The sequence below is a fragment of the Actinomadura atramentaria DSM 43919 genome (genome assembly GCF_000381885.1).
Taxonomy (GTDB): domain Bacteria; phylum Actinomycetota; class Actinomycetes; order Streptosporangiales; family Streptosporangiaceae; genus Spirillospora; species Spirillospora atramentaria.
On sequence record NZ_KB907219.1, the window covers coordinates 1 to 56,543 of the forward strand.

Genomic DNA, 56,543 nt, shown 5'->3' on the forward strand with positions numbered 1-56,543 from the left:
GCTTCGGTGCTTCGGAGGGGTTGGGGTTGGTCGTTCGGTGGTTTTGGCGAGAGGGAAACACCCGGTCCCATTCCGAACCCGGAAGTTAAGCCTTTCAGCGCCGATGGTACTGCATGGGGGACTGTGTGGGAGAGTAGGACACCGCCGGACTCTTTTTCAGTCGAGGGTCGCCTTGTTTTCGAGGCGGCCCTCGACGCATGTATTGGGCCGGCCGAAGTAGGCTGCAAGGGTCCACCGAACGACGAGAACAGTGACGGTTGTGATGAGCGCGGAAGAGGACGGCCGGGGCGGCGACGACCGGCGAGGCAGGGACGGGGGGCGGGACAAGCCCGCCCGTCGTGGGGGGCAGCCTCGCGGGGACGCGGGTAAGCGCGGCAACGGCGGTCCTCGGGGCGGTGCGCCCCGGTCCGGGGGGTCGGGGGACTCCCGCGGCCGGTCCGGCGGCTACGGCGGATCGCGGGGCGGTCCGCAGGGCCGCTCCTTCTCCGGCGGGCGTCCGGGCGGCGGCCCGCGCCGCGACGACCGGCGCGACGACCGTCGTACGGGCGGCGGCTTCCGCGAGGGCGACCGTCCGGGCGGCGGACCGCGCGACGGGCGCGGGTCCGATCGGCCGTTCCAGCGGCCCGACGACCGGCGCGGCCAGGGCGGCGACCGGCGCTTCGACGACCGCGGCGGCCGTGGGCCGGGCGGTCCGCGCCAGGGCGGCGGCGACCGGCGGTTCCAGGGCCGGCCGGGCGACCGCGACGACCGGCGTCCCTACAACTCCGGCGGCGACCGCTACGAGCGCGGCGGTCCGCGCGACGATCGCGGCGGCCGCGGCCCCGGCGGGCCGCGCCACGACAACGGCTCGGGCCGTCCGCAGGGCGGCTTCCGCGGCGGCGACCGCTCCGGGCGGTTCGAGGACCGGCGCAGACCGGGCGGTCCCCGGTTCGCAGGCCGCGACGACCGGCGGGGGTCGGGCGGCCCGCGCGGTGATCGGCGCGACGACCGTCCCGGGAGCTCCGGCGACCGCCGTGGCCCGGGACCGCGTTTCGAGCGCCGCGACGAGCGCGGCGGCGGGTTCGATGACCGGCGTGGGTCGGGTGGCCCCCGGTTCGAGCGCCGTGACGACCGTGGCGAGCAGCGTGGACCCGGCGGGCCGCGTTTCGAGCGCCGTGATGACCGTGGCGATCGGCGCGGGCCGAGCGGCCCTCGGTTCGAGCGCCGCGATGACCGTGGCGAGTGGCGCGGCCCCGGCGGCCCCCGCTTCGAGTCGCGCGACGGTGGCGACCGCAAGTTCGAGCGGCGCGACGATCGCGATGACCGGCGCGGGTCGGGTGGTCCGCGTTTCGAGCGCCGGGACGACCGCGGTGGACAGCGCGGATCGGGCGGACCGCGGTTCGAGCGTCGAGACGATCGTGGTGACCGGCGTGGGTCGAGTGGTCCCCGGTTCGAGCGTCGGGACGATCGTGGTGAGCAGCGTGGATCGGGTGGTCCGCAGTTCGAGCGGCGCGACGATCGCGGTGAGCGGCGTGGACCTGGTGGCCCGCGCTTTGAGCGTCGGGACGACCGTGGTGAGCGGCGTGGGCCGGGTGGTCCCCGGTTCGAGCGTCGGGACGACCGTGGTGAGCGGCGTGGGCCGGGTGGTCCCCGGTTCGAGCGGCGCGATGACCGTGGTGGCCAGCGTGGCTCGGGTGGTCCGCGTTTTGAGCGGCGTGACGATCGCGGGGAGGGGCGTGGGCCTGGCGGCCCGCGTTTCGAGCGTCGGGACGATCGTGGTGAGCGGCGTGGGCCGGGTGGTCCCCGGTTCGAGCGGCGGGACGACCGCGGGGGGCGGTCGGATGAGCGGCGCGGGCCCGGTGGGCCTCGGTCGGATCGCCGGGACGACCGGCGTTCGGACCGGCCGTCCTTCCGGGGCGACGACCGGCGGCCGGGGAAGCCGTGGCGTGAGCGCGGGGAGGACCGCGACCGGTCCGGTCGGCCGTACGAGCGGCGCGGGCGGGACGCGGAGAGCCGCGAGCCCGCCGAGCCGAAGCACGACGACCCGGTGCTGCCCGACGACGTCACCGGCGACGAACTGGACGCCGACGCGCGCGCGGGACTGCGGTCGCTGCCGAAGGACCTCGCGACGCGCGTCGCCCGCCACCTGGTGATGGCCGGGCGGCTCGCGGACGAGGACGCCGAGCGCGCGTACGCGCACGCCCGGGCGGCGCGCCGCGTCGCGTCCCGCGTCGGCATCGTCCGGGAGGCCGCCGGGCTCGCCGCCTATCACGCCGGGGAGTGGTCGGAGGCACTCGCGGAACTGCGGGCGGCCCGCCGCCTCGGCGCGGGCGACGACTCGTACCTGCCCGTCATGGCGGACAGCGAGCGCGGGCTCGGCCGCCCCGAGCGCGCGCTCGACCTCGTCAAGTCGCCCGACGCGGACCGGCTGGACGACGCGACGCGCGTCGAGCTGCGGATCGTGGAGTCCGGCGCGCGCCGCGACCTGGAGCAGTACGACGCCGCCGTCGTCACGCTCCAGATCCCCGAGCTGCGGGACCGGCGGCTGCGGCCGTGGTCGGCGCGGCTGTTCTACGCGTACGCCGACGCGCTCGTCGAGGCGGGCCGTGACGAGGAGGCGTCGGACTGGTTCGCGCGCGCCGCGGCGGCCGACCGCGACGCCGAGACCGACGCGGCCGAGCGGTACGCCGAGCTGGAGGGCCTGGAGATCGTCGACACCGAGGAGGAGGACGGCGAGACGCCGGCCGCCGGCGAGGGGGCTGACGACGTCGCGTCCGTGATCGAGGAGACCGCGGCCGAGGCCGCCGGTCCCGCCGACGACTCGGGTGAAACCGGCGAGGGGGCCGACGATGTCGCGCCCGTTGCCGAGCGGACCGCGGTCGAGGACGCCGGAGATGCGGGCGAGGACGTCGCTGCCGTAGAGGCCGAGGCGGCCGCGGACGTCCCGCCTGCGGTCGAGGCGGCCGCGGTCGATGAGATCGTGGTCGAGGAAGCCGTGGTCGAGGACGGCACGGCGGAAGACGTCGTGGTCGAGGAGACGGTCGTCGTGGCCGAGCCCGGCGATGCCGCGTCCGCCGAGCCCGAGATCGCCGTCGAGACCGTGATCGACCCCGTGGCGTTCGAGTTCAAGCCCGAGGTCACCGTGTCGCCCGAGCCCGTCGACGACGTCGCGGCCGAGGCCCCGGCGGTGTTCCTGGAGCCCGAGCCGGCGCCGGAGCCGAAGCGCGACCCGGACGAGCGTCCCGGCGAGTGACGAGCGAACAGCCCCCAGGCCGACGGCCCGGGGGCTGTTCTGTTCACGGCGGTCAGGCGTGCCGGGCGAGCGCGTGCATGATCCCGGTGACGTTGCTGTGGTCGCTGTTGAGCACCTGGTACTTCTCGGCGATCTCCGGGTCGATGTCGTCCTGGGTGATGCGGTAGCGGTCGTTCGTGCGCTCCTGGACCATCGCGACGGCGTGGTCGACGTCCAGTCCCGCGTCCTGGGCGTCGCGGACGGCGTCCACCCACACGCGCAGTTCCTCGGCGGAGCGGTCCAGCGTGTCCTCGACCTCCGCGACCGGCCCGTAGTGGGCGAACAGCAGCCGCTGCGGCTGGAGGGACGCGAAGCGGCGCAGGGACGCCAGCGCGGTGTCGAGGTCGAAGTCCGGCGGCGGCGTCGCGGGCCGGACGTCGGCGGTCTCGGGCAGGTAGACGCCCGCCGCGTCCCCGACGTACAGGTCCCCGGTGGCCGAGTCCATCAGCCCGACGTGGTGCTTGGCGTGCCCCGGCGAGTAGTGGGACTCCAGGCGGCGGCCGCCGCCGAGGTCGATGACGCCGGTGTCGTCCACGGCGCGGATGCGCGCGGCGTCGGTCGGCTTCAGCTCGCCGAACAGGACGTCGAGCGCGTCGCCGTAGACCATGCGGGCGCTGCGCATCAGCCGTTCCGGCGACGCCAGGTGGCGGGCGCCCTTCTCGTGGACGACGACCTCCGCGCCGGGGTACATGGCGGCGATGTCGCCGACGCCTCCGGCGTGGTCGAGGTGGATGTGGGTGACGACCACGGTCGCGAGGTCGGACGCGCCGACGCCGAGTTCGGTCAGCGCGGCCTGGACGGTCGGCGCCGATCCGGACGTCCCCGGCTCCACCAGGCAGGGCCGGTCGGACAGGATCAGGTACCCGGCCGTGATCCCCGCGTACCCGGCCATCCGGGTGTCGATCTCGTAGACGTTCCCGCCGAGCGGGGTGATCGTGGTCTCCATGCGTCGATCCTCGCTCTCCGGCGGCGGGTTATCCACAGTTCCCGGACGGGTTTCCGGCGGGGTCGTCCGCCGGGTCATCGTGGTCCGGGAGGTCGAGCAGGCGCAGGACGAGGCCGCTGCGGGGCTTGGGGCCGAAGGAGGTGGACTTGCGGGGGACGCGCTCGCCGCGCGCGGCGAGCGCGGTCACGTCCTCGACGGACAGGGGGTTGAGCAGCACCGCCGTGCCGCCGGTCGCGCGGGCGAGGTCGAGCGCGGCGCGCGGGTCGTCGTGGACGATCTCGACGGCGCTCGCGGGCAGGTCCCAGACGTCCGCGATGAGGAGCCGGTCGAGGACGGTCGTGTTCAGCGAGCGCAGGAGAGGGGAGGCGTCGGGCGGCAGGACCCGGGCGAGCCGCGCCGGGTCCGGGTCGGTGAGCAGGTGGAGGTCGTCCGGGCCGCCGAGCAGGAACGCGGGGCCGCGCGCGGCGGCCAGTGCGGCGAGTCCGGTGTCCGGGTCGGGCTGCGGCGCGACGGTGAACGCCGTGCGGGCGGCTGCCGCGGCGCGCTCGGGCGGGAGGCCGGGCACGACGCGGTGGATCGCGCTGAGGCGCGGCGGGTAGCGGGTCGAGTCGACGAGGAGGGCCATGCCGTAGTCGCAGGGGCCGGGGCCGTCCTGGCGGGCTTGGAGCAGGCGGTACGTGGCGTACCGGTGGTGTCCGTCGGCGATGAGCGCGCGGCGGGGGAGGAGGTCGCGGGCGATCTCGGCGTGCAGCCGCGGGTCGGTGATGCTCCAGAGGCGGTGCGTGAGGCCGTCGCGGTCGAGGAACGCGACGAGCGGATCGGCGTCCGCCGCGCGGTCGACGATCGCGGCGGTGGCCGCGCCGCCCTCGTAGGTGAGCAGGATCGGTTCCAGGTTCGCGCGGGTCGCGGTCATCAGCGCGAGGCGGTCGCGGACGGGGCCGGGGTAGACGTTCTCGTGCGGCAGGACGACGCCGTCGCCCTCCGCGCGCAGGCCCAGCGCGCCGATCAGGCCGCGCTGGAGGACGCGCGCGCCCTCGGCGGCCTCGTACACGTACAGGGCCGGGCGGTCGTCGGGGGCCAGCGAGCCGTCGGCCAGCCAGCGGCGCAGCGTCGCGGCGGCCTCGGCGTGGTCGGCGCCCGCCGCGCGGGACCGGATGAGGCGCGCGACGTTGTGGCCGTCGCCGTCCAGCAGCGCGCGGACGGCCTGGTCGTCGATGAGGTCGTACGGCGGGCTGGTCACGGCCGCGAGGCCGCCGACGCGGCGCGGGTCGAAGCGCACGCCCCGGAACGGGGCGAGGACGAGACCGGCGGCGGCGCGCGGGTCCGGTGCCCCGAACGCCCGCGCGCTGAATTCCTCCGGACTCGATCCGGAAGGGAGATCGCCGTTCACCGTGGGCATGCTATTCACCGGCGGCCCCCCGGTCCCCGGGCGGGTACCGTCGAAGAGATCCAGAGTCGCAGGGGAGGTCCATATGAATTCCCAAGGACCGCAACGGCCGGAGGATTCCCCGGACGAGCATCCCCCCGAGGGCGGCGTGTACGAGTGGTACACCCGCGGGCTCGTCCTGCTGAGATCGGGCAGCGCGGCGGCGGCGCTGCAGCTCCTGTCCCGGGCGGCCGAGGCCGAGCCCGAGTCCCGCAGCATCCGGGAGGCGCTGGCGCGCGCGCAGTTCGGGGCGCGCCGGTTCGACGACGCCGCCGCGAGCTTCCGTTCGATCGTCGCCGACGACCCCGCCGAGGACTACGCCCTGTTCGGCCTCGGCCTGGCCCTGAGCCGGATGGGCGAGTTCCGCGCCGCCGTGGAGCCGCTGGCCCTCGCGGCCGCGATGCGGCCGGAGAACAGGGACTACGCGAACGCGCTCCGGCACGTCCGCGCGACCCTCGCCGCCCGCGACTGACCCCCGACCCGAATCCCCGTCCCGACCGATCCTCCCGGCCGATCCGACCCCCTGACCCGATTCTTCCGCCCGAACTCCCTGGCCGTTTCCCCCAAGGCCCCGCGCCCCCGGCCGTTCTCTCCGACTGAGACTCCGGCCGATCGTCCGGCTGCGCGTTCCGCGGCCCGTGTCGTCGTCTTTCGTTCGAGTGGAGCGGACTCCGCGGTGGGGCCGGTGGTTTCGATCATTTTGTGATCGGGTGATGTGTGATGCGTGTCATGTCCCGTCCGGGGGCGGGAGCGGTCGGCGGGTGCGTGGGGGCGGGGCGTTGCTGGTGGCGGGTGGTGGGGACGGGCGGGGTGGGGCGGTGGAGCGTTCCGGGCGGGGCCGGGGCGGCGGCGGACGGGATGGTGAGATGGGACCGTGAGCCGGGTCACCGGGCCGCCAGCCAAGGGATGGGGTGCCATGAGAGCGTCCGACGGACCGCTCAGCGAGGTCTACGACGTCGCGCTGCTCGACCTCGACGGGGTCGTGTACCGGGGCCACCGGCCCGTTCCGGGAGCCGCCGAGGCGCTCGCCAAGGCCCGCGCCGCCGGGCAGCGGCTCGCGTTCGTGACCAACAACGCGTCGCGCACGCCGTCCGCGGTGGCGACGCTGCTGCGCGAGGTGGGCGTCCCGGCCGACCCCGCCGACGTGGTGACGTCCGCGCAGGCCGCCGCGTCGCTGCTGGCCGAGCGGCTGCCCGCCGGGTCCGCCGTGCTCGTCGTCGGCGGCGCGGCCCTGCGCCGCGCCCTGCACGCCCGGGGCCTGCGCCCGGTGTCGCTGGCCGCCGAGCGGCCCGCCGCCGTCGTGCAGGGCTTCGACCCCGGCCTCGACTACGGGCTGATCGCGGAGGGCGCGAAGGCGGTGCTGGCCGGGGCGCTGTTCGTCGGCTCCAACGGGGACCGGACGATCCCCGGCGCGGACGGCCGCCTCAAGCCGGGCAACGGCTCGCTGCTGCAGGTCATCCGCACCGCGACGGGCGTGGACCCGATCGTCACCGGCAAGCCCGAGCGCCCCCTGCACCGCGAGTCCGTGGAGCGCACCGGGGCGGAGCGCCCGCTCATCGTCGGGGACCGCCTGGACACCGACATCGAGGGCGCGCACAAGGGCGGCGCCGACAGCCTGCTGGTGTTCACCGGCGTCACCGGCGTCCGGGAGGCGCTGACGGCCCGCCCCGACCACCGCCCGACGTTCCTGGCCGCCGACCTCGGCGGGCTCCTGACCGCGCACCCGGGCGTCGACCGGGCGGGCGACGCGTGGCGCTGCGCGGGCTGGACCGCGCGCCGCGCCGGGGACGTCCTGGACGTGACCGGCGCGGGCGACCCCTACGACGGCCTGCGCGCCCTGGCCGCCGCGTGCTGGCGCGACGACGCGCCGGTCGGCGCGGCCGCGCTGGACGGGCCGCTCGCCGTCCTCGGCCTCGGCTGACGCCCGGCCCGGGCGCCCGCACACGGACGTTCAGAGGACCTTGCGCAGCCGCAGCAGGTCGGTGAAGCTCGCCTCGACCTTCAGCCGCCCGGCGGCCCACGCCCGCGCCGGGTGCAGGCGCTCGTCGGCGAGCGCGACCAGGTCGTCGCTGCCGACCGTCAGCCGCACCTGCGCGGCGCGCGGGTCCTCGTCGGGCGTGAACGGGTCCAGGCCCCCGGCGTGCAGCCGGGTGCGGTACGCGACGCCGAGGTCGGGCACGCGGCAGGAGACGGTGCGCTCCACGACGTGCTCGGCGAACGCGTCGGCGTCCACCTCGGCGAGCCGGGCGGCGAGGCGGCCGAGCGCCGCGCGGCATTCCTCCTCGTTCGCCATCAGGCCGTTCCCCCCGTTCGATCGACGACGATCCCCTGCGGGGACGGTAGCGTTCACACCGGGCCCCAGGCGACTCGCGACCCGCGGTCGGGGCCGTCAGGAGGTGAGACCTTGATGTCCGACGACGCCGCGCCGCCCACCCCCGCCGGCGTGCCCGCGCCCACCGGGGACGCGCGCGTCGACGCGGTCCTCGCGCGGCTGCGGGAACTGGCGGGCGCGCCGGTCGCCGCGCACGTGGAGGTCTTCGAGGACGTCCACGCCCGGCTCCAGGAACTGCTCGGCGGCGACGCCGAGGACAGGGCCGCGGACAGGGCCGCCGACCCGGCCGCCGCGCCGCGCCCGCCGCTGCCGCGCCCGCCCGCGCCCGGCGCGGTCCGCCCGGTGCCGGGCCCGCGCGCATGACGCGGAGTCGGCTCGACGCCGAACTCGTGCGGCGCGGCCTGGCCCGCTCCCGCGAGCAGGCCGCGCGGCTCGTCGGCGACGGCCTGGTCCGCGTCGGCGGGCAGGTCGCCGCCAAGCCCGCGACGCAGGTGGACCGGGGCGCGGCGATCGTCGTGGCCGAGCCCGCGGACGGCCCGGAGTACGTCTCGCGCGGCGGCCACAAGCTCGCGGGCGCGCTCGCGGCGTTCGCCGGGCTGGACCCGGCGGGCCGCGTCTGCCTGGACGCGGGCGCGTCCACCGGCGGGTTCACCGACGTCCTGCTGCGCGCGGGCGCGGCCCGCGTCCACGCGGTGGACGTCGGCTACGGGCAGATCGCCTGGTCCCTGCGCACCGACGACCGCGTGGTCGTGCTGGAGCGCGTCAACGTCCGCGAGCTGACGCCCGAGCTGCTGGGGCGGCCCGCCGAGCCCGCCGCCGACCTGGTGGTGGGCGACCTGTCGTTCATCTCGCTGCGCCTGGTGCTGGAGCCGCTGCGCCGCTGCGCCGCGCCGGACGCCGACTTCGCGCTGATGGTGAAGCCGCAGTTCGAGGTCGGCCGGGAGCGGGTCGGCGCGGGCGGCGTCGTCCGCGACCCGGCGCTGCGCGCCGAGGCGGTCCGGGACGTCGCCGCGCACGCCGCGACGCTGGGCCTCGGGGTCCGGGGCGTCACCGCGAGCCCGCTGCCCGGCCCGTCCGGGAACGTGGAGTACTTCCTGTGGCTGGTCGCGGGCGCGCCGCCGCTGGCCGAGGAGGACCTGGCCCGCGCGATCGAGGAGGGGCCGCGGTGACGGACGGCGAACGGCGGTCGGTGCTCGTCGTCGCGCACACGGGGCGGCCGGAGGCGGTCCGCAGCGCCAATCTCGTCATCGACCGGCTGACCGGGGCCGGGATCACGGTCCGGGTGCTGGAGGACGAGGCCCGCGAGATCGCCAGCGAGGACGTCGAGGTCGTCCCGGACGGCCCGTCGGCGGCGGCCGAGGCCGAGGTCGTCATGGTCCTCGGCGGCGACGGGACGCTGCTGCGCGCCGCCGACCTGGCCCGGCCCGCCGGGACGCCGCTGCTCGGCGTGAACCTCGGGCACGTCGGGTTCCTCGCCGAGGCCGAGCGCGAGGACCTGGCCGCCACCGTGGACCGGGTGGTCTCGCGCCGCTTCGACGTCGAGGAGCGCATGACGGTCGACGTCACGGTCCGCCGCAACGGCGAGGTCGTCGGCGCGACGTGGGCGCTGAACGAGGCGTCGGTGGAGAAGGCCGAGCGGGAGCGGATGCTGGAGGTCGTCGCCGAGATCGACGGCCGTCCGCTGTCGAACTGGGGCTGCGACGGCGTGGTGTGCGCCACCCCGACCGGCTCGACGGCGTACGCGTTCTCGGCGGGCGGCCCGGTGGTGTGGCCGGAGGTCGAGGCGATGCTGGTCGTGCCGATCTCCGCGCACGCGCTGTTCTCCCGGCCGCTGGTCGTCTCGCCGCGGTCGCTGGTGGCGATCGAGGTGATGGCGGACACACCGTGCGCGGTGCTGTGGTGCGACGGGCGGCGCATGATCGACCTGCCCGCCGGGGCCCGCGTCGAGGTCCGCCGGGGCGAGCATCCGGTGCGGTTGGCGCGGCTGCACCGCACGCCGTTCACCGACCGGCTGGTGACCAAGTTCGGGTTGCCGGTGACCGGCTGGCGGGGGCGGTCGCGGCCGCGTCCGGAGGAGCCGGGAACCGGACAGGGGCGATAATCTCGGCAGCCGCGGGAACCGGGAACTGTTGTGCGAGGGGTTGTGACGCCGGTGCGTCCGATGATCGATGAGGTGCGGATCAAGGGCCTCGGTGTGATCGACGAGGCCGTGCTCGACCTGTCTCCCGGCTTCAATGTCGTGACGGGCGAGACCGGGGCCGGGAAGACGATGGTGGTGACGAGCCTCGGCCTGCTGTTCGGCGGCCGGGCCGACCCGCAGCGGGTCCGGCCCGGCGCGGACCGCGCCGTCGTGGAGGGCCGCCTGGTGGTGGACCCGGGCGGCCGGGTCGTCGAGCGCGTCGAGGAGGCGGGCGGCGAGCTGGACGACGGCGCGCTGATCGTCACCCGGTCGGTGTCGGCGGAGGGGCGGTCGCGGGCCCATCTGGGCGGCCGGTCCGTCCCGGTGAGCCTGCTGATCAACCTGGCGGACGAGCTCGTCGCCGTCCACGGCCAGTCCGACCAGCAGCGGCTGCTGCAGTCCGGGCGGCAGCGCGCCGCGCTGGACCGCTACGCGGGCGGCGAGCTGACCAAGCCGCTGCGCGCCTACACGCGCACCTACCAGCGGCACCGCCAGGTCGCGGCGCTGCTGGACGAGCTGACGACGCGGGCCGCGGAGCGCGCGCGGGAGGCCGAGCTGCTGCGGTTCGGCCTCGACGAGGTCGAGAAGGTCGACCCCAAGGAGGGCGAGGACGTCGAGCTGGCCGCGGAGGAGGAGCGGCTCGGCCACTCCGACGCGCTGCGCGCCGCCGCCGACACCGCCCACGAGGCGCTGCTGGGCGACCCGGCCGCCGCGTTCGAGGCCCCGAACGTCGTGAGCCTGCTCGGGCAGGCGCGGACGGCGCTGGAGCAGGTCCGCGACCACGACCCGGCGCTGGGCGCGCTCGCGGACCGGCTCGCCGAGGCCGGGTACCTGGTGTCGGACGCCGCGACGGACCTCGCCGCCTACGCCGAGTCGGTCGACGCCGACCCGGCGCGGCTCGCGGTCGTCCAGGAGCGCCGCGCCGAGGTCGTCGCGCTGGCCCGCAAGCACGGCGGGACGGTCGCGGAGGCGCTGGCGTGGGCGCGCGAGTCCGCCGCGCGGCTCACCGAGCTGGCGGGCGACGACGAGCGGATCGGGGAGCTGCGCGCCGAGCACGCGGAGCTGGCCGACCGGCTCGCCGCCGAGGCGGGGGAGCTGACGGCCGTCCGGGAGCGCGCCGCCGAGCGGTTCTCCGAGGCCGTCACCGACGAGCTGACCGCGCTGGCGATGCCGCACGCGCGCGTCGTGGTGCGCGTCGGGCCGGCGGGAGAGTTCGGCCCGCACGGCGCGGACGACGTCGAGGTGCTGCTGGCCCCGCATCCGGGGTCGCGGCCGCTGCCGCTGAACAAGGGCGCGTCCGGCGGCGAGCTGTCGCGGGTGATGCTGGCGATCGAGGTCGTGTTCGCCGGGTCCGATCCCGTCCCCACGTTCGTGTTCGACGAGGTGGACGCGGGCGTCGGCGGCAAGGCGGCCGTCGAGATCGGGCGGCGGCTGGCCCGGCTGGCGCGCAACGCGCAGGTGATCGTCGTCACCCACCTGCCGCAGGTCGCGGCGTTCGCCGACCAGCACCTGCTGGTGGAGAAGGCCAGCGACGGGTCCGTCACCCGCAGCGGCGTCACCGCGCTGGACCGCGAGGGCCGCGTCCGCGAGCTGTCCCGGATGCTCGCCGGGCTGGAGGACTCCGAACTCGGCCGCGCCCACGCCGAGGAACTCCTGGCCCTCGCCGCCGCCGAACGATGACACCGCACAGCGACCCGAGGGGGGTTTCCGGCGCTGCGCGCCGCGAGCCCCCAGGGCTCGCGGCGCGCAGCGCCGGCGCGGAGGATGCACCGCAGTGAGCGCCAGCGAGCGAGGACGCATGCTCTGCGCCGCGGGGGGTCCGGGGGGTCGTCCCCCCGCGATGACACGCCCCGCCGTTGCCCTGGGCGGTCCTTGTGCTCTGGCAGGATGAGGGAGCGATGAACGAGCCGTCACCCACCACCGACCGGCGGGCCCGCCTCGCGCCGCTGCTGGCGCGGCGCGTCCGCGTGTTCGGGCGCGGGCGCGGCGCGGACGGGGTCACCGGCACCGCCCGGCTCGACCGCCGCACCAAGAACCTCACCAAGCGGCTCCAGCCCGGCGACGTCGCGGTGATCGACCACGTCGACCTGGACCGCGTCAGCGCCGAGGCGCTGGTGTCGTGCCAGGTCGCGGCCGTGGTGAACGTCGCGCCGAGCATCTCGGGCCGCTATCCGAACCTCGGGCCGCAGATCCTGGTCGAGGCGGGCATCCCGCTGGTGGACGACGTCGGCCCGGAGGTCTTCACCAAGCTCGCCGAGGGCGACCGGGTCGTCCTGGACGGCGGCGCGGTGCGGTGCGGCGAGGAGACGGTCGCCAAGGGCACCGAGCAGACCGCCGCGACCGTCGAGGACGCGCTCACCGAGGCCAAGGCGGGGCTGGCGCACCAGTTGGAGGCATTCGTCGCCAACACGATGGAGTACGTCAAGCGCGAGCGGGACCTGCTCATCGACGGCGTCGGCGTCCCGGACGTCCAGACCAAGATCAGCGGGCGGCACGCGCTGATCGTCGTGCGCGGCTACCACTACCGCGAGGACATCGCGGCGCTGCGGCCCTACATCCGCGAGTACCGGCCGGTGCTCATCGGCGTGGACGGCGGCGCGGACGCGCTGCTGGAGGCGGGCTACCGGCCCGACATGATCGTCGGCGACATGGACTCGGTGTCGGACCAGGCGCTGACCTGCGGCGCGGAGATCGTCGTCCACGCCTACCGGGACGGCCGCGCGCCCGGCCTGCAGCGCGTCCACGACCTCGGGCGGGAGGCGGTCACGTTCCCCGCCACCGCCACCAGCGAGGACATCGCGATGCTGCTGGCCGACGACAAGGGCGCCACGCTCATCGTCGCGGTCGGCACCCACGCCAACATGGTCGAGTTCCTCGACAAGGGCCGCGCCGGGATGGCCAGCACGTTCCTGACGCGGCTGCGGGTCGGCAGCAAGCTCGTCGACGCCAAGGGCGTCAGCCGCCTGTACCGCAGCCGGATCTCCACCTGGCAGCTCCTCTTCCTCGTCATCGGCGCGTTCGTCGCCATGTCCACCGCCGTGTCCATGTCCCCCGCGGGCGACGTCATCCGTCCCCTGCTGGCCGACCGCTGGCACGCCTTCCTCTTCTGGCTGACCGGACTCTTCTCTTGATTGATTTCCGCTACCACCTCGTCTCCATTGTCGCGATCTTCCTGGCGCTGGCGCTCGGCATCATCCTCGGGTCGACCACCCTGTCGGACTCGGTCACCGCGGGCCTGAAGCGCGAGGCCAACACCGCGGCCAAGCGCAACGAGGCGCTGCGCCAGGAGCAGACGCGGCTCACCGCGCAGACCAAGGGCCAGGAGCAGTTCGCGCAGGTCCTCGGCGCGCAGGTCGTCGAGGGGCGGCTCAAGGGCCAGTCGGTCGTGCTGGTGGAGGCCCCCGGCGCGGGCAACGACGGCATCGAGAAGATCGGCGCGCTGGCCAAGGCCGCGGGCGCGACGGTCACCGGCCGCGTCACGATCCAGGCCAAGTTCCTGGACGCGCGCGAGGGCGCGACGGTGGACGAGCTGGCGACGCAGCTCAAGCCCGCCGGGACCGCGTTCCCGTCCGACGCCGACCCGTACGCCAAGGCCGGCGCGGTGCTGGCGTCCGCGCTCGTCACCCGCGACGCCGCCGGGATCGGCCGCGAGGACGCCTCCGGCAGCGCGATCCTCGGCGGCTTCCAGCAGGCGGGTTACCTGACTCTCAGCGGGAAGCCCGCCCAGCATGCGACACTCGCCGTCATGGTCGCGCCGTCCAGCCCGTACACCTACTCCGGCGGCGACGCCGCGAACAAGGCGCTGCTGGCGGTGACCGGCGCGCTGGACCGCGCGGGCCGCGGCACCGTCGTGGGCGGGCCGCAGCAGGCCGCCCAGGAGGGCGGGCTGATCACGGCGCTGCGCGACTCCGACACCGACAAGAGCGTGTCGGCCGTCGACACGGCCGACACCGCCTCCGGCCAGGTCGTGACGATCCTGGCCCTCCAGAACGAGTTGAGCGGCAAGTCGGGGCAGTACGGCACGGGCTCGGGCGTGAGCGGGTACCTGCCGTCCCCGGCCCCCGCCGCCGGGAAGAACGGATGAGCCGATGAGCCGTGCGACGAGGTCGCCGAGGGGAACGACGGACGGGCGCCCGGTGCGCGCCGCCGTCCGCTGGCTGGCCGGGGCCGCGCTCGGCGGCGCCGCCGCCCGCGCCGCGTACGCGTCGCTGACCGCCCGCCCGCCGGGCCTCGGCGGCGTCGCGGGCGACGAGCTGTGGGGCCGCACCAACCACCGGGGCGAGCCGGTCACGCTGCTGGAGGGCCCCGCGTTCGTCGCGGGCGCGGCGGCGGGCGGGCTGCTGGCCGCCGGGCCCGGCGCGCGGCTGCGCGCCGCGACGCTGCTGGCCGGGGCGGTCCCCGGCGCGCTCGGCGGCTACGACGACCTGTTCGGGTCGGGCACGTCGCGCGGCTTCAAGGGCCACCTCGGCGCGCTGGCGCGCGGCGAGGTCACCACCGGCGCGGTGAAGATCCTCGGAATCGGCGCGGCGGGCCTGGCGGCCGCCGCCGTGGCGGGCTCCCCGGCCCCGACGCGCGCCGGACGGGCCGTCGACACGCTGCTGAACGGCGCGCTGATCGCGGGCTCGGCGAACCTGATGAACCTGTTCGACCTGCGGCCCGGCCGGGCGATCAAGGTGGGGCTGCTCACCGGCGTGCCGCTCGCCGCGACGGCGGGCGGGGCGGTGACGGCCGCGCCGCTCGGGGCCGCCGCCGCGCTGCTGCCCGCCGACCTGGCCGAGCGCGCGATGCTCGGCGACACCGGCGCGAACGCGCTCGGCGGGCTGCTCGGCCTGGCCGCGACGCGGCTCGGCCGCCGGAGCCGCCTCGCGGTGTTCGCGGGCGTCGCGGGGCTGAACGCCGCCAGCGAGTTCGTGTCGTTCACCAAGGTCATCGCGCGGACGCCGGTGCTGCACCGGCTCGACATGCTCGGCCGCCGCCCGCCCGCGCCCGCGTCGGGGACCGTCCCGCCGCCCGCCGACCCCGGCGACGGCGCGGGCGACGGCGCGCCGACCGAACCGGCCGCGGGCACCGCGTCCTGACCGGCCGCCCCCGCGCCGAACCGCCCCCGCCCGACGCCGCGCCCCGCGTGCCCGATCCCCGTGAGCCCCCGCCCGTGACCCCTCGCCTCCGCCGCCTCACCGGCGGCCTCGCGGGCGCCGCCGTCGTCATCGGCGTCATCACCGTGCTGTCGCGGCTGGCGGGGTTCGGGCGGACGTACGTGTTCTCGCAGACCGTCACGACGTCCTGCCTGAGCCAGGCGTACTTCACCTCGACGCAGTTCCCGAGCATCGTCTACGAGATCGTCGCGGGCGGCGCGCTGGCCAGCATGGTCGTGCCGGTGCTCGCCGCGCCCGCCGAGCGCGGCGACCGCGAGGAGGTCCGGCGGATCGCGTCGGCGCTGCTGACCTGGGTCGTGGTGCTGATGGTGCCGCTGTCGGCGGCGATGGCGCTGGCGTCCCGGCCGATCATGGAGCTGCTGGTCGGGCCGGACCTGATCGGCTGCTCGCGGCACGACGTCGTCGCGGTCGGCGGCGACATGCTCGCCGTCCTCGCCCCGCAGATGATCATGTACGGGATGGCGGTCGTGCTGTACGGGGTGCTGCAGTCGCACCGGCGGTTCGTCGCGCCCGCGCTCGCGCCGCTGGCGTCGAGCCTCGTCGTCATCGGCGCGTACCTGGTGTACGCGCCGCTGGGCCGCGGGTTCGAGAACGACCTGGCGCGCCTGCCGCTGCACGCCGAGCTGACGCTGTCGGTCGGGACGGCGCTCGGCGGCGTCGCGATGGCCGCGACCGCCGGGATCGCCGCGTGGCGGCTGCGGCTCGGGCTGCGGCCCGCGCTGCGGTTCCCGCCGGGCGTGGCGCGGCGCGTCCGGCACCTGGCGGCCGCGGGCCTGGCGACGGTCGTCGCGCAGCAGTTGTCGGCGCTGCTCGTCGTGCGGCTCAGCTACCGGGGGACGGGCGGCGCGCTCGCCAACTACCAGTACGCCTGGTCGATCTACCTGCTGCCGTGGGCGATCCTCGCGGTCCCGATCGCGACGAGCGCGTTCCCGCTGCTGTCGGCGCGCACCGCGCCGGAGGACGCGGCCGCGTTCGACCGGATCACCGCGTCCACGACGCGGGCGGTGCTGCTGGTGTCGTGCGCGGGCGCGGCGGTGCTCGCGGCCGTCGCGGTGCCCGCGTCGGCGGTGTTCAACCCCGGCCGCCCCGACCAGCAGGAGGTGCTGGCCCGCGCCGTGCTGGCGTTCGCGCCGGGGCTGGTCGGCTACGGGCTCGTCGCCCACCTCGGCCGGGTGCTGTACGCGTGCCGCCGGGGCCGGACGGGCGCGGTCGCGACCGTCATCGGGTGGGTCGCGGTGATGGCCGCCGACGTCGCGCTCGTGTTCACCGTGGACGCGCACTGGGTCGTCGCCGCGCTCGGCGTCGGCAACGCGGCCGGGATGACGGTCGCCGGGGCGCTGCTGCTCGGCGTGCTCGCCCGCGCGCGGGGCCGCGCGGCGCTGCACGGGGTGCCGCGCGCGCTGCTCGCGGCCGTCGCGGGCGCGGTCGCCGGGGCCGCCGCCGGGTACGGGTGCGCGGCGCTGCTCGGCACCGGGGGGCAGTTGCGCGCCGTCGGGACCGGCGGGGCGGCGGCGCTGGCCGCCGGGCTGGTGTTCCTGGCGGTGGTGTTCGTGATCGACGGCCGGGACCTCCGCGCCGTCCTCAGCAGGAGGTTCGCACGAGATGTCCCCTGAACTGGGCGGGCTGCGGGTCGCGCTGGTGCTCGGCACGGCGGCGGGCGGCGTGGGCGGGCACGTCCGGTCCGTCGCGGCCGGGCTGGTCGCGCGGGGCGCGCGCGTCGTGGTCTGCGGCCCGGCCTCGACCGAGGAGCTGTTCGGGTTCACCGCGACCGGCGCGCGGTTCGCCGAGGTGGACGTCGCCGACCGGCCGCGCCCGGCGCGGGACGCGCGCGCGGTGCGGCGGCTGCGGGCGCTGCTGCGCGACGCCGACGTCGTCCACGCGCACGGGCTGCGGGCGGGCGCGCTGGCCGTCGCGGCGGGCGCGCGCGTCGCCGCCGGGCCGCTGCGCGCCGCGCGCGGCGGGGCCCCGCTGGTCGTGACGCTGCACAACGCCGTCATCGCGGGCGGCCGCACCGCCGTCGTGTACGGCGCGCTGGAGCGGGTCGTCGCGCGCGGCGCGGCGGTCGTGCTCGGGGTCTCGCCGGACCTGGAGGAGCGGATGCGGCGGCTGCGGGCGCGGCGCGTCGAGGCGGCGCTGGTGCCCGCGCCGCCGCCGCGCTCGACGCCCGGCCCGGCCGTCCGCGCGGACGTGCGGGCGGCGCTCGGCGTCGGGGACCGGCCGCTGGTCCTCACCGTCGCGCGGCTCGCGGACCAGAAGGGCCTGCCGACGCTGCTGGACGCGGCGGCGGGCTGGGCGCGCCGCGACCCCGCGCCGCTGGTCGCCGTCGCGGGCGACGGACCGCTCCACGACGCGCTGGCGGCCCGGATCGCCGCCGAGGACCTGCCGGTGCGGCTGCTCGGCCGCCGCTCGGACGTCCCCGACCTGCTCGCCGCCGCCGACGTCGCGGTCGTGCCGAGCGTGTGGGAGGGGCAGCCGCTCGTCGTGCAGGAGATCCTGCGCGCGGGCCGCCCGCTCGTCGCGACCCGCGTCGGCGGCATCCCGCCGCTGGTCGGCGCGGGGGAGCGCGGCGGCGGCACGGTGCAGGGGCCGGAGAGCGAGGCGGCGCTGCTGGTCCCGGCGGGCGACGCGGCGGCGCTGGAGCGCGCGGTGGGCCGCGTCCTGGACGACGCGGCGCTGGCCGTCCGGCTCGGCGCGGCGGCGGCGGCGCGGGCGGCGGAGCTGCCGACCGAGGACGACGCCGTGGACCAGCTCGCGGCGATCTACCGCGGACTCGTCTGAAAAAGATCGGAAACGGTGGAACGCGCCGATGCTCCGGCGCGTTCAACTAGGCAGTGGAGGGGAGTATCCCCGCGCGACGGTCTCGTCACTACGGTCGGCCCATGCCGGCCCGGGACCGCCGGCCCACCCGAACACGGGCGGGAGAGACCTCCGACGAGACGAGTCGGAGGCGTATCCATGCACGTCGCCCCCTGGGTCTGGGCCCTCACGATCGGCGGCATCCTCGCCGTGATCCTGCTGGACCTCCTGGTGATCCACCGCAACGACGACCGGGAGTTCACCACCCGGCGCGCCGCCTTCTGGTCGGCGGTCTACCTCGGCCTCGCCGCGGCGTTCGGCCTCGGCGTCTGGGCGTTCTCGGGCGGGACGCACGCCGCGCAGTTCTTCGGCGGCTTCGTCACCGAGAAGAGCCTGAGCGTCGACAACCTCTTCGTGTTCATGGTGATCCTGACGCGGTTCGGCGTGCCGAAGGCGTCGCAGCACACGGCGCTGATGGCGGGCATCGTCATCGCGCTGGTCCTGCGGGGCGCGTTCATCGCCGTCGGGGCCGCCGCGCTCAGCGCGTTCACCTGGATCTTCTTCCTGTTCGGCGCGTTCCTGATCTGGACGGCCATCGGCCTGGTCCGGGGCGGGGACGACGACGAGTTCACCGAGAACCGGCTGCTGCGCTTCGCCAAGCGGGTCCTGCCGACGAGCGACGCCTACGAGGGCGGGCGGCTGTTCACCCGGCGGAACGGGCGGCGGCTGGTCACCCCGCTGTTCATCGTGGTCATCGCGATCGGCTCGACCGACGTCCTGTTCGCGCTGGACTCCATCCCGGCCATCTTCGGCCTGACCACCGAGCCGTACCTGGTGTTCACCGCCAACGCGTTCGCGCTGATGGGCCTGGTGCAGCTCTTCTTCCTGCTGGGCGGTCTGGTGGACCGGCTGGTGTACCTCGGGCACGGGCTGGCGTTCATCCTCGGGTTCATCGGCGTGAAGCTCGTCCTGCACGCGCTGCACGAGTACCACGTCTCGTGGGCCCCGGACGTGCCGATCTGGCTTTCGCTGGCGGTCATCGCGGGAACGCTGGTGGCGACGACGGTTGCGAGCCTCACGGTCGGGACGCGGCGCGCGCGGGCGGCGGAGCGGACAGAAGCAAAGGAATCGGGCGCGATGGCGGGGAATCGGGACGCATGAGACCCAGATCACCTGGCGACGTGATCAGAATGCTGTTCTAGAATCTCAGTCCAACAGCGGCTTGAGAGAAGGTGACGCATGGCCATCGGGCTGACCGAAGAGCATGAGGCCCTCGCCGAATCCGTACGCGGTTTCGCCGAGCGCAACATCCCCGCGACGGTCGTACGGGCCGCGCTGGAGGCCGAGCGGGAGACCCGGCCCGCGTTCTGGCCCGCCCTGGCCGAGCAGGGCCTGCTCGGGCTGCACCTGGGCGAGGAGCACGGCGGGCAGGGGTACGGCCTGCTCGAACTGGCCGTCGTGCTGGAGGAACTGGGCCGCGCCGCCGCGCCCGGCCCGTTCCTGCCGACCGTCCTGGCGAGCGCGGCGATCGACGCCGCGACCGGCGCCAAGGCCCGCGCCGAGCTGCTGCCCGCGCTCGCCGACGGCTCCCGCACCGCCGCCGTCGCGCTGAGCGGCGCGTTCACCGGCCGCCGCGACGGGGACGCGCTCGTCGTGGACGGCTCGGCCGGGACGGTCCTGGGCGCGGCGCTCGCCGACGTCCTGGTCCTGCCGGTCGACGTCGCCGGGGAGACGGTGTGGGTCGCGGCGGACGCCGCCGACGTCGCCGTCACCCCCGTCGAGAGCCTGGACCGCGTCCGGCGCGTCGCCAAGGTCGAGGCCGCCGGGCTGGCCGTCCCCGCCGAGCGCGTGCTCGACGGGCTCGGCACCGCCCGCGTCCGCGACCTGGCCGCCGCGCTGTTCGGCGCGGAGGCGGCGGGCGCGGCGGGCTGGCTCGTCACGACCGCGGCCGAGTACGCGAAGGTCCGCGAGCAGTTCGGCCGCCCGATCGGGCAGTTCCAGGGCGTCAAGCACAAGGCCGCCCGGATGCTCATCGCGCTGGAGCAGGCCCGCGCCGCCGCCTGGGACGCCGCCCGCGCCCTCGGGGACGACGCCGCGGACGCCGGTTTCGCGGCCGCCGTCGCGGCGGTCGTCGCCGCCGACGCCGGGGTCCGCACCGCCCGCGACGCCATCCAGATCCTCGGCGGCATCGGGTTCACCTGGGAGCACGACGCCCACGTCTACCTGCGGCGCACGCTGACGCTGCGGGCGCTGCTCGGCCCGGCGTCCGGCTGGGCGAACACGATCGGGCGGCTCGCGCTGGACGGCCGCCGCCGCGCCGTCGAGCTGGAGCTGGACGACGACACCGAGCCGCTGCGCGAGCGCATCCGCGCCCAGATCGCCGAACTGAAGGCGATCGAGGACAAGGGCGAGCTCAACGCGAAGATGGGCGACGAGGGCTGGACCGTCCCGCACTTCCCCGAACCGTGGGGCCGGGGCGCGGGGCCCGTCGAGCAGATCCTCATCCAGCAGGAGATGAAGGCCGCCGGGGTCCGGCCGCCGAACCTGATCATCGGGGCGTGGCTCGTCCCGTCGCTGGTCCGCTACGCCACCGAGGAGCAGAAGGAGCGGTTCCTGCGGCCGACGCTGCGCGGCCAGATGGTGTGGTGCCAGCTCTTCTCCGAGCCGGGCGCGGGGTCGGACCTGGCGTCGCTGTCGATGAAGGCCGAGCGGGTCGAGGGCGGCTGGAAGCTCACCGGGCAGAAGATCTGGACGTCCGTCGCGCAGTTCGCGCAGTGGGGGTTCTGCATCGCCCGCACCGACGCGTCCGGGTCCAAGCACGACGGCATCACGTACTTCCTGGTGGACATGAAGTCCGAGGGCGTGGACGTCCGGCCGCTCAAGGAGCTGACGGGCGAGGCCGTCTTCAACGAGGTCTTCCTGGACGGCGTGTTCGTCCCGGACGACTGCGTCGTCGGCGAGGTCGGCAAGGGCTGGCAGGTCGCCCGCAACACCCTGTCCAACGAGCGCGTGTCGCTGTCCACCGGCAGCGGCGGCCTCGGCATGGGCGTCGCGGAGCTGCTGGCGTTCTACGCCGACCGCGAGCCCGGCGACGCCGAGGTCACCGAGATCGGGCGGCTCGTCGCGCAGGGCCACTCGATCGAGCTGCTGTCGCTGCGCACGACGCTCAAGCAGCTCAACGGCGTCGAGCCCGGCGCGGAGGCCAGCGTCCGCAAGCTGCTCGGCGTCCAGTTCAACCAGGACGTCGCCGACCACTGCTGGGCGGCGCAGGGCGACGCGGCGGCCACCGAGGTCCCGATGGCCGAGAGCGGGATCGTCGCGCGGGCGATGCTGTTCAGCCGCGCGATGACGATCTACGGCGGCACCACCGAGGTGCAGCTCAACATCATCGGCGAGCGGCTGCTGGGCCTGCCCCGCGACCCCGAGCCCGGCAGGTGACCGGTCCGGCGCGGGCGGCCCGTCCGGGTCACCCGCGCCGGCGCCCGGCGTGGACGGCGTTGATCAGCACGATCGCCGCCAGCGCCGCGACGAGGCCGGGCAGCCCCGCCTGGGCCGCCGCGATGGCGGTCAGCGGGATCGCCGCCACCAGCGACAGCACGGCGAGGGCGAACACCGCGTCGGGGCCGCGCCGGGCGCGCGGCGGCGGGGCCGGGGCGACGCGTTCGGCGATGAGCTGGGCGAACGCGGCGTCGTAGTCGGGTCCGAGTTCGCGGCGGGCGGCCATCGCGGCCGCGGCGTCGGCCGTCCTGTCGGCCGCCGCGTCGGCCGGTGCTCCGGCGCGGGGCGGGCGTGGGATCGTCATGGCGTCCGTTATAGGCGGCGGACGGCGTCCTCCGCGTCACCCCGGAGTCCCGGTCCGCCGCTGGTCCCTGAGAGGGATCGGCGGCGCGGCGGGCCCGCGTCGGATACGGTAACCCGTCGGTAAGCCGCCTCTTCCCCTCCGGAGGTACACATGCGCGTGGGTTCCGTCAGCCGCCTCGCCGGGACGGCCCTCGCCGCCGCGCTCGCGCTGGGCGCGTGCGGCGGGTCGGGCGAGAAGCCCGCCGCGTCCCCCGGGTCGCTCCCGCCCGCGACGACGCTGGCGCCGCTCCCGCAGGTGAACGCCGCGGACGTCAAGGCGCTCGTCGGCCGCTGGACCGGTCCGAACAAGGACTACTTCGAGTTCAAGGCGGGCGGCGCGGGCGTCTGGAAGAAGGACGGCCAGACGCTCTGGACCGGACAGGCCATCCCAGACGGGAAGAACAAGTACCGTTTCTCCTGGCAGGGGAGAGATCCGCAGTCGGGGTCGTACTGGGGTGCGACGATCGACGACAAGGGGAGGCTCGTGTTCGCGGGGACGAATCAGACGTACACGAAGGCGAAGGCGAAATGACCGGCGAGGAGTCGCCGTTCGCCTCGCCGGACGACGTCGCGCTGCGGCTCGCCGACGTCGGGTACCTCGCGGCCGAGCCCGTCACCACGACGGTGTTCCTCGCGCAGGCCCTCGGCAAGCCGCTGCTGGTGGAGGGCCCGGCGGGCGTCGGCAAGACCGAGCTGGCCAAGGCCGTCGCCGCGGCGACCGGCGCGGACCTGATCCGCCTCCAGTGCTACGAGGGCCTGGACGAGGCCCGCGCGCTCTACGAGTTCAACTACAAGAAGCAGCTCCTGGCGATCCAGGCGGCCCCCGCCGACCGCGCCTGGCAGGAGACCCACGACGACATCTTCTCCGCCGACTTCCTGCTGGAGCGCCCGCTGCTCGCGGCGATCCGCCGCCCCGAGCCGACCGTGCTGCTCATCGACGAGGCCGACAAGGCCGACGTCGAGGTGGAGGGCCTGCTGCTGGAGGTCCTGTCGGACTACCAGGTCACGATCCCCGAGCTGGGCACGATCACCGCCGTCCGCCGCCCGTTCGTGGTGATCACCTCCAACGCGGCGCGGGAGCTGTCGGAGGCGCTGAAGCGGCGCTGCCTGTACCTGCACCTGGACTACCCGCCGGCCGAGCGGGAGCGGGCGATCGTCCTCGCGCGGGTGCCCGGCATCCGCGCGTCGCTGGCCGAGCAGCTCGTCCGCACGGTCGGGACGCTGCGCGACCTGGAGATCAAGAAGGCCCCGTCCATCGCCGAGACGATCGACTGGGCGCGCACGCTGGTGGCGCTCGGGCTGGACGACCTGGACGAGGCCGCGCTGGCGAGCACGCTCGGAGTCGTGCTCAAGCACGTCTCCGACCACAAGCGCGCGGCGGCCGAGCTGGGCCTGCGGAGCTGACGGCCGTGCGCTCGCTCGTCGACCGGCACGCCGGGTTCCTCGCCGCGCTGCGCGAGGCGGGCCTGCCGGTCTCGACGGCCGAGGGCCTGGACGCGGTCCGCGCGATGCGCCTGCTCGACCTGATGGACCGCGCGTCCCTGCGCGCCGCGTACGCCGCGACGCTGGTGAAGCGGCCCGCGCACCGCGACCAGTTCGACATGCTGTTCGACCTGTGGTTCCCCGCCGCGCTCGGCGACGGCTCCGGCCGCCGGACGGACCGGCCCGCCCGCCGCCTCGACGGCGACGGCAAGCCGGTGCCCGCCGCGCTGGACCCCGGCGTCCAGGAGCGCCGCCGCGAGCTGGCGGACCTGCTGCTGGAGGGCGACGAGGCGGGGCTGCGGCGGTTCGCGCGCGACGCCGTCTCGTCCTACGGGCGCACGCCCGGCCAGGAGTCGTGGTTCTCCTCCGGCGTGCTGCGGACGCTGTCGCCCGAGACGCTGATGGCGGGCCTGCTGAACGCCGTCCTGCACGGGCAGGAGCGCGGCGGCCTCGCCGAACGCGTCGCGCGCCGCACGTTCCGCGACCGGATCTCCCGGTTCGAGCGGATGGTCGCGGGCGAGGTCCGCCGCCGCATCGCCGAGGACACCGGCGTCGAGCGCACCGCGCGGCTGTCGGTGCGGCCGCCGCTGGAGCGGCTCGACTTCCACCGCGCGAACCGCGCCGACCTCGACCGGCTGCGCCGCGAGGTGTACCCGCTGGCGCGGCGGCTCGCCACGCGGCTCGCGCAGAAGCAGCGCGCGGGCAGCCGGGGGCGGCTGGACTTCCGCCGGACGGTCCGCGCGTCGCTCGGCAGCGGCGGCGTGCCGCTGACCACCCACCACCGGCCGCGCCGCCCGCATCGGCCCGAACTGGTCATCCTGTGCGACGCCAGCGACTCGGTGTCGGCGTTCGCGAACTTCACGCTGCTGCTGACGTTCGCGCTGCGCGAGCAGTTCAGCCGGGTGCGGGCGTTCGCGTTCATCGACGGCATCGACGAGATCACCAAATACTTCGCGCCGGGCGTGGACGTCGCGGACGCGATGGCGCGGATGGCGCGCGAGGCCGACCTGGTGTGGGTCACCGGGCGCACCAACTACGGGCGCGCGATCAAGGTGTTCGAGGACCGGTACGCCGACGCGATCGGGCCGCGCACGTCCCTGCTCGTCCTCGGCGACGCTCGGTCCAACTACGGCGAGCTGTCGCTGCCCGCGCTGACGGCGATGGCCGACCGGGCGCGGCACGCGTACTGGCTCAACCCCGAGCCGCGCGGCGTCTGGGACACCGGGGACTCGGCGGCGTCCCGGTACGGCGCGGTCGTGCCGATGTTCGAGTGCCGGAACCTGGCGCAGCTCACCGCGTTCGTCGAGGAACTGGCCTGACGCGCGTTACGCCCCAGATCCTGTGACATCTGTGACGTACGAAACATTCGGGGTTACCGGCTAGTCTGCACCGTCATGGGACTCGACAGGCCGGCCGGTCGGCGCCGCGCGCCGATCGCGGTGCTGTGGCGGCTGATCGACGGCCGGCCCGGCGACTCCCGCGCCGCCATCGCCCGCCGCGCCCGCGTGCTGGTCACCGTCGCGAGCGGGCTGGCCAACCTCGGCGGCGCGCTCGTCGTGCTGCTGTTCACGCTCGTCCTGCCGAGCCCGGACGGGGAGATCCCCGCCCGCATCGAGACGATCAACGTCTGGCTGTTCACGGCGTACGTCACGCTCGCCGTCCCCGCCGGGCTCGTCCTCGGCGCGCGGGTGTTCCGCCGGGTCGGGCGGATCGTGGAGCGCGAGGACGGCGCGCGGCCCGGCGAGCGGTCGCTGCTGCTGTACGCGCCGCTGCGGCTGATGGCCGTCCACCTGATGCTGTGGGGCATCGGGACGGTCGGCTGGGTCGTCATCAACGCCGTGTACTCGGGGCTGCTGGCCGCCAAGCTCGGCCTGACGAGCCTGCTCGGCGGGCTCACCACCTGCACGATCGTCTACCTGCTCACCGAGCGGCTGCTGCGCCGCGCCGTCACCGCCGCGCTGCGGGCGGGCCTGCCCGCGCGGACGGGGCTGCCCGGCGTCGTCGCCCGGTCGGTGCTGGCGTGGGCGCTCGGCACGGCCGTGCCGATCCTCGGGCTGGTCGCGCTCGCGATCGGGTCGATCGTCATCGCCAAGGTCACGCTGCGGGACTTCGCCGTCGCCGCGCTGATCCTCGGCGGGACCGCGCTCGTCGTCGGGTTCGCCGTCACCTACGGGGCCGCGCGCGCCATCGCGGACCCGGTGGAGTCGGTGCGGCTCGGCCTGGCCCGCGTCGAGCGCGGCGACCTGGACGTCGAGGTGCCCGTCTACGACGCCAGCGAGGTCGGGCTGCTGCAGGCCGGGTTCAACCACATGGCGGCCGGGCTCCGCGAGCACGAGCGGCTGCAGGACCTGTTCGGGCGGCAGGTCGGCGTGGACGTCGCCCGCGTCGCCCTCGAACGCGGCATCGACCTCGGCGGGGAGCTGCGCCGGGTCGCGGTCCTGTTCGTGGACGTCGTCGGCTCGACCCGGCTCGCCGCCGAGCGGCCGCCGACCGAGGTCGTGCGGCTGCTCAACGCGTTCTTCGGCGTCGTCGTGGAGGTCGTCGGGCGGCACGGCGGCTGGATCAACAAGTTCGAGGGCGACGCCGCGCTGGCGATCTTCGGTGCGCCGCTGGACCTGGACGCCGCGCCCGCCCGCGCGCTCGCGGCGGGCCGGGAGCTGGCGGCGCGGCTGCGCACCGAGGTGCCGGGGCTCGCCGCCGCCGTGGGCGTCTCGGCGGGCGAGGCCGTCGCGGGGCACATCGGCGCGGAGTCGCGGTTCGAGTACACCGTCATCGGCGACCCGGTGAACGAGGCGGCGCGGCTCACCGACCTCGCCAAGGCGACGCCCGCGCGGGTCCTGGCGGCGGGGGACGTCGTCGAGCGCGCGGGCGAGCTGGAGGCGGGGCACTGGGAGCTGGGCGAGGCGGTCGTCCTGCGCGGCCGCGCCGAACCGACCCGGCTGGCCTCGCCCGTCGCCGCGGCGGACGAGGTTGCGGAGCCCGACGAGACCGTGACCGGCGGCCAGCGCTGACGAGCGGCATCAACCACGGCGCGAGTGCGTGACCCGCCGTCGGGAGGCGATGCCGAAGGCGAGCCTCCCGGCGGCGGATCGCGAAGCGATGCCGCGCTCGCCCAGGTCCGGTAAGGCGCGAGCCCCCCGGGCGAGCGCCTTGGCCGGAACTGCGATCAGGCCGCGCTGATGGTCGCGCCGGTGAGGGTCGTGTAGTAGTCGGTGAAGCCGGGGCCGGTCTCTTCGCCGATGTAGACGTCCGCGTGGTGTTCGCCGCCGTAGCCGGGGCGGAACAGGTCGGTGACCGTCCAGGTCGCGTTGCGGAACGCCGCGCAGACGTGGGCGGGGACGGGTTTGCCCGCGTCGTCGCGGCCGCAGCCGGTGACGGCGAACCGCTGGCCGCGCGCCAGGACGGACCGGTCGGCCGCCGCCGAGCCCCAGGCCCGCAGCGGGCGCGCGCCCGCGTCGCGGGTCGTGGTGTCCAGCCACCAGCCGACGCTGTGCGACCAGTTGAGGTAGCGGCCCGCGTTCGGGCCGGACGTCAGCCGCCCGCTGCCCTCGGTCCGCACGACGTCCAGGAAGTCCGACGGGTAGGAGCCGAGCGGGGCCGTGCCGTGCGAGCAGTGCAGCTCGGGGCAGCCGCGCACCGCCTTCGGCCGTCCGTGGTGGAACGACTCGACGGCCGTGTAGTAGGTGGTGATCTTCCACGAGCCGCGCGCGCCGAGCATCCTGCCGGGCGACGGCGGCGGCCCGGTCGGGACGCCGCCCGACGCCGCGTCGGGCGCGGGCGGGGCGGTGGACGGCGCGGCGGGCGCCGTCGGTGCGGCGGGGGCCGAGGCGACGGGCGGCGGGGCGGCCTCCTGCGTCGCCGCGTCCGACCGGGCGCCGCAGCCGCTCAGCGCCGCGCCCGCCAGCAGCGCCGCGAGCGCCGCCGCCGAACCCCGTGCTGAAGAACCCCGTGTTGAAGAACCCCGTGCGGCGGGGTTCCGTGCGGCAGGACCCCGTGTCGCCGAACCCCGCACCGGACTCACCGGCCGCATCGCGTCCCCCGTCCCGACTCCTGGCCCGTCGCGGCGTCCCGCCGGGGGACGCGCGCCGAACGCGACCCTACGACGGGCGGCGGGCGCGCGTCCCGCGCGGGGCGGAACCCGCGACGGCCGGGACCGGCCGGGTCAGTGGCCGCGCGCTATCCAGGCGTCCAGGTGCGGGGCCTCCGCGCCGATCGTCGTGGTCTCCCCGTGGCCGGTGCGCACGACGGTCTCCGGCGGCAGCGTCAGCAGCCGCCCCCGGATGGACTCGATGATCGTCGGGAAGTCGGAGAACGACCGCCCGGTGGCCCCCGGCCCGCCCGCGAACAGCGTGTCGCCGGAGAAGACCGTCCCCAGGTCCGGCGCGTGCAGGCACACCGCGCCGGGGCTGTGGCCCGGCGTGTGCAGGACCGTCAGCCCGGTGCCCGCGACCGGGACGACCTGGCCGTCCGCGAGGTCGCCGTCCGGCGCGGTGTCCGGGTGGCGCATCCGCCACAGCGGCAGGTCGGCCGGGTGCAGCAGGACGGGCGCGCCGGTCCGCGCGGCGAGCTCCGGCGCGGCGTCCACGTGGTCGTCGTGGCCGTGGGTGGAGACGATCGCGCGCAGCCGCCGCCCGCCGAGCGCCGCCGCGATGGCGCCGGCGTCGTGCGCGGCGTCGATGACGACGGCCTCGTCGTCGTCCCCGACGATCCAGACGTTGTTGTCGACCTCCCACGTCCCGCCGTCGAGGGAGAACGTGCCGGACGTGACCAGGTGCTCGACGCGGACCGCCATCAGAGCAGCACCACCGAGCGCAGCACGTCGCCCCGGCCCATCCGGTCGAACGCGTCCTCCACGCCGTCGAGCGCGATGGTCTCGGACACGAACGCGTCGAGGTCGAGGCGGCCCTGGAGATACAGGTCGATGAGCATGGGGAAGTCGCGGGACGGCAGGCAGTCGCCGTACCAGGACGACTTGAGCGCGCCGCCGCGCCCGAACACGTCCGGCAGCGGCAGGTCCAGCCGCATCCCGGGCGTCGGGACGCCGACGAGCACGACCGTCCCGGCCAGGTCGCGGGCGTAGAACGCCTGCTCGTAGGTCTCCGGGCGGCCGACCGCGTCGATGACGAGGTCCGCGCCGAACCCGTCGGTGAGGTCGCGGACGGCGGCGACGACGTCGGTCTCGCCCGCGCGGACGGTGTGCGTCGCGCCGAGGCCCGCGGCGGCGGCGAGCTTGCGCTCGTCCAGGTCGACGGCGATGATCCTCGCCGCGCCCGCGAGCCGCGCGCCGAGCACGGCCGCCGCGCCGACCCCGCCGCAGCCGATGACGGCGACGCTGTCGCCGCGCCGCGCGCCGCCGGTGTTGATCGCCGCGCCGAGCCCGGCCATGACGCCGCAGCCCAGCAGCCCCGCGACCTCGGGCGGCGCGGCCGGGCTGACCTTCGTACACTGCCCGGCGGCGACGAGCGTCTTGTCGGCGAACGCGCCGATGCCGAGCGCGGGGGACAGCTCGGTGCCGTCCTCCAGCGTCATCCGCTGCGTCGCGTTGGCGGTGTCGAAGCAGTACCAGGGGCGGCCGCGGCGGCACGCCCGGCACCGCCCGCACACCGCGCGCCAGTTCAGGACGACGAAGTCGCCCGGCCCGACCTCGGTGACGTCCGGCCCGACCGACTCCACCACGCCCGCGGCCTCGTGGCCGAGCAGGAACGGGAAGTCGTCGCCGATGCCGCCCTCGCGGTAGTGCAGGTCGGTGTGGCACACGCCGCACGCCTGGACGCGGACGACCGCCTCGCCGGGCCCGGGGTCGGGGACGACGATCGTCTCGATCCGGACCGGTTCTCCCCTGCCGGGGGCGATGACCCCGCGTACCCGCTGCGCCATGTGGGCGACCGCCTTTCCTCGTGGTCGGACGAGTCTAGGCGGGACGGCCGACAGGACGGCCGGCCGGGACCGTCGATCACGGGCTTGACCAGGGCTTTTCCTGAATGTCTGTTTAGTCCCTTAACAGTCGGGGACTCGTTGTCCCATGACATTCATCCTGTGGCTCATCGCCGTCGTCCTGGTCGTCTCCGGCATCTTCACGATCTTCGCGCGCCGCGAGCTGCTGTGGGGCATCGTCCTCATCGTCGTGGGACTGCTCGTCGGCCCCGGGGGCGTCAGCATCTTCACCTGATCCCCGCCCCCGACCCGCGAACCCGACCCGAGCGTCCCCGGCCCGCGTGCTCCGGCACGCGGGCCGCGCGCGTCACCAGCCGCGGGCGCGCCACTCGGGCAGCGCGGGGCGCTCGTGGCCGAGCGTCGAGTCCTTGCCGTGCCCCGGGTAGAACCAGGTCGAGTCGGGCAGCCGCGCGAACACGCGCTCCTCGACGTCGTCCAGCAGCGACCGGAACCGCGTCGGGTCGCCCCAGGTGTTCCCGACGCCGCCGGGGAACAGGCTGTCGCCCGTGAACAGGTGCGGCTGGCCCGACGCCGACCCGTCCGCGTCGTACAGCAGGGCGATCGAGCCGGGCGTGTGGCCGCGCAGGTGGACGACCTCCAGCGCGACCTCCCCGAACGTGATCACGTCGCCGTGCTCGACGGGCGCGGTCACCGGCACCGGCAGCGCCTCGGCGTCGAACGGGTGCGCGGTGACCGGGGCGCCGGTGGCCGCCGCGACCTCCGCCAGCGCCTCCCAGTGGTCCTGGTGGCGGTGCGTGGTGACGATCCGGTCCAGCGGCGCGTCCCCGACCAGGCGCAGCAGCCGGGACGCCTCGTTGGCCGCGTCCACCAGGAGCTGCCGCCCGGTCGCCGCGCAGCGCAGCAGGTAGGCGTTGTTGTCGTACGGCCCCACGGCCACCTTGGTGATCGTCAGGCCGGGCAGGTCGCGGACGTCGGGCGGGCCGCCGGCCTCGACCTCACCGGTGTAGCTCATCGTTCCTCCCGTCGGAGACCGCGTCCATCGCCGGACCATCCTCGCGCATGGCCGGACCGCGCCCCGCGCCGCCCCGCCCGCGGGAATCGCGTCACCTGACGCAGCGAACGTGAGGTTTCAGGCGGAACCTGGCGTCCAGCCGGTCCACCATGACCGGAGGAGGCCCCCCGCCCTCGCCCCCGGCCCCGAAGGAGGCGACCTTGCCCGACGACGCCGTGACCGGCGCGGTGCGCCCCGGCAGCTTCTGGGACCTGCTCGCGCCCCCCGCCCGGCAGGCGCTGCGCGCGATCGGGCACCGGTCCGCCGCGCGGCCCGGCGCGGCGCTGCTGCGCCGGGGCGAGACGGCGGGCGGCGTCGGCGTCCTGTTCGCCGCCGGGCCCCGCACCGCCGGGGCGATCCTCGCCAAGGAGCACCTGGGCTCCAGCGAGGGCCGCGAGTCGGTCATCGAGCTGTACGGGGCGGGCGACGTCGTCGGCGGCCTCGCGCCGTGGGGCGGCCCGCAGCGCGGCACCGTCACCGCGCTGGACCACCTGGCCGTCCTGCGCGTGGACCGGCGGCAGTTCGGCCGCCTGCTCGGCGCGGACCCGCACGTCGCCGGGGCGCTCATGCGCACCCTCGCCGAGGACCGGACGCTCGCGGGCCGCCGCCACGCGCTGCGCGCCGCCGAGCACCCGCAGCGCCTCGCCTGCCACCTGCTGGAGCTGGCCGAACGGTTCGGGACCGGCGGCCCCGAGGAGATCCGCGTGCCGGGGCGGCTGAGCCAGGCCGACCTCGCCGACTGGGCCGGGCTCTCCCGCGAGACGCTGGTCCGCTGGTTCCGCCGCTGGCGCGCGGCGGGCGTCCTGGCCCCGCGCGCCCGGCCGCTGACGGTCCTGGACCTCGGCGCGCTGCGCGCCGTCGCCGGGCCGTGGGCCGACGAGCCCGCGCCCGCGCCCGCCGCGTCCGCCCCGGCCGCGCCGCCGCCCCCGGGCCTGGCCGACCCCGAGCCGGTCCCGCTGGAACCGGGCGGCCCGCGCCGCCGCCTGCCCGCCGACAAGCCGTCGTTCACCGGGCGGGCGGTCAGCCTCCGCAAGCTCGACCTGCTGGTCGACGCGCCGGACGCGCCGCGCGCCGTCGTCCTCCAGGGCATGGCCGGGGTCGGCAAGAGCACCCTCGCGATCCACTGGGCGCACCGCGCGGCGGGCCGCTTCCCGGACGGCGTGATCTTCGCGAACCTGCGCGGGACGTCCCCGAGCCCGCTCACCCCCGCCGGGGCGATGGGGCAGGTGCTGCGCGGCCTCGGCGTCCCCGGCGACCGGCTGCCGCGCACCGAGGCGGACCTGGCCGCGCAGTGCCGGGCGCTGCTGGCGGGGCGGCGGGCGCTGCTCGTCCTGGACGACGCGGCGGGCGCGGACCAGGTCGCGCCGCTGCTCGCCGCGGTCGACGCCGGGCTGGTCGTGGTGACGGCCCGGCGGCGGCTGCCGGACCTGCTCGCGGGCGGCGCGGTGCGCACGCTGGAACTGCGCGAGATGGGCGGCGACGAGGCCGTCGCGCTGGTCGCGGCCGTCCTCGGGCCCGGCGACGCGCGGGTCCGCGCCGAGCCGCGCGCCGCGCTGCGCCTCGCCGACGAGTGCGGGCGGCTGCCGCTCGCGCTGGCGCTCGTCGCGGCCCGGCTCGCCGACGACCCCGGCGCGTCCATCGCCGGGACCGTCCGGGAACTCGCCGACACCGCGGGCGGGGACGGCACGGCCGTCCTGCGCACCGGCCTCGACCCCACCTTCGAGGTCGCCTACCGGGGGCTGCGCCGGGACCAGCGCGCCGCGTTCCGGCTGCTCGGCCTCGCGCCCGGCCCGGACGTCACCGCGACCGCGCTGGCCGCGCTGACCGGCGGCACCGTCGCCGCCGCCGAGGAGTGCCTGGACGGGCTCCGGCAGACCTACCTCGTCCAGGACGCCGGGCCGGGCCGGTACGGGACGCACGACCTCGTCCGCGCCTTCGCCCGCGAACGCGCCCTCGCCGAGGACGCCGACAGCGACCGGCTCGCCGCGCAGCGGCGGCTGCTGGCGGCCCTGCTCGCCGGGGCGCGGACGGCCGGGGCCGCGTTCGGCCGCCGCAGGCCCCGCGTCGCGGGCGGCCGGCGGGGCGGCCCGCCGCCCGACCGGGCCGCCGCGCTCGCCTGGTTCGAGGCCGAGCGCCGCACGCTCGTCGCCGCCGTCGAGCAGGCCGCCCGGCTCGGCCTGCACCGGATGTGCTGGAGCCTGGCCGACGCCCTGTTCGACTTCCAGGAGTTCCGCCGCTACAGCGAGGACAACGTCGCCGTCCACCTCGCGGGCCTGCGGGCGGCGCGCGCCGAGGAGGACTGGGGCGCGGCGGCGGTCATGCTCCACAACCTCGCGGTGGCCCACTTCGAGCTGGGCCGCGCCGTGCAGGCCATCGGGTACGCCGAGGACGCGCGGCGCGGCTTCCGGTCCGTGCCCGACGCGTTCGGCGAGGCCGCCGCGCTCGGCGCGCTCGCCGAGATCCACGGCGCGCTCGGCCGCTACCCGACCGCGATCGAGCACGCCCGCCGCGCGCTGGAGATCCACCGCGGCCTCGACGACGCGGCGGGCGCGGCGGCGGCCCACGAGACGCTGGCCCGCGCGGCGGTCGGCCTCACCGAGTACGCGCGCGGCGAGCGCCACGCCCGGCGGGCGCTCGCGCTGCGCCGCGAGCTGGCCGACCGGCCGGGCCTGGCGTCGGCGCTGCTGGCGCTCGCGCAGATCCAGCGGCGGCGCGGCGACGTCCGGGAGGCCGTCGGCTACGTCCTGGAGGTCCTGGCGCTGCGCCAGGAGGAGGGCGACCGGCACGGCACCGCGCTGGCCCTGGTCGAGCTGGCGCGGATGCACGCCGCGCTCGGCCTGCGCGACCTCGCCCTCCGCGACGCGCGGGCCGCGCTCGACCTCTGCCGGGGCCTGGGCGCGCGGCACGGCGAGGCCCGCGCGCTCGCCACCCTCGGCCGGCTGACGTGCGACGCGGCCCGGTTCGCCGAGGCGTTCACGCACTGCGGGCGCGCGCTGCGGCTGCACCGCGAGAACGGCGACCGGCACGGCGAGGCCGAGACGCTGGCGCAGACCGGCGTCGTCCACTGGCGGCTCGGCCGCTTCCACGAGGCCCGCGAACAGCTCGAACGCGCGCTGGAGATCCGCCGGGAGATCGGGGACCTGCACGGCGAGGCCCACGACCTCGAACAGCTCTCGGCGGTGCTGCGCGGCCTCGGCCGCGACCGGGAGGCGTTCCTGCTCGGGCTGGAGGCGCTGGACCTGTGGCACCGGCTCGGCGCGCGCGCCGGGCTGGCCGGGACGCTCGGCAGCCTGGCCCGCACCTACCTGCGGTTCGGGCTGGTCGAGGAGGCCGAGCGCGCCGCCCGGCAGGCCCTGCGGCTGCGGACCGCCGCCGGGGACCGGTACGGGACGGGCGTCAGCATGGACACCTTCGCGACCGTCCTGCGGGGTGCGGGCCGCCCCGTCGAGGCGCTGGACGCGGCGCGCGAGGCCCTGCGGCTGCTGGGCGAGGTCGGGGACCGGCACGGCGAGGCCGCCGCCCTCGGCCACGTCGCCCTGGTCCACCTGGACCTCGGCGCGGCGGACGACGCGCTGGCGACCGGGCGGCGCGCGCTGGCCCTGGCCGCCGACCTCGGGGACGCCCGGCAGCAGGCGTCCGCCCGGCACGTCCTCGGCCGGGCCTGCCACCGGCTGGGACGGTACGGCGACGCGGCCGACCACCTGCTCGCGGAGATCGACCTGCGCCGCGACCTCGGGGACCACCGGGGCCAGCGCACGGCCCTGCTGCGGCTGGGCGAGGCGTGCGCGGCGACCGGGGACCGGGCGGGCGCGAACGACTGCGCCCGGCGCGTCCGCGCCATCGACCAGTGGCTGGAGTCCGCGGGGCCGTGACCGGCCCCCGACCGGCCCGGGCCCGTTCCGGTGGCATGTGGTGTTCGAACACGTGTACGGTCGAAATGAAGCGGCCGGTGCCGCTGTTAACACAACGGGGGAGTGGAACGCCCCCCTTCGTCCGCCGTACTCGGGACGCGCGCCGCCGCGTCGTCGGCGCCAGCCAAAGGAACCGGGAACAACGCCGTGCATGACCGACTCATCGTGCGTGGAGCACGCGAGCACAACCTGAAGGACGTCTCGCTCGACCTGCCGCGGGACGCCATGATCGTGTTCACCGGGCTGTCCGGTTCCGGGAAGTCGAGCCTGGCGTTCGACACGATCTTCGCCGAGGGGCAGCGCCGCTACGTCGAGTCGCTGTCGGCGTACGCGCGCCAGTTCCTCGGCCAGATGGACAAGCCCGACGTCGACTTCATCGAGGGCCTGTCCCCGGCGGTGTCGATCGACCAGAAGTCCACCAACAAGAACCCCCGCTCGACCGTCGGGACGATCACCGAGGTCTACGACTACCTGCGCCTGCTGTACGCGCGCATCGGGCACCCGCACTGCCCCGTCTGCGCCCGGCCGATCAGCCGCCAGGCCCCGCAGCAGATCGTCGACCGCGTCCTGGAACTGGGCGAGGGGACGCGCTTCCAGGTCCTCGCGCCGGTCATCCGGGGCCGCAAGGGCGAGTACGTCGAGCTGTTCCGCGAGCTGCAGTCCAAGGGCTACTCGCGGGCGATCGTGGACGGCGCGACGGTCCGGCTGGACGAGCCGCCGACGCTCAAGAAGCAGGAGAAGCACGACATCTCCGTCGTCGTGGACCGGCTGTCGGTGAAGGAGTCCGCCCGGCAGCGCCTCGCCGACTCCGTCGAGACCGCGCTCGGCCTGTCCGGCGGCACCATCGTGCTGGACTTCGTCGACCTCCCCGAGGACGACGACGACCGCACCCGCATGTACTCCGAGCACCTGTACTGCCCCTACGACGACCTGTCGTTCGACGAGCTGGAGCCGCGCTCCTTCTCGTTCAACTCGCCCTACGGCGCGTGCCCCGACTGCACCGGCCTCGGCACCCGCATGGAGGTCGACCCCGAGCTCGTCGTCCCCGACGCCGAGCTGAGCCTGGCGGACGGCGCGATCCAGCCGTGGTCCGGCGGCCACGTCAGCGACTACTTCCTGCGGCTGCTGGCCGCCCTCGGCGACTCCCTCGGCTTCGACCTGGCCACCCCGTGGGCGGACCTGCCCGCCAAGGCGCGCCGGGCGATCCTCAAGGGCCACGAGACCCAGGTCCACGTCCAGTACAAGAACCGGTACGGGCGCACCCGCTCGTACTACACCGCGTTCGAGGGCGTCGTCCCCTACATCCAGCGGCGCCACGCCGAGTCCGAGAGCGACTCCACCCGGGAGAAGTTCGAGGGCTACATGCGCGAGATCCCCTGCCCCACCTGCAAGGGCGCGCGGCTCAAGCCGTACGTCCTCGCGGTGACGATGGGCGGCCGGTCCATCGCGGAGGTCGCCGCGCTGCCGATCGGGGAGTGCGCCAAGTTCCTGCTGTCGCTGGAGCTGTCGGACCGCGAGAAGCAGATCGCCGAGCGCGTCCTGAAGGAGATCAACGCGCGGCTGGGCTTCCTGCTCGACGTCGGGCTGGACTACCTCACCCTCGACCGGGCGTCCGCGACGCTCGCGGGCGGCGAGGCGCAGCGCATCCGGCTCGCCACCCAGATCGGCTCCGGGCTCGTCGGCGTGCTGTACGTGCTGGACGAGCCGTCGATCGGCCTGCACCAGCGCGACAACCGCCGGCTGCTGGAGACGCTGCTGCGGCTCCGCGACATGGGCAACACGCTGATCGTCGTCGAGCACGACGAGGACACCATCGCCGCCGCCGACTGGGTCGTGGACATCGGCCCGCGCGCGGGCGAGCACGGCGGCGAGGTCGTGGTGTCCGGCACGGTGGACGACCTGCGCGCCAGCGAGCGGTCGCTGACCGGCGCGTACCTGTCGGGCCGCCGGTCCATCGACGTCCCGGCCGTGCGCCGCCCCCGGCAGAAGGGCCGGGAGATCACGGTCAAGGGCGCGCAGCAGAACAACCTGCGCAACGTGGACGTGTCGTTCCCGCTGGGCGTGCTGACGGCCGTGACGGGCGTGTCGGGCTCCGGCAAGTCCACGCTCGTCAACGAGATCCTCTACAACGCGCTGGCCAAGGAGCTGAACGGGGCGCGGACCGTCCCGGGCAAGCACCGCCGCGTCACCGGCATGGACCAGCTCGACAAGGTCGTCCACGTCGACCAGTCGCCCATCGGCCGGACGCCCCGGTCGAACCCGGCGACCTACACCGGCGTGTTCGACAACATCCGCAAGCTGTTCGCGCAGACGACCGAGGCGAAGGTCCGCGGCTACCAGCCGGGCCGGTTCTCGTTCAACGTCAAGGGCGGCCGCTGCGAGAACTGCTCCGGCGACGGCACCATCAAGATCGAGATGAACTTCCTGCCGGACGTCTACGTCCCCTGCGAGGTGTGCCACGGCGCCCGGTACAACCGGGAGACCCTGGAGGTCCACTACAAGGGCAAGACGATCTCCGAGGTCCTCGACATGCCGATCGAGGAGGCCGCGGAGTTCTTCGAGCCGATCAGCGCGATCCACCGGCACCTGAAGACGCTGAACGACGTCGGCCTCGGCTACGTGCGGCTCGGGCAGCCCGCGCCGACCCTGTCGGGCGGCGAGGCGCAGCGCGTGAAGCTGGCCGCCGAGCTGCAGAAGCGCTCGACCGGCCGCACCATCTACGTGCTGGACGAGCCGACCACCGGCCTGCACTTCGAGGACATCCGCAAGCTCCTCGCGGTGCTGAACGGCCTGGTGGACAAGGGGAACACGGTGCTGGTCATCGAGCACAACCTCGACGTCGTCAAGACCGCCGACTGGATCGTCGACATGGGCCCGGAGGGCGGGTCGCGCGGCGGCACGGTCGTCGCGACCGGCACGCCCGAGGACGTCGCGAAGGTCGACGCCAGCCACACCGGCCAGTTCCTCGCCAAGCTGCTGTGACGCCGCCGCGGCCGGGCCGGTGCGCGGCCCCGGCCCGCGTGCGGGAGCATGGAGGACCATGAGCGACGATGTGACGCCCGGCGCCGACGCGGCGCCGGAAACGGGGAAGCCGGGGACGACGCGCCGGACGGTGCTGTGCGGCGCGGGCGCGGCGGGCGCGGTGGCCGCCCTCGCGGCGTGCGGGCCGAAGGACAACACCGGGGCCAAGCCCGCGTCGGACCTGCGGGGCACCGAGATCGTGAAGGCCGCGGACGTCCCGGTCGGCGGCGGGAAGATCGACAAGGCGACCAAGCTGGTCGTCACGCAGCCGACCGCCGGGCAGTACAGGGCGTTCGACGCGACCTGCACCCACCAGGGCTGCCTGACCGACCGGGTCACCGGCGGCCTCATCCAGTGCCCCTGCCACGGCAGCGAGTTCCGGGTCGCCGACGGCACGGTGGCGCGCGGCCCCGCGAAGAAGAAGCTGACCGAGTACCCCGTCCAGCTCAAGGGCGACGGGATCGTCGTGGCCTGACCGCCGCCCGGCCGGGCGGCGGGGCCCGGCCTGTCGGTGGCGGCGACTACGCTTGCCAGCGTGGCAGATCCGGCGACCTACCGACCAGCGGCGGGGTCGATCCCCGAGGACCCCGGCGTCTACCGTTTCCGCGACGGCGACGGCCGGGTCGTCTACGTGGGCAAGGCCAAGAACCTGCGGTCGCGGCTGAACTCCTACTTCGCAGACTTCGCGGGCCTGCACCCCCGCACCCAGACGATGCTGCAGACGGCCGCCCGGGTGGACTGGACGGTCGTCGGCACCGAGGTCGAGGCGCTGCAGCTCGAATACTCCTGGATCAAGGAGTTCGACCCGCGCTTCAACGTCCGGTACCGCGACGACAAGTCCTACCCCTACCTCGCGGTGACGCTGAACGAGGAGTTCCCGCGCGTGCTGGTCATGCGCGGGGCCAAGCGCAGGGGCGTCCGGTACTTCGGGCCGTACTCGCACGCGTGGGCGATCCGCGAGACCGTCGACCAGCTCCTGCGCGTCTTCCCGGTGCGCACGTGCAGCGCCGGGGTGTTCAAGCGCCAGCACCAGCTCGACCGGCCGTGCCTGCTCGGCTACATCGACAAGTGCTCCGCGCCGTGCGTCGGCCGCGTGTCGCCCGCCGAGCACCGGCTGCTGGCCGACGAGTTCTGCGACTTCATGGCGGGCAACACCACCCGGTTCATCCGCCGCCTCGAACGCGACATGCGCGAGGCCGCCGCGTCCCAGGAGTACGAGCGGGCGGCGCGGCTGCGCGACGACGTGCGCGCGCTGGAGCGGGCGCTGGAGAAGCAGACCGTCGTCTTCGGCGACGGCACCGACTGCGACGTGGTCGCGTTCGCCGAGGACGAGCTGGAGGCGGCCGTCCAGGTGTTCTACGTGCGCGGCGGCCGCATCCGGGGCCGCCGCGGCTGGGTCGTCGACAAGGTCGGCGACGTCACCACCGGCGACCTGGTCGAGCGGTTCCTGATGCAGATCTACGGGGAGGGCGAGGGCGGCCAGGGCGTGCCGCGCGAGGTGCTGGTCCCCGAGCTGCCGCCCGACGACGACGCGATGGCCGAGCTGCTGAGCGAGCAGCGCGGCGGCCCGGTGCGGCTGCGGGTGCCCCGGCGCGGCGACAAGAAGGCCCTGCTGGAGACGGTCGGGCGCAACGCGCTGGAGGCCCTCAAGCAGCACAAGACGCGCCGCGCGAGCGACCTGACGACCCGCAGCCGGGCGCTGCAGGAGATCCAGGACGCGCTGGAGCTGGACGACGCGCCGCTGCGCATCGAGTGCTACGACGTGTCGAACCTCCAGGGCAGCAACGTCGTCGCGTCGATGGTGGTGTTCGAGGACGGCCTGGCCCGCAAGTCCGAGTACCGCCGCTTCACGATCAAGGCGGTCGAGGGCCAGGACGACGTCCGCTCGATCCACGAGGTGATCACCCGCCGGTTCCGCCGCTACCTGGCCGAGAGCGAGCGGACCGGCGAGCTGGACGCGCTCGGCGACGCCGGCGACGGCGAGGAGGGCGCGCACCAGCCGATCGACCCGGAGACCGGGAAGCCGCGCAGGTTCGCCTACCCGCCCAACCTGGTGCTGGTGGACGGCGGCGCGCCGCAGGTCGCGGCGGCGCAGCGCGCGCTGGACGAGCTGGGCGTGGAGGACATCGCGGTCGCGGGGATCGCCAAGCGGCTGGAGGAGCTGTGGCTCCCCGGCGACGACGACCCGGTGATCCTGCCGCGCAACAGCGAGGGGATGTACCTGGTGCAGCGCGTCCGCGACGAGGCGCACCGGTTCGCGATCACCTTCCACCGGCAGCGGCGGTCCAAGGCGATGACGGTGAGCGAGCTGGACGCGGTGCCGGGCCTCGGCCCGGCGCGGCGCACGGCGCTGCTGAAGCACTTCGGGTCGGTGAAGCGGCTCCGGGCGGCGACGCCCGAGCAGATCGCGGAGGTGCCGGGGATCGGCGCGCGCAGCGCGGCGGTGATCGCGGCGGCGCTGAACGGCGGTACGGCCCCCGGCGCGGGGCCGGCAGGCGCGTCCGGCGCGGCGGGGCCCGCGCCGGACGGACGGGGTTTCGACGGGGGAGAGACATGACGGAGACCAACGTCCCGGACATCGTGATCGTGACGGGCATGTCGGGGGCGGGCCGCAGCACGGCCGCCAAGGCGCTGGAGGACCTCGACTGGTTCGTGGTCGACAACCTGCCGCCCGGCCTGCTGGCCACGATGGCGGACCTGGGCGGCCGGGTGAAGGACGCGGTGCCGCGCATCGCGGTCGTGGTGGACGTGCGGAGCCGCGCGTTCACCGAGGACCTGCACACGGCCATCGCGGAGCTGGAGGCGCGGGGCGTCCACCCGCGCGTGGTGTTCCTGGAGGCGGGCGACGCCGACCTGGTGCGCCGGTTCGAGAGCGTCCGCCGCCCGCACCCGCTGCAGGGCGACGGGCGGCTGGTGGACGGGATCGCCCGCGAGCGGGACCTGGTGCGCGAGGTGCGGGCCGAGGCGGACCTGGTGATCGACACCAGCGGGCTGAACGTCCACGAGCTGCGCGCCAAGATCGTCTCGTTCTTCGGGACCGACACCGGGGGGCCGAGCCTGCGGGCGACGGTGGTGTCGTTCGGGTACAAGTACGGGCTGCCGGTGGACGCCGACCTCGTGGTCGACTGCCGCTTCCTGCCGAACCCGCACTGGGTGCCGGAGCTGCGGCCGAGGACGGGCCGGGACGCCGACGTCCGCGACTACGTCCTCGGGCAACCGGGGGCCAAGGAGTTCCTGGACGCCTACACCGAGGTGCTGCGGCTTCTCTCGGCGGGGTACGACCGCGAGGGGAAGCACTACGTGACGCTCGCCGTGGGATGTACCGGTGGCAAACACCGTAGTGTGGCCGTGGCGGAACAGATCGCCGCCCGGCTGCGGGACGAGGGCATCGAGGTGCAGGTCGCCCATCGGGACCTCGGCCGGGAATGAAGCGAGGGCCCGCGCGGGGTCCGGGACGAGGAGACGGCGGCACGGTGGAGGCTCCAGGTCCGGTAGCGGGGTCCGCCCCGGGTCCGAAGGTCGTGGCGCTCGGCGGCGGGCACGGGCTGTACGCGGCGCTGTCGGCGCTGCGCCGGGTCACCGGGCGGCTGACCGGCGTGGTGACGGTCGCCGACGACGGCGGCTCCAGCGGGCGGCTGCGGGCGGAGCTGGGCGTCCTGCCGCCGGGCGACCTGCGGATGGCCCTGGCGGCGCTGTGCGGCGACGACGAGTGGGGCCAAACGTGGCGGGACGTGGTGCAGCACCGGTTCCGCAGCGGCGGCGTCCTGCACGACCACGCGGTCGGCAACCTGCTGATCGTCGCGCTGTGGGAGCTGCTGGGCGACCGCGAGGGCGCGACGGTGGAGGGCCTGGACTGGATCGGCCGCCTGCTCGGCGCGCACGGCCGCGTCCTGCCGATGGCGTCGGTCCCGATGGACATCGTCGCGGAGGTCCGCGGCGCGGACCCGGCCAGGCCCGGCGCGGTCACGCGGGTGAAGGGGCAGGTGGCGTGCGCGAGCACGCCCGGCACCGTGCTCGGCGTCGACCTCGTCCCGGCCGACCCGCCCGCCTGCCCGGAGACGCTGGCGGCCGTGGACGACGCCGACTTCGTGGTGTTCGGCCCCGGCTCGTGGTTCACCAGCGTCCTGCCGCACCTGAAGGTCCCCGCGCTCGCCCGCGCGCTGACCCGCACCCGCGCCCGCCGCGTCGTGGCGCTGAACCTGGTCCCGCAGCCCGGCGAGACCGACGACTTCTCCCCCCAGCGCCATCTGGAGGTGCTCCAGGCGCACGCCCCGGACCTGCGCGTGGACGTCGTCCTCGCGGACCGGGGCGTGGTGGAGGACACCGGGGCGCTGGAGAAGGCCGCGACCGCGCTCGGCGGGCGGCTGGTGCTCGCGGACGTCGCCGACCCGGGCGGCGCGCCGCGTCATGATCCCGCCCTGCTGGCCCAAGCCTTCGTACAGATATTCGCGCAGTGACGTCCGGCGCGGCCGTCATCGGCCAGACTGCAGGAAGTTCGGATAGGGGGAGAGGGTTCATCTATGGCGATGACCGGTGTGGTGAAGGACGAGCTGAGCAGGCTCCCGGTGCTGCGGCCGTGCTGCCGCAAGGCGGAGGTCTCGACGCTCCTGCGCTTCGCGGGCGGCCTGCACCTGGTGAGCGGCCGGATCGTGGTCGAGGCCGAGATCGACACCGGGGTCGCCGCCCGGCGGCTGCGCAAGGACATCGCCGAGGTGTTCGGGCACGCCTCGGAGGTCGTCGTGCTCGCCCCGAGCGGGCTGCGCAAGGGCAACCGCTACGTGGTGCGGGTCTTCCGCGACGGTGAGTCGCTGGCCCGCCAGACCGGTCTCGTCGACAACAACGGCCGCCCGGTGCGGGGCCTGCCCCGGCACGTCGTGGCGGGCGCGGCCTGCGACGCCGAGTCGGCGTGGCGCGGCGCGTTCCTGGCGCACGGGTCGCTGACCGAGCCGGGCCGGTCGATGTCGCTGGAGGTGACCTGCCCGGGGCCGGAGGCGGCGCTGGCGCTGGTCGGCGCGGCGCGGCGGCTCAAGATCCACGCCAAGGCGCGCGAGGTGCGCGGCGTGGACCGCGTCGTCGTCCGCGACGGCGACGCGATCAGCGCGCTGCTCACCCGGCTCGGCGCGCACGACAGCGTCCTGGCGTGGGAGGAGCGGCGGATGCGCCGCGAGGTCCGCGCCACCGCCAACCGGCTCGCCAACTTCGACGACGCGAACCTGCGCCGGTCGGCGCGCGCGGCGGTCGCGGCGGGCGCGCGGGTCGCGCGGGCGCTGGAGATCCTGGGCGACGACGCGCCCGACCACCTGGTGAACGCGGGGCGGCTCCGGCTGGAGCACAAGCAGGCGTCGCTGGAGGAGCTGGGCCAGCTCGCGGACCCGCCGCTCACCAAGGACGCCATCGCGGGCCGCATCCGGCGGCTGCTGGCGATGGCCGACAAGCGCGCGGGGGACCAGGGCATCCCGGGCACGGACGCGAACCTGACCGCGGACATGCTCGCCCCCTGACCGGGGCGGGCCGGGCGGGCGGGCCGGGTCAGCGGTCCAGGTCGCCGCGCAGGACGCGCTCCACCAGGTCCTCGCGGAACTGCCCGTACCCGGTCTCGGCCCACACGCTCCGCTCGCCGGGCACCTCGAAGTACGGCACGGGCCGCCCGTCGCGGTCGTCCAGCAGCCAGTCGGGGGAGCGGCGCTCCCGGACGGCCTTCGCGCACGCGGGGCAGCACGCGACCCGCAGTCTGCGGCGGGTGCCGAGGGGCCGCCAGTCGACCCGCTCGCTCCCGTCGCCGTGCAGCGGGTGGAAGAAGCACAGCGGCGACGGCGGCAGCTCGGCGCGGCCCGCGCCGAGCGCGGCGGCCGACGCCAGCGCGTCCCGGCCCTGGTCGACGAGCACCAGGACCCCGGCGAGGTCGGGCACGCCCGCGGCCGCGTCCAGGGCCTTGCCGGCGGCCTGGTAGGCGTCCAGCGCGCGGCCGACCAGCGCGCGCGGGCGGTCGTCGTCGGTCGCGACGTCGGCGGCGTCCAGGGCCTCGCCGAACGCGACGACCTCGCGGGCCGCCTGGGCGCGCAGCTCGTCCTCGGTGGCCTTCCCGGCGTTGGCGAACACGGCGCGGGGCAGCAGCAGGCCGTCGCCGGGCCGCCGCGCGGCGGCCGCCGTGCGCCGCCGCCGCCAGACCAGCGCCGCCGCGACGGCCGCGACGGCGACGCCCGCCGCGCCGCCGACCGTGCCGAGCAGCGCGCCGTTCGACCCGCCGCGCCCGCCGCCGCCGGGCGCGCCGCCGGTCCGCTTCTCGCGCTCCTTGGCGCGCGCCTCGATCTCGTCCGACAGCCGGTCGTACTCCGCCTTGCCCTTCCCGCTGACGATCAGGTCCGTGAACCGGGTGAGGCGCGTGTAGAGCGACGCGTCGTCCATCTTGCGGTCGAAGTTGACGGCCCACGCCGCCTCCAGCGCCGAGTGCGGGCTGCCGTACTTCTCGCTCCGCCCGCCGCGCCACTCGCGGGCGACGATCGTGTCGGAGGTCTTGCCGAACCCGACGTACACGCCGTCGCGGCCGAGCCGGTCGTGGACGACGGTGAGGAGCTGGTCCCCGTCCGACCACGTCCCGCCCGCGACGATCGGGACGATCACCGCGAAGACCGGCACCGGGGCCTTCGCCATCGCCGCGACCAGGCGGCGGCGGTCGGCGGCGGGCAGCGCGGACGCCAGGGAGGCGTCCACGTAGACCGGCGTGCGCCGCAGCGCCGCCGCGATCTTCTCGCCGGGGGACGGGCTAGTCGTCGACACCGAGGTACTCCAGGACGAGGGGGGCGAGGGGCGTGCGGGCGCCGAACGCGGCGTCGCGCCACGGCCCCGCGACGTCGAAGTGGCGGCGCGGGCCGGCGGGCGCGGGGACGTGCAGGACGCGCCCGGCCAGGCTCGGCACCGCCGCGCCCGCGCAGCCCGCGCACAGCGCGCGGCGCGTCCGGCCGTCGCCGGTCGTGTCGCCGGGGACGCGGACCCGGCGGCGCGCGCTCGACGGCCCGTGCAGCGGGTTCACCCAGCACGGCGGCGCGGGCGACGCGGTGTCGTGCTCCAGCGCGGCGCGGCCCTCGCGGGCCAGGACGATGACGCCGACGAGGTCCATCGCGCGCTCGGCGGACTTCTCCGGCGCGGCCCCCGTGCCCTGGTCGATGTCGTCGAGCAGGATCTGCGCGGCGTCGAAGTCCTCGCTCGCCCGGGGCAGCCCGGCGCGGTCGCCGTCCCCGGCGGCGTCGGCGAGCGCGGACCGCAGCGCGTCCAGGTCCTGGCGGGCGGTGCGGCGCAGCCACCGCACGCTCGGCCGCGCGGGCGCGCGCTCGGGATCGGGCGCGGCCCCGGCCGGGCGGCCGCGGCGGCGCGAGCGGGCCCTCACGACCGCCCGCCCGATGCCGAACAGCGCCCACAGCACGAGCACGCCGAGCGGCCCGAGCACGATGAGCCCGAGCAGGAACGGGCCGCGCGTCTCCGGTTCGGGCGGGGTGAGGGAGTCGTACTCGCCGAACGCCTTGGGCGTGGGCACCGAGTACGGCGAGCGCGGCTCGACCGAGCGGCCGTCGCGGTACTGGTCGAGCACCCGGACGAGGCGGTTCGCCAGGCCGGTCATCCGGTGGTCGCGGTCCGGCGGACGGTCGTCCAGGTCCGCGTCGGTCATGGACAGGTCGCGCGGGACCTCGAAGCCCAGCGCGTCGATCACGGCGGACGAGTCGGCGGTCACGTACAGCCCGTCGCGGCGGGCGCGGTCGCGGAGCAGGGCCAGGAACGCGCGGGCGTCGCCGCCCGACTCCGACTCGGCCTGGTTCGGCGCGACGACGACGTACACGGGCGTGCCGATCGCGGCGGCGGCCGAGCGGGCGGCGTCGCGCACCCGGTCCGCGTCGGCCGCGGTGAACCAGGGGGACAGGTCGGGGTCGACGTACACCGGGTCGCGGGCGAGCGCCGCGGCGACGCGGTCGAGCCGCCGGTAGCCGTAGGCGGGGAACGTCGGGCTCGGCAGCGCCGGGGAGAACGACGGCGACGGCTCCCGCGACGCACCCGGCGAGGGCGCGGCCAGCGCGGGCGCCGCGGCGGCGGGGACCGCGCAGGCCGCCGCCAGCGCGAGCGCGGCGAGTCGTCTCATCGCCGCCCGCTCTTCCCATGCTTCGTGCCGCCCTTGGCGGGCGCCTTCGTGAGCGTCGTCGCGGGCCTGCGCGGCCTCCCGCGCCGCACGCGCGCGAGGACGGTTCCGGCGGCGATCAGCGCCAGCATCGCCACCGCGCCGATCGCCGTGCCGCGCACGAGCGACCGGCGCTCGGCGCGGGCCGCGCGGCGCTCGCCCGCCTCGTAGGCGTCCAGGTCCTTGCGCACGCGGCTCTTGGGCGCGGGCGACTCGGTGACGCGCAGCCGCGTCCCCGAGTCCGCCGCGAGCGCGACGTCCACGAAGCGCTCCACCAGCGCGACCGGACCCGCGTCCGACGCCAGCGACAGCGCGGCCGTCGTCAGCGTGCGGTCGGGCACCGGCCGGGGCAGCGTGCCGTACTGCCGCGCCGCGCCGAGCGAACCGCTCGCGGGCAGGAGCACGTACACGCCGGGGCGGCCGAGCCGGTCGTGGACGAGCGGCAGCACGTCCTCCGGCATGACGTCCGGGGGCAGCCGCGGCTCGACGGCGACGTACACCGGCTCGCGCAGCCGGGCCACCGCGCGGCGGATGCGCGCGGCGGCGTCGGCGGGGACGGCGCGCGGGGCCGCGTCGGTGATCTGGATCGGGTCGCGCCGCCAGAGCGCGGCGAGCCGGTCGGCGCGCGCGGCGAGGACCCCGGAGTCGGGTCCGTCGTCGGCGGCGGCGGGAACGGCGGGCGGCAGCATCGCCAGTCCCATGATCAGGACGAACAGTCCACGCCGCATGGGTCGGAAGTGTACGGGTATTTCGGCCGCCCGCTACAGGGTCCGGCCACCGCCCGAAGATGACGCCCCGTGACCGCCGGGTGATCACCGCCACTTTCCGGGGCGCGTCCGCGGGCCCCGGCACGAGGCCACAAAGTGGAACAAATGCGACTTGGCACGGGTTCTGTCCGGAACACCTCCCGGTCGAGCCGGGAGACCCCGCGATTGGTCTAGACACAGAGGTCTAGACCCCGCGCGGTGATACTCCGATCCCCCAGGTGGGGGAGGGGACCTCACCCCTCGATATCCCTCGCGTCCGGTGTCGGGAACCCCCGGCGCCATTCGGTAGGGTCGAGCGGGGAACACCCCGTGCGGGCACACCGCGCAGCAGTTGAACGGCCCGGACGACACCGGGCGAGACGACGCATGAGGAGAGCCGTTCCGTGACCATCCGAGTAGGCATCAACGGGTTCGGCCGGATCGGCCGTAACTTCTACCGCGCCGTCCTGGCCAGCGGGGCCGACATCGAGATCGTGGCGGTCAACGACCTGACCGGCAACGCCACCCTCGCCCACCTGCTGAAGTACGACAGCATCCTCGGCCGCCTCGACCGGGACGTCCACGCCACCGACGACGCGATCGCGGTCGGCGACTCGGTGATCAAGACGTTCGCCGAGCGCGACCCGGCCAACCTCAAGTGGGCCGACGTCGGCGCGGACGTCGTCGTCGAGTCCACCGGCTTCTTCACCGACGCCGCCAAGGCCAAGGTCCACGCCGACAACGGCGCCAAGAAGGTCATCATCTCGGCCCCGGCCAAGAACGAGGACGTCACGATCGTCCTCGGGGTCAACGACGACGCCTACGACCCCGCCGCCCACACGGTGATCTCGAACGCGTCCTGCACGACCAACTGCCTCGCGCCGATGGCCAAGGTCCTGAACGACACGTTCGGCATCAACAAGGGCCTGATGACCACCATCCACGCCTACACGCAGGACCAGAACCTCCAGGACGGCCCGCACAGCGACCTGCGCCGCGCCCGCGCCGCCGCGCTGAACCTGGTGCCGACCTCCACCGGCGCGGCCAAGGCCATCGGCCTGGTCCTGCCGGAGCTGAAGGGCAAGCTGGACGGCTACGCGGTGCGCGTGCCGATCCCGACCGGCTCGGCCACCGACCTCACCGTCGAGCTGGGCCGCGAGGCCACCGTCGAGGAGGTCAACGGCGCGCTCAAGGCCGCCGCCGAGGGCCCGCTGGCGGGCATCCTCACCTACACCGAGGCCCCGATCGTCTCCTCCGACATCGTCACCGACCCGTCGTCGTGCATCTTCGACGCGGGCCTGACCAAGGTCATCGGCAACCAGGCCAAGGTCGTCGGCTGGTACGACAACGAGTGGGGCTACTCCAACCGCCTCGTCGACCTCGTCAAGCTCGTCGGCGCCGAGCTCTAGCCACCCCCGGTCCCGCCGTGGCCGCGTGCGCCCCGCGCACGCGGCCACGGCGGCCGTGTTCCCCGGGCCAAACACGGAAGGAAACGCATTGCCGATGCGCACCATCGACGATCTCGACGTCGCCGGGATGCGGGTGCTCGTCCGCGCGGACCTCAACGTGCCGCTGGACGGCGGCGCCATCACCGACGACGGCCGCATCCGGGCCAGCCTCCCGACGATCGAGGCGCTGCGCGCGCGCGGCGCGAAGGTCGTCGTCTGCGCCCACCTCGGCCGCCCCAAGGGCGAGCCGCGGCCGGAGCTGTCGCTCGCGCCCGTCGCGGCGCGGCTGGGCGAGCTGCTGGACGCCTACGTGCCGCTGGCGGGCGACACCGCGGGCGACTCGGCCCGCGCGATCGTCGCCGGACTCGCCGACGGCCAGGTCGGGATGCTGGAGAACCTGCGCTTCGAGGCCGCCGAGACCAGCAAGGACGACGCCGAGCGCGGCGCGTTCGCCGACCGCCTCGCCGCCTTGGCGGACCTGTACGTCGGGGACGGGTTCGGCGCGGTCCACCGCAGGCACGCGAGCGTGTACGACGTGCCGCGGCGGCTCCCGCACGCGGCGGGCGGCCTGATCGCCACCGAGGTGGACGTCCTGCGCCGCCTCACCGACGACGTCGAGCGCCCGTACGCGGTCGTGCTCGGCGGCTCCAAGGTCTCCGACAAGCTCGGTGTGATCGACAACCTGCTGGACAAGGCCGACCGCATCCTCATCGGCGGCGGCATGGTCTTCACCTTCCTCAAGGCCCAGGGCCACGAGGTCGGCAGGAGCCTGCTGGAGGAGGACCAGCTCGGCACCGTCCGCTCCTACCTGGAGCGGGCGCGCGAGAACGGCGTCGAGTTCGTGCTGCCGGTGGACGTCGTCGCGGCGACCGCGTTCGCCGCCGACGCCGAGCACGACGTGGTCGCCGCCGACGCGATCCCCGCCGACCGGCTCGGCCTGGACATCGGCCCCGAGTCCGGCAAGCTTTTCGCCGAGCGGCTCGCCGGGACGCGCACCGTCTTCTGGAACGGCCCGATGGGCGTGTTCGAGATGGAGCCGTACTCGCACGGCACCCGCGCGGTCGCGCAGGGCCTGCTGGACTCCGGCGCGTTCACCGTCGTCGGCGGCGGCGACTCGGCGGCGGCCGTGCGCAGCCTCGGCTTCGACGAGGACGCCTTCTCGCACATCTCGACCGGCGGCGGCGCGAGCCTCGAATACCTCGAGGGCAAGACGCTCCCCGGACTGCAGGCACTGGAGGACTGACACCCGATGGCCCCCACCGCACCGTCCCGCAAGCCGCTGATGGCCGGGAACTGGAAGATGAACAAGAACCACCTGGAGGCCATCGCGCTCGTCCAGCAGCTCGCCTTCACCTTCAAGGAGGCGGACCACGACGCGGTGGACGTGGTGGTCCTCCCGCCGTTCACCGACCTGCGCTCGGTGCAGACGCTGGTGGACGCGGACTCGCTCGACATCGCCTACGGCGCGCAGGACGTGTCCCAGCACGCGTCCGGCGCGTACACCGGCGAGATCTCCGGCGCGATGCTCGCCAAGCTCGGCTGCACGTACGCGACGGTCGGGCACTCCGAGCGCCGCGAGTACCACCACGAGGACGACGCCCTGGTCAACGCCAAGGCCCGCGCCGCGCTCGCGAGCGACATCACGCCGATCGTCTGCGTGGGGGAGCGGCTGGAGGTCCGCGAGGCGGGCGACCACCTCGCGCACTGCCTCGCCCAGGTCGACGGCGCGCTGAGCAAGATCTCCGCCGAGCAGGCGGCGGGCCTCGTCATCGCCTACGAGCCCGTCTGGGCGATCGGCACCGGCAAGACCGCGTCCGCGCAGGACGCCCAGGAGGTCTGCGGGGCGATCCGCGCGCGCGTCGGCGAACTCTACGACGGTGACACCGCCGCGAAGATCCGTATTCTGTACGGCGGGTCGGTGAAGGGCGCGAACATCGCCGGGATCATGGCCCAGCCCGACGTGGACGGGGCACTGGTCGGCGGCGCGAGCCTCGACGCCGGCGAGTTCGTCAAGATCTGCCGGTACCGGGACCTCCCGGCCTGACGCGAGCCATCAATTCGGTCGCGTCCCGGGGGTTCATGCCGAACCAGGCGGGAGTTCGTCGTACCCTTCGTAGCTGACGGGTAAACGCCCGGCCCGACGCTCCGTCCCGCATCCGAGAACGCCCCGCCCGCGCGGGGGTGGCCAGAGAAGGCGCTGAACTGTGATCATCGCAACGTCCATCGTGCTCATCGTCACGAGCCTGCTGATGGTGGTCCTCGTCCTGATGCACAAGGGTAAGGGCGGCGGACTGTCCGACATGTTCGGCGGCGGAATCTCGTCGTCTCTCAGCGGATCGTCGGTCGTGGAGCGCAACCTGGACCGCCTGACCGTCGGCCTCGGCATCATCTGGCTGGCGGCGATCGTGGTCCTCGGTCTGCTGTTCAAGGGCTAGGGCGCCGGCCGACCGCCGGAGACATGCGAGCGCCGCGGCGGCGGCCCGCGCCCGAGGGCGCCGGGGCCGCCCGCCGCGGCATACAGAACGAGGAGTAGTCCGTGGGTAGTGGCAACGCGATTCGGGGCAGCCGCGTCGGGGCCGGCCCGATGGGGGAGGCTGAGCGCGGCGACGCGGCCCCCCGCGTCTGGGTCACCTTCTACTGCGCCAACCGGCACGAGACCCGGCCGAGCTTCGCGACCGACGTCGCGGTGCCCGAGACGTGGGACTGCCCGCGCTGCGGGTTCCCGGCGGGGCAGGACAAGGACAACCCGCCCGCGCCGCCGAAGACCGAGCCCTACAAGACGCACCTGGCGTACGTCAAGGAGCGCCGCAGCGACGCGGACGGCGAGGCCATCCTGGAGGAGGCCCTGGCCAAGCTGCGCGAGAAGCGCGCCGCGGTGAAGCGCGCGATGGAGGCCGCCGCGCGCGGCTGACCCGCCGCCCCCGGCACCGGCGTCCGGCCCGGCCCCGCCCACCCGGCGGGGCCGGGCCGCGCGCTTTCCCGGTGGCCCCGGCCGGGCGGCGGCCGCTAGGGTGGGCGGCACGCGACTGGCGCAGTCAAGGTGGAACGACCACCGGGAAGCGAACCGTCCGCACACCGCGCGCCTGGGTGTGCGGGTCCCCACGCCGGGACCCGCACGTTCCGGCGACGAGCAGCGCGGAGGCGCCATGCACCGGCCGTCCCTTCCCCACCTCCACCGCCAGGACCCCGACCTCGCCGGGCTCGTCGAGGCCGAGGCCCGCCGCCAGTTCGAGAAGATCCGGCTGATCGCGTCGGAGAACTACGTCTCGCCCGCCGTGCTGGAGGCGACCGGCTCGGTCCTCACCAACAAGTACTCCGAGGGCTACCCGGGCCGCCGCTACTACGAGGGCCAGCAGAACGTCGACCCGGTCGAGCTGCTGGCGGTCGAGCGGGCGCGGCACCTGTTCGGCGCCGAGCACGCCAACGTCCAGCCGTACTCCGGCTCGCCCGCCAACCTCGCGGTCTACGCGGCGTTCCTGCGGCCCGGCGACACCGTCCTCGGGCTGTCGCTGCCGATGGGCGGCCACCTGACGCACGGCTGGTCGGTGTCGGCGACCGGGAAGTGGTTCAACGCCGTCCGCTACGAGGTCCGCCGCGACACCGGCCGGATCGACCTCGACCAGGTCCGCGAGCTGGCGCTCAAGGAGCGGCCGAAGCTGATCTGGTGCGGCGGCACGGCGCTGCCCCGCACGATCGACTTCGCGGCGTTCGCCGAGATCGCGCGGGAGGCGGGCGCGGTGCTGGCCGCCGACATCGCGCACATCGCGGGGCTCGTCGCGGGCGGCGCGCACCCGTCCCCGGCGGGCCACGCGGACGTCGTCACCACCACGACGCACAAGACGCTGCGCGGCCCGCGCGGCGCGATGATCCTGTCCACCGCCGAGCACGCCGCCGCGCTCGACCGGGCCGTGTTCCCCGGGTTGCAGGGCGGCCCGCACAACCACACGACCGCCGCCATCGCGGTCGCGCTCGCGGAGGCGGCGCGCCCGGACTTCGCCGAGTACGCGCACCGCGTCGTCGCCAACGCCCGCGCCCTGGCGGACGCGCTGCTGGAGCGCGGCTACGACCTGATCTCCGGCGGCACCGACACCCACCTGATCCTCATCGACCTGACGAACAAGGGCGTGCCCGGCAAGCCCGCCGCCCGCGCGCTCGACGCGGCGGGGATCGAGCTGAACCACAACGCCGTCCCGTTCGACCCGCGCAAGCCGTTCGACCCGTCCGGGCTGCGCGTCGGCACGGCGGCGATCACCACGCGGGGCCTGACGCCCGACCGCATGCCGCAGATCGCGGCGTGGATCGACGAGGTCGTCACCGCGGCGGCGGCCGACCCGGACGACGCGTCGGTCGCCGACCGCGTCGCCGCCGAGATCCGCGAGCTGACGGCCGCCTACCCGATGCCGGGCTGGGCGCCCGCGGGCTGAGCGGCCCGCAGCACCACGATCATCCGCCACGCGTCGGGGTCGGACAGGTCCACGTCCCGGAAGTCGCCGTAGCGGGCGACGACCTCCAGCGCGCCGGACAGCCGGACGGCGGCCGACACCTCGGTCGCCGTCCAGAACCGGTACGGGACGACGTCGTGGAGGGCGCGCGGCTCCGCCCCGGACTCGATCGTCATCGCGACGCGGTCCGGGGCGATCTGCGTGACGGGGTCCAGCACGTCGTCCGGGCCGCCCCACCGGACGCGGGCGCGCACGCCGTCGCGCTCGACGGTCCAGTCGTTTCCGACGCTCGGGTCGCCGAGCCGGTCGCGCGGATGCGCCATCTCCACCACGTACAGGCCGCCGGGCGCGAGGTGCGCGGCGGCGCGGTCCAGGTGCGCGACGAACGCGTCGAGCGTCATCAGGTGCGACGTGGAGTCGAGCATGGTGACGACGAGGTCGAACCGGCGGCCGAGCGCGAACGACGTCATGTCGGCGCGCACGACGTCCAGCGCGACGCCGTCGTCGGCGGCCCGCTTCGCCGCGTACGCGCACATCGCCGGGTTCAGGTCCAGCGCGGTCGCGGCGACGCCCCGGCGCGCGAACGCGCGGGCGTGCTCGGCCGGGCCCGCCGCCAGCTCCAGCACCGAGCCGACCGGGCCCGTCCCGTGCTCGGCGCACCAGCCGAGCAGCGCCTCGACCTCCGGTTCGACGTCGCGGAACGAGCAGGCCAGCTCGTAGGCCCAGGGGTCGTCATAGATGCCGGTCACCCCGCCATCCTGCCAGCGCGGGGGAGGCGCCGCCGCGCCGTCCGTCCAGCCGCAGCCGGACCTCGACGACGCCGGGCTCCTCGGTGCGGACCGTCCGGCCGCCGAGCGCGGTCAGCAGCCGCCGCATCCGGGCGTTCTCGCTGAACGTCGTCGCGCGCAGCTCGACCAGGCCCCGGTCGCGGCCCAGCTCGACCAGCAGGCGGGTCAGGACGCGGCCCAGGCCCCGGCCCTGCCACGCGTCCTCCACCAGGAACGCCAGCTCCGCGACGCCGGGGTCCAGGACGTGGATGAGGTGCGCCATCGCGACCACCGACCCGTCCGGTCCCTCGGCGAGCAGCGTCACGCCGTGCCACGGCTCGCAGAACCGCTCCAGCGCGCGCCGCGGCGGCGCGGGCTTGGCGCTGAAGTAGCGGAGCCGCCGCGTCTCCAGCGAGCACCGCCCGTGCATCGCGCGGACCGCGTCGGCGTCGCCGCCGCGCATCGGGCGGATCGTGACGGCGGTGCCCTCGGCCAGCACGGCGCGGCGGGACGCGGGCGGCGGCCCGGCGGCGGGCAGCGCCGACCGGACCATCGCGTCGGCGCGGGCCGCCTCGGTGGCGGTGAACGGCAGGCCGGGGCGGTTCAGCAGGACGGCGCGGCGCTCCCCGACGGGCACGGCCAGGGTCTCGCCGCCCGCGCCCGCCGCCGCGTGCGCGGCGGGGGCCCAGCGGGCGCCGGGCGCGCGCAGCAGCTCGCCGAGGACGTCCGGCAGCGCGTCCGGCTCGGCGCGCAGCCGGGCGGCCAGGACGAGCGCGCGCGTGGTCTCGTCCACGAGTTCGCGCGGGCGCGCCGGGACGACCGCCGTGCGGACGCCGCCCGCCCCGGCGAGCGCGCGGTGCAGCCCGGCGGCGGCGTCGCCCTCCCGGCCGGGGACGTCCACGATGAACTCGTCCACGACGCCGTCCGGGCCGAGCTGGACCGACAGGCCGAGGATGTTGGCGCCCCGCCGGGCCAGGGCGGCGGTGAGCAGGGCCAGCCGGCCGGGCCGGTCCTCGATCTCGGCGCGGACGCGCAGCAGCGGCATGGAACGTTCCTTCCGGATCGCGGCGAACGCTTACCACGCCACCCTCACCGGCGGTTGTTACGCGACCGCTACGACATCGTGAGCTGACGGTTTCACATTGCGGACAAGGGCTTGAGCGGCCGCCGCCCACCGCCTAGCGTGCGAAGGGTGATCGAGCCTCTGCGCGGCGGACACCCGGACCGGAACCCCGGCGGCGGGCGGCTCCCCGCCCTGCGGCCCGGCCTCCTCAGCGACGAGCAGCGCGACGTCTACGAAGCCGTGACGGGCGGCCCGCGCGGCGCCCGGCCCGCGCCGTTCCCCGTCGCCGACGCCGAGGGCCGGCTGAACGGCCCGTTCAACGCGATGCTCTACAGCCCGCACGTCGGGATGCCGCTCCAGGAACTGGGCGCGGCCCTGCGGTTCCGCACGGGGTTCACCCGGCGCGAGCGCGAGATCGCCGTGCTCGTCGTCGCGCAGCACTGGCGGTCGGACTTCGAGTGGTTCGCCCACGAGCGGCTGGGCCGCCGCGCCGGGCTCACCGAGGACGAGCTGACCGCGCTGCGCGAGGGCCGCGCGCCGCTGCTGGCCGACGTCCGCGAGCGCGTCGTCCACGAGGCCGCCCGCCAGCTCGCCGCCGACGGCGACCTCGGCGACGCCGTCTACACCGAGGCGATCGCGGCGCTCGGCCGCGCCGTGCTCGTGGAGCTGGTCACCCTGGTCGGCTACTACGCGGGCCTCGCGCTGCAACTCCGCGTCTTCCGCACCGGCGTCCCGGCGGGGGAGACCGCTCCCACCTGGACGGAGAGGGACGATGAGTGACGTCCTGCGCACGCCCCGCCTGGAGCTGGCGCCGGTGAGCATGAGCGACCGGCGGCGGCTGGTCGCTCATTGGACCGGTCCCGCGGTCCGCGCCCACCTGTTCGGCGACCGGAACGTCTCCGGGGCCGAGATCACCGAGATCATCGCCGCGAGCGAGCGCGGCTTCGCGCTCCACGGCTACGGGCTCTGGACGGTCCGCCCGGCGGGCGGCGGCCCGCTGGTCGGGATGGCCGGGCTGCGGCGCAGCGGCGCGGACGAGGCGGAGGCCGAGATCGTCTACAGCCTCGAACCCGACCGGTGGGGGCGGGGCCTGGCGGCGGAGGCCGCCGGGGCGCTGCTCGGGTACGCGTTCGCCGCGACCGGCCTGCGGCGCGTCACCGCCGAGGTCGACGCGCCCGGCACGGTGCCCGCGCGGGTCGCCGAGGGGCTCGGCATGCGGCGGCACCGGCACGACCCGGACGGCAGCGTCCACTACGCCGCCGAGCGGGCCTCAGCCTGAGAGCATCCGCTCGATGTCGGCGGTCGCCGTCGCGCCCGCGACCATCTCGCCGTTCCCGAACACCAGCGTCGGCGTCGCGTCCACCCGCAGCTCCTCGGCGGCCAGCCGCAGCCGCGCGATCGGCGCGTGCGGGTCCGGCGGGTCCAGCGGCGGCCGCTCGTCCACCATCCACGCGTACCACGCGGCGGCGCGGTCGTCGGCCGCCCAGATCCGGCGGGCCGTCTCGTCGGACCCCGGATAGATCTCCAGCGGCAGCAGCAGCGTGTGGACGGTCAGGTCGTCGACGGCCGCCAGCTCGTCGCGGACCAGCCGCCGCGTGTACGGGTCCTGCGGGTCGCCGAACAGCGCCAGCCGCCGGCTCCCGTCGCCCCGCACGTCGGTGAAGGCCAGGTCGAGCGGCAGGTCCCCGAACCGCACATCCGCCATGTCCGATCCCCCCGAATGATCGTTACGCTGCGGATATACCCGGCGCGTGCGGCCGGAACCGCCGGGCGGGTCAGCGCGCCGCGCGGGCGAGCAGGGCGGCGCGCTCGCGCACGAACGGCTCGGGGTCGCGCTCGGCCAGCGCCCGGAACGCGTCGCCGAACTGCGGGAAGCCGCTGTAGGACGCGGCGAACAGCGCGGCGTAGCGGACCCGGGCGTCGGCGTCGCGCAGCGCCGCCGCGACCCGGCGGAACACCTGCTCGTCGTAGCCGTCGGCGGCCAGGCCGAGGCGCAGCACCGCCTGGCCGCGGGCGCGCGGGTCGGACGCGCCGTCCACCGCGCGGCACAGGTCCGGCACGGTCCACGCCGCCAGCGCCTCGGCGGCGCGCGCGGCGGCGGTGCGGACGGTGCCGCGCGGCCCCGACAGCGCGTAGTGGCCGATCCCGAACATCGCGTCCTCGGCGTAGTGCAGGGCCGCGCCGTGCGCCTCCCACGTCACGCGGCCCTCCGTCCCGGCCGCGCGGTCGCGCTCGGTCACGTTCGTCATCGGCCAGCGCAGGGCCTTCGCGACCGCGTCCACGTCCTCGACCGTTGTGCCGGGGCGGAGCACGCGCCGCGGGGTCCGCAAGAGATCAGTACTGCTGGGCATGCGGGGCATTGTGCAGCGAAGCGGACCGGGCCGCCACCGGAACGCGGCAATGTTGCGGCACCGCGGCGCGATCGGTACCGGAATCGTCGTCCGGCGCGGCGCTCAGTCCGGGTCGACGCCGCGGACCAGCAGCGCGACCTGCACCCGGTTGTTCAGCTCCAGCTTCGCGAGGATGCGCGAGACGTGCGCCTTCACCGTCGCGACGCTCAGCGACAGCTCCCGGGCGATCTCCCCGTTGGTGCGGCCGACGCCGACC

At 75.7% G+C, this 56,543-nt stretch carries 50 protein-coding genes, 1 rRNA gene and 1 riboswitch (1 of these 52 running past the window's edge); of the genes, 35 read left to right on the forward strand and 16 right to left on the reverse strand.

Features of this window, described 5'->3' with window-relative positions; all coding sequences use genetic code 11:
* The first annotated feature begins 33 nt into the window (after positions 1-33).
* Together rrf and G339_RS35205 are read left to right on the forward strand one after the other, a co-directional pair.
* Positions 34-150: ribosomal RNA gene (rrf, locus tag G339_RS0124460) — 5S ribosomal RNA — on the forward strand.
* 1,876 nt (positions 151-2,026) lie between these two features.
* Positions 2,027-3,232: a hypothetical protein gene (locus G339_RS35205; RefSeq protein WP_019633694.1), complete on the forward strand. Its 1,206-nt coding sequence runs from the start codon at positions 2,027-2,029 to the stop codon at positions 3,230-3,232.
* Between the two features lie 52 nt (positions 3,233-3,284).
* Here the strand turns inward: G339_RS35205 and G339_RS0124470 are convergent, their stop codons facing one another.
* Together G339_RS0124470 and G339_RS0124475 are read right to left on the reverse strand one after the other, a co-directional pair.
* The gene (locus G339_RS0124470) at positions 3,285-4,217 is read right to left on the reverse strand and encodes an MBL fold metallo-hydrolase (protein ID WP_019633695.1); all 933 of its coding nucleotides are present in this window, start codon (positions 4,215-4,217) and stop codon (positions 3,285-3,287) included.
* A 28-nt stretch (positions 4,218-4,245) separates the two neighbouring features.
* On the reverse strand, positions 4,246-5,616 hold the full coding sequence (locus G339_RS0124475) for a DUF1015 family protein (RefSeq protein WP_019633696.1): 1,371 nt from the start codon (positions 5,614-5,616) through the stop codon (positions 4,246-4,248).
* 73 nt (positions 5,617-5,689) lie between these two features.
* Here G339_RS0124475 and G339_RS0124480 point away from each other — a divergent pair, with 73 nt between their 5' ends.
* A complete protein-coding gene (locus tag G339_RS0124480; RefSeq protein WP_026341745.1) occupies positions 5,690-6,115 on the forward strand; it encodes a tetratricopeptide repeat protein in 426 nt (141 codons plus the stop codon).
* Between the two features lie 444 nt (positions 6,116-6,559).
* On the forward strand, positions 6,560-7,564 hold the full coding sequence (locus G339_RS0124485) for an HAD-IIA family hydrolase (RefSeq protein WP_019633698.1): 1,005 nt from the start codon (positions 6,560-6,562) through the stop codon (positions 7,562-7,564).
* Positions 7,565-7,594: 30 nt separating this feature from the next.
* Here the strand turns inward: G339_RS0124485 and G339_RS0124490 are convergent, their stop codons facing one another.
* Positions 7,595-7,936 (reverse strand): SCP2 sterol-binding domain-containing protein, encoded by a 342-nt coding sequence (locus G339_RS0124490; protein WP_019633699.1) that lies wholly within the window; start codon positions 7,934-7,936, stop codon positions 7,595-7,597.
* A 114-nt stretch (positions 7,937-8,050) separates the two neighbouring features.
* Between G339_RS0124490 and G339_RS35210 the strand changes: the two genes are divergently transcribed.
* The 11 genes from G339_RS35210 (at position 8,051) to G339_RS0124545 (ending at position 21,544) form a co-directional block, all read left to right on the forward strand.
* Positions 8,051-8,338, forward strand: coding sequence for a hypothetical protein (locus G339_RS35210; RefSeq protein ID WP_019633700.1), 288 nt, complete (start codon positions 8,051-8,053; stop codon positions 8,336-8,338).
* The gene (locus G339_RS0124500) at positions 8,335-9,144 is read left to right on the forward strand and encodes a TlyA family RNA methyltransferase (RefSeq protein WP_019633701.1); all 810 of its coding nucleotides are present in this window, start codon (positions 8,335-8,337) and stop codon (positions 9,142-9,144) included. The genes G339_RS35210 and G339_RS0124500 overlap by 4 nt, the downstream gene beginning before the upstream one ends.
* Positions 9,141-10,076, forward strand: coding sequence for an NAD kinase (locus G339_RS0124505; protein WP_019633702.1), 936 nt, complete (start codon positions 9,141-9,143; stop codon positions 10,074-10,076). The genes G339_RS0124500 and G339_RS0124505 overlap by 4 nt, the downstream gene beginning before the upstream one ends.
* A gap of 60 nt (positions 10,077-10,136) precedes the next feature.
* A complete protein-coding gene (gene recN, locus G339_RS0124510) occupies positions 10,137-11,834 on the forward strand; it encodes a DNA repair protein RecN (RefSeq protein ID WP_019633703.1) in 1,698 nt (565 codons plus the stop codon).
* Between the two features lie 218 nt (positions 11,835-12,052).
* Positions 12,053-13,285 carry a putative cytokinetic ring protein SteA gene (gene steA / locus G339_RS0124515; RefSeq protein WP_019633704.1) on the forward strand — a complete coding sequence of 411 codons (1,233 nt, stop codon included), beginning with the start codon at positions 12,053-12,055 and terminating at the stop codon, positions 13,283-13,285.
* A complete protein-coding gene (locus G339_RS0124520) occupies positions 13,282-14,238 on the forward strand; it encodes a copper transporter (protein ID WP_019633705.1) in 957 nt (318 codons plus the stop codon). Before steA ends, G339_RS0124520 begins: the two co-directional genes overlap by 4 nt.
* A gap of 4 nt (positions 14,239-14,242) precedes the next feature.
* Positions 14,243-15,232 (forward strand): hypothetical protein, encoded by a 990-nt coding sequence (locus G339_RS0124525; protein ID WP_240489889.1) that lies wholly within the window; start codon positions 14,243-14,245, stop codon positions 15,230-15,232.
* A 74-nt stretch (positions 15,233-15,306) separates the two neighbouring features.
* Positions 15,307-16,923, forward strand: a complete 1,617-nt coding sequence (gene murJ / locus G339_RS0124530; RefSeq protein ID WP_019633707.1) for a murein biosynthesis integral membrane protein MurJ — start codon at positions 15,307-15,309, stop codon at positions 16,921-16,923.
* Positions 16,913-18,088 carry a glycosyltransferase family 4 protein gene (locus G339_RS0124535; RefSeq protein WP_019633708.1) on the forward strand — a complete coding sequence of 392 codons (1,176 nt, stop codon included), beginning with the start codon at positions 16,913-16,915 and terminating at the stop codon, positions 18,086-18,088. The genes murJ and G339_RS0124535 overlap by 11 nt, the downstream gene beginning before the upstream one ends.
* A 177-nt stretch (positions 18,089-18,265) precedes the next feature.
* Positions 18,266-19,267, forward strand: a complete 1,002-nt coding sequence (locus tag G339_RS0124540) for a TerC family protein (RefSeq protein ID WP_019633709.1) — start codon at positions 18,266-18,268, stop codon at positions 19,265-19,267.
* 78 nt (positions 19,268-19,345) lie between these two features.
* Positions 19,346-21,544: an acyl-CoA dehydrogenase family protein gene (locus G339_RS0124545; protein WP_019633710.1), complete on the forward strand. Its 2,199-nt coding sequence runs from the start codon at positions 19,346-19,348 to the stop codon at positions 21,542-21,544.
* A 28-nt stretch (positions 21,545-21,572) separates the two neighbouring features.
* On the opposite strand, the gene G339_RS37100 is transcribed toward G339_RS0124545, so the two are convergent.
* Positions 21,573-21,908 (reverse strand): hypothetical protein, encoded by a 336-nt coding sequence (locus G339_RS37100; protein ID WP_019633711.1) that lies wholly within the window; start codon positions 21,906-21,908, stop codon positions 21,573-21,575.
* A gap of 150 nt (positions 21,909-22,058) precedes the next feature.
* Here G339_RS37100 and G339_RS0124555 point away from each other — a divergent pair, with 150 nt between their 5' ends.
* From G339_RS0124555 to G339_RS0124570, 4 genes are all read left to right on the forward strand, one after another.
* Positions 22,059-22,478, forward strand: a complete 420-nt coding sequence (locus G339_RS0124555; protein ID WP_019633712.1) for a hypothetical protein — start codon at positions 22,059-22,061, stop codon at positions 22,476-22,478.
* The gene (locus tag G339_RS0124560; RefSeq protein ID WP_019633713.1) at positions 22,475-23,350 is read left to right on the forward strand and encodes an AAA family ATPase; all 876 of its coding nucleotides are present in this window, start codon (positions 22,475-22,477) and stop codon (positions 23,348-23,350) included. Before G339_RS0124555 ends, G339_RS0124560 begins: the two co-directional genes overlap by 4 nt.
* 5 nt (positions 23,351-23,355) lie before the next feature.
* Positions 23,356-24,747, forward strand: coding sequence for a vWA domain-containing protein (locus tag G339_RS0124565; protein ID WP_019633714.1), 1,392 nt, complete (start codon positions 23,356-23,358; stop codon positions 24,745-24,747).
* 75 nt (positions 24,748-24,822) lie between these two features.
* Positions 24,823-26,439 (forward strand): adenylate/guanylate cyclase domain-containing protein, encoded by a 1,617-nt coding sequence (locus G339_RS0124570; protein ID WP_019633715.1) that lies wholly within the window; start codon positions 24,823-24,825, stop codon positions 26,437-26,439.
* 155 nt (positions 26,440-26,594) lie between these two features.
* On the opposite strand, the gene G339_RS0124575 is transcribed toward G339_RS0124570, so the two are convergent.
* The 3 genes from G339_RS0124575 to G339_RS0124585 all read right to left on the reverse strand — a co-directional run bounded on the left by G339_RS0124575 (position 26,595) and on the right by G339_RS0124585 (position 29,305).
* On the reverse strand, positions 26,595-27,449 hold the full coding sequence (locus G339_RS0124575; protein WP_240489890.1) for a hypothetical protein: 855 nt from the start codon (positions 27,447-27,449) through the stop codon (positions 26,595-26,597).
* A gap of 141 nt (positions 27,450-27,590) precedes the next feature.
* Entirely contained in the window at positions 27,591-28,223 is a 633-nt protein-coding gene (locus tag G339_RS0124580) for an MBL fold metallo-hydrolase (RefSeq protein ID WP_240489898.1), read from the reverse strand.
* Positions 28,220-29,305 (reverse strand): S-(hydroxymethyl)mycothiol dehydrogenase, encoded by a 1,086-nt coding sequence (locus tag G339_RS0124585; protein WP_019633718.1) that lies wholly within the window; start codon positions 29,303-29,305, stop codon positions 28,220-28,222. The genes G339_RS0124580 and G339_RS0124585 overlap by 4 nt, the downstream gene beginning before the upstream one ends.
* 145 nt (positions 29,306-29,450) lie before the next feature.
* On the opposite strand from G339_RS0124585, the gene G339_RS39555 reads away from it, so the two are divergent.
* Positions 29,451-29,597, forward strand: coding sequence for a GPGG-motif small membrane protein (locus G339_RS39555; RefSeq protein ID WP_019633719.1), 147 nt, complete (start codon positions 29,451-29,453; stop codon positions 29,595-29,597).
* A gap of 72 nt (positions 29,598-29,669) precedes the next feature.
* On the opposite strand, the gene G339_RS0124595 is transcribed toward G339_RS39555, so the two are convergent.
* The gene (locus G339_RS0124595; protein ID WP_019633720.1) at positions 29,670-30,335 is read right to left on the reverse strand and encodes an MBL fold metallo-hydrolase; all 666 of its coding nucleotides are present in this window, start codon (positions 30,333-30,335) and stop codon (positions 29,670-29,672) included.
* Between the two features lie 200 nt (positions 30,336-30,535).
* Here G339_RS0124595 and G339_RS37105 point away from each other — a divergent pair, with 200 nt between their 5' ends.
* The 7 genes from G339_RS37105 (at position 30,536) to whiA (ending at position 42,807) form a co-directional block, all read left to right on the forward strand.
* On the forward strand, positions 30,536-34,246 hold the full coding sequence (locus tag G339_RS37105; RefSeq protein ID WP_019633721.1) for a tetratricopeptide repeat protein: 3,711 nt from the start codon (positions 30,536-30,538) through the stop codon (positions 34,244-34,246).
* Between the two features lie 186 nt (positions 34,247-34,432).
* Entirely contained in the window at positions 34,433-37,267 is a 2,835-nt protein-coding gene (gene uvrA, locus G339_RS0124605; RefSeq protein WP_019633722.1) for an excinuclease ABC subunit UvrA, read from the forward strand.
* Positions 37,268-37,325: 58 nt separating this feature from the next.
* Positions 37,326-37,781: a Rieske (2Fe-2S) protein gene (locus G339_RS0124610; protein ID WP_051107953.1), complete on the forward strand. Its 456-nt coding sequence runs from the start codon at positions 37,326-37,328 to the stop codon at positions 37,779-37,781.
* A 60-nt stretch (positions 37,782-37,841) separates the two neighbouring features.
* Positions 37,842-39,863, forward strand: a complete 2,022-nt coding sequence (gene uvrC, locus G339_RS35225; RefSeq protein ID WP_019633724.1) for an excinuclease ABC subunit UvrC — start codon at positions 37,842-37,844, stop codon at positions 39,861-39,863.
* Entirely contained in the window at positions 39,860-40,735 is an 876-nt protein-coding gene (rapZ, locus tag G339_RS0124620) for an RNase adapter RapZ (RefSeq protein ID WP_019633725.1), read from the forward strand. The genes uvrC and rapZ overlap by 4 nt, the downstream gene beginning before the upstream one ends.
* Positions 40,732-41,763: a gluconeogenesis factor YvcK family protein gene (locus tag G339_RS0124625; RefSeq protein WP_084693402.1), complete on the forward strand. Its 1,032-nt coding sequence runs from the start codon at positions 40,732-40,734 to the stop codon at positions 41,761-41,763. The genes rapZ and G339_RS0124625 overlap by 4 nt, the downstream gene beginning before the upstream one ends.
* A 63-nt stretch (positions 41,764-41,826) precedes the next feature.
* The gene (whiA, locus tag G339_RS0124630) at positions 41,827-42,807 is read left to right on the forward strand and encodes a DNA-binding protein WhiA (protein ID WP_019633727.1); all 981 of its coding nucleotides are present in this window, start codon (positions 41,827-41,829) and stop codon (positions 42,805-42,807) included.
* Between the two features lie 28 nt (positions 42,808-42,835).
* Here whiA and G339_RS0124635 read toward each other — a convergent pair whose 3' ends face one another.
* From G339_RS0124635 to G339_RS37110, 3 genes are read right to left on the reverse strand one after another with little or no spacing between them, the layout of a single operon-like run.
* Entirely contained in the window at positions 42,836-44,083 is a 1,248-nt protein-coding gene (locus G339_RS0124635; protein ID WP_019633728.1) for a hypothetical protein, read from the reverse strand.
* Entirely contained in the window at positions 44,070-45,434 is a 1,365-nt protein-coding gene (locus tag G339_RS0124640; RefSeq protein ID WP_019633729.1) for a hypothetical protein, read from the reverse strand. Before G339_RS0124640 ends, G339_RS0124635 begins: the two co-directional genes overlap by 14 nt.
* Positions 45,431-46,198, reverse strand: coding sequence for a hypothetical protein (locus G339_RS37110; protein ID WP_019633730.1), 768 nt, complete (start codon positions 46,196-46,198; stop codon positions 45,431-45,433). The genes G339_RS0124640 and G339_RS37110 overlap by 4 nt, the downstream gene beginning before the upstream one ends.
* A gap of 422 nt (positions 46,199-46,620) precedes the next feature.
* On the opposite strand from G339_RS37110, the gene gap reads away from it, so the two are divergent.
* The 6 genes from gap (at position 46,621) to G339_RS0124675 (ending at position 52,088) form a co-directional block, all read left to right on the forward strand.
* Positions 46,621-47,625 (forward strand): type I glyceraldehyde-3-phosphate dehydrogenase, encoded by a 1,005-nt coding sequence (gene gap / locus G339_RS0124650; RefSeq protein WP_019633731.1) that lies wholly within the window; start codon positions 46,621-46,623, stop codon positions 47,623-47,625.
* 94 nt (positions 47,626-47,719) lie between these two features.
* Entirely contained in the window at positions 47,720-48,907 is a 1,188-nt protein-coding gene (locus G339_RS0124655) for a phosphoglycerate kinase (RefSeq protein ID WP_019633732.1), read from the forward strand.
* A gap of 6 nt (positions 48,908-48,913) precedes the next feature.
* Positions 48,914-49,708 (forward strand): triose-phosphate isomerase, encoded by a 795-nt coding sequence (tpiA, locus tag G339_RS0124660; protein ID WP_019633733.1) that lies wholly within the window; start codon positions 48,914-48,916, stop codon positions 49,706-49,708.
* Between the two features lie 160 nt (positions 49,709-49,868).
* Positions 49,869-50,099, forward strand: a complete 231-nt coding sequence (secG, locus tag G339_RS0124665; RefSeq protein WP_019633734.1) for a preprotein translocase subunit SecG — start codon at positions 49,869-49,871, stop codon at positions 50,097-50,099.
* A 101-nt stretch (positions 50,100-50,200) separates the two neighbouring features.
* Complete coding sequence (locus G339_RS0124670; protein WP_084693403.1) at positions 50,201-50,575, forward strand: RNA polymerase-binding protein RbpA; 375 nt, start codon at positions 50,201-50,203, stop codon at positions 50,573-50,575.
* 101 nt (positions 50,576-50,676) lie between these two features.
* A riboswitch (ZMP/ZTP riboswitch) is annotated at positions 50,677-50,760 on the forward strand.
* A gap of 50 nt (positions 50,761-50,810) precedes the next feature.
* Positions 50,811-52,088, forward strand: a complete 1,278-nt coding sequence (locus G339_RS0124675) for a serine hydroxymethyltransferase (protein WP_019633736.1) — start codon at positions 50,811-50,813, stop codon at positions 52,086-52,088.
* Here the strand turns inward: G339_RS0124675 and G339_RS0124680 are convergent.
* Both G339_RS0124680 and G339_RS0124685 read right to left on the reverse strand, forming a co-directional pair.
* Positions 52,055-52,855 carry a class I SAM-dependent methyltransferase gene (locus G339_RS0124680; protein ID WP_019633737.1) on the reverse strand — a complete coding sequence of 267 codons (801 nt, stop codon included), beginning with the start codon at positions 52,853-52,855 and terminating at the stop codon, positions 52,055-52,057. The two genes, G339_RS0124675 and G339_RS0124680, sit on opposite strands and share 34 nt — an antisense overlap.
* Positions 52,839-53,918: a GNAT family N-acetyltransferase gene (locus G339_RS0124685; protein ID WP_019633738.1), complete on the reverse strand. Its 1,080-nt coding sequence runs from the start codon at positions 53,916-53,918 to the stop codon at positions 52,839-52,841. The genes G339_RS0124680 and G339_RS0124685 overlap by 17 nt, the downstream gene beginning before the upstream one ends.
* A gap of 147 nt (positions 53,919-54,065) precedes the next feature.
* On the opposite strand from G339_RS0124685, the gene G339_RS0124690 reads away from it, so the two are divergent.
* Together G339_RS0124690 and G339_RS0124695 are read left to right on the forward strand one after the other, a co-directional pair.
* Entirely contained in the window at positions 54,066-54,716 is a 651-nt protein-coding gene (locus G339_RS0124690; RefSeq protein WP_019633739.1) for a carboxymuconolactone decarboxylase family protein, read from the forward strand.
* Positions 54,709-55,215: a GNAT family N-acetyltransferase gene (locus G339_RS0124695; protein WP_019633740.1), complete on the forward strand. Its 507-nt coding sequence runs from the start codon at positions 54,709-54,711 to the stop codon at positions 55,213-55,215. The genes G339_RS0124690 and G339_RS0124695 overlap by 8 nt, the downstream gene beginning before the upstream one ends.
* Here G339_RS0124695 and G339_RS0124700 read toward each other — a convergent pair.
* The 3 genes from G339_RS0124700 to G339_RS0124710 form a co-directional block, all read right to left on the reverse strand.
* The gene (locus G339_RS0124700; protein ID WP_033324255.1) at positions 55,207-55,641 is read right to left on the reverse strand and encodes a thioredoxin fold domain-containing protein; all 435 of its coding nucleotides are present in this window, start codon (positions 55,639-55,641) and stop codon (positions 55,207-55,209) included. The genes G339_RS0124695 and G339_RS0124700 overlap by 9 nt on opposite strands.
* Before the next feature lie 70 nt (positions 55,642-55,711).
* A complete protein-coding gene (locus G339_RS0124705; protein WP_084693404.1) occupies positions 55,712-56,287 on the reverse strand; it encodes a HEAT repeat domain-containing protein in 576 nt (191 codons plus the stop codon).
* A 102-nt stretch (positions 56,288-56,389) separates the two neighbouring features.
* Positions 56,390-56,543: the final stretch of a response regulator gene (locus G339_RS0124710; protein ID WP_033324256.1), read on the reverse strand. It continues 503 nt past the right edge of the window; only the last 154 of its 657 coding nucleotides appear in the window; its start codon lies beyond the right edge, outside the window; its stop codon occupies positions 56,390-56,392.

What these genes read in the sequence shown, in the direction of transcription:
- G339_RS0124500 (WP_019633701.1), top strand. Translation starts at nt 8,335, where the DNA reads ATGACGCGGAGTCGGCTCGACGCCGAACTCGTGCGGCGCGGCCTGGCC.
- G339_RS0124640 (WP_019633729.1), bottom strand. Translation starts at nt 45,434, where the DNA reads ATGAGACGACTCGCCGCGCTCGCGCTGGCGGCGGCCTGCGCGGTCCCC.
- G339_RS0124695 (WP_019633740.1), top strand. Translation starts at nt 54,709, where the DNA reads ATGAGTGACGTCCTGCGCACGCCCCGCCTGGAGCTGGCGCCGGTGAGC.
- G339_RS0124570 (WP_019633715.1), top strand. Translation starts at nt 24,823, where the DNA reads ATGGGACTCGACAGGCCGGCCGGTCGGCGCCGCGCGCCGATCGCGGTG.
- G339_RS35210 (WP_019633700.1), top strand. Translation starts at nt 8,051, where the DNA reads ATGTCCGACGACGCCGCGCCGCCCACCCCCGCCGGCGTGCCCGCGCCC.
- recN (WP_019633703.1), top strand. Translation starts at nt 10,137, where the DNA reads ATGATCGATGAGGTGCGGATCAAGGGCCTCGGTGTGATCGACGAGGCC.
- G339_RS0124700 (WP_033324255.1), bottom strand. Translation starts at nt 55,641, where the DNA reads ATGGCGGATGTGCGGTTCGGGGACCTGCCGCTCGACCTGGCCTTCACC.
- G339_RS0124545 (WP_019633710.1), top strand. Translation starts at nt 19,346, where the DNA reads ATGGCCATCGGGCTGACCGAAGAGCATGAGGCCCTCGCCGAATCCGTA.
- G339_RS0124625 (WP_084693402.1), top strand. Translation starts at nt 40,732, where the DNA reads ATGAAGCGAGGGCCCGCGCGGGGTCCGGGACGAGGAGACGGCGGCACG.
- tpiA (WP_019633733.1), top strand. Translation starts at nt 48,914, where the DNA reads ATGGCCCCCACCGCACCGTCCCGCAAGCCGCTGATGGCCGGGAACTGG.
- G339_RS39555 (WP_019633719.1), top strand. Translation starts at nt 29,451, where the DNA reads ATGACATTCATCCTGTGGCTCATCGCCGTCGTCCTGGTCGTCTCCGGC.
- G339_RS0124535 (WP_019633708.1), top strand. Translation starts at nt 16,913, where the DNA reads ATGTCCCCTGAACTGGGCGGGCTGCGGGTCGCGCTGGTGCTCGGCACG.
- G339_RS37100 (WP_019633711.1), bottom strand. Translation starts at nt 21,908, where the DNA reads ATGACGATCCCACGCCCGCCCCGCGCCGGAGCACCGGCCGACGCGGCG.
- G339_RS0124540 (WP_019633709.1), top strand. Translation starts at nt 18,266, where the DNA reads ATGCACGTCGCCCCCTGGGTCTGGGCCCTCACGATCGGCGGCATCCTC.
- steA (WP_019633704.1), top strand. Translation starts at nt 12,053, where the DNA reads ATGAACGAGCCGTCACCCACCACCGACCGGCGGGCCCGCCTCGCGCCG.
- rapZ (WP_019633725.1), top strand. Translation starts at nt 39,860, where the DNA reads ATGACGGAGACCAACGTCCCGGACATCGTGATCGTGACGGGCATGTCG.
- G339_RS0124655 (WP_019633732.1), top strand. Translation starts at nt 47,720, where the DNA reads ATGCGCACCATCGACGATCTCGACGTCGCCGGGATGCGGGTGCTCGTC.
- whiA (WP_019633727.1), top strand. Translation starts at nt 41,827, where the DNA reads ATGGCGATGACCGGTGTGGTGAAGGACGAGCTGAGCAGGCTCCCGGTG.
- G339_RS0124610 (WP_051107953.1), top strand. Translation starts at nt 37,326, where the DNA reads ATGAGCGACGATGTGACGCCCGGCGCCGACGCGGCGCCGGAAACGGGG.
- G339_RS0124470 (WP_019633695.1), bottom strand. Translation starts at nt 4,217, where the DNA reads ATGGAGACCACGATCACCCCGCTCGGCGGGAACGTCTACGAGATCGAC.
- G339_RS0124685 (WP_019633738.1), bottom strand. Translation starts at nt 53,918, where the DNA reads ATGCCGCTGCTGCGCGTCCGCGCCGAGATCGAGGACCGGCCCGGCCGG.
- G339_RS0124485 (WP_019633698.1), top strand. Translation starts at nt 6,560, where the DNA reads ATGAGAGCGTCCGACGGACCGCTCAGCGAGGTCTACGACGTCGCGCTG.
- G339_RS0124525 (WP_240489889.1), top strand. Translation starts at nt 14,243, where the DNA reads ATGAGCCGTGCGACGAGGTCGCCGAGGGGAACGACGGACGGGCGCCCG.
- G339_RS0124555 (WP_019633712.1), top strand. Translation starts at nt 22,059, where the DNA reads ATGCGCGTGGGTTCCGTCAGCCGCCTCGCCGGGACGGCCCTCGCCGCC.
- G339_RS0124480 (WP_026341745.1), top strand. Translation starts at nt 5,690, where the DNA reads ATGAATTCCCAAGGACCGCAACGGCCGGAGGATTCCCCGGACGAGCAT.
- G339_RS0124585 (WP_019633718.1), bottom strand. Translation starts at nt 29,305, where the DNA reads ATGGCGCAGCGGGTACGCGGGGTCATCGCCCCCGGCAGGGGAGAACCG.
- G339_RS0124705 (WP_084693404.1), bottom strand. Translation starts at nt 56,287, where the DNA reads ATGCCCAGCAGTACTGATCTCTTGCGGACCCCGCGGCGCGTGCTCCGC.
- G339_RS0124490 (WP_019633699.1), bottom strand. Translation starts at nt 7,936, where the DNA reads ATGGCGAACGAGGAGGAATGCCGCGCGGCGCTCGGCCGCCTCGCCGCC.
- G339_RS0124595 (WP_019633720.1), bottom strand. Translation starts at nt 30,335, where the DNA reads ATGAGCTACACCGGTGAGGTCGAGGCCGGCGGCCCGCCCGACGTCCGC.
- G339_RS0124560 (WP_019633713.1), top strand. Translation starts at nt 22,475, where the DNA reads ATGACCGGCGAGGAGTCGCCGTTCGCCTCGCCGGACGACGTCGCGCTG.
- G339_RS37110 (WP_019633730.1), bottom strand. Translation starts at nt 46,198, where the DNA reads ATGCGGCGTGGACTGTTCGTCCTGATCATGGGACTGGCGATGCTGCCG.
- G339_RS0124675 (WP_019633736.1), top strand. Translation starts at nt 50,811, where the DNA reads ATGCACCGGCCGTCCCTTCCCCACCTCCACCGCCAGGACCCCGACCTC.
- G339_RS0124475 (WP_019633696.1), bottom strand. Translation starts at nt 5,616, where the DNA reads ATGCCCACGGTGAACGGCGATCTCCCTTCCGGATCGAGTCCGGAGGAA.